Genomic DNA, 55,562 nt, shown 5'->3' on the forward strand with positions numbered 1-55,562 from the left:
TGATGCTGGAAAGCCGTGAACGGGCGGAGACGGCGGACTATGAAGGCAAGGCGCGGCAGGTCGCCGACCGGCTGATGTCGGCGGTCGCGCAGGATCACGACCTGTTGTCTAACGCCCGTTGGCTGGGCGACGTCATCTTCGATACCGTGCCTGCCGATGGCGTGGGCGTCTATATAGATGGCGACATGACGCTGGCCGGGCTGACCCCAGATAAGTCGGCCTTTGCTGCGATCGTGTCGATGCTCAATCGGACGGCGGCAAGCCAAGTCTATACTACCGACAGTCTCAGCCGGATCATGCCGGAAGCAGCGGCCTATGCGGATCGGGCAGCGGGCCTGCTTGCCATCCCGTTGTCGCGCCGCCCTCGAGACTATGTCGTCCTGTTCCGGGCCGAGCAGATGCGATCGGTGCGCTGGGCGGGCAATCAGGAAAAGCATATAGAATATGGGCCGAATGGACCCCGCCTGACGCCGCGCAAAAGTTTCGAAGAATGGTCGGAGCTGGTGAAAGGCACGGCGGTCGCCTTCAGCCCGGCCGAACTGCGTGTTGCCGAAGCGCTTCGCACCGCTTTGCTGGAAGTCGTCCTCCGCCTGTCGGATTCGGCGCATGAGGAACGGCAGAAGGCGCACGAGAAGCAGGAACTGCTGATCGCCGAACTCAACCATCGGGTCCGGAACATATTGTCGCTGATCCGCGGGCTGCTGTCGCAGACGCGCAATAGCGCGCGATCGGTGGATGAGTTCATCGCGACGCTGGAAAGCCGCGTCCAGGCGCTTGCCCGCGCCCATGACCAGATCACGGCTGACCGCTGGGCGCCCGCGCGGTTGCAGGACCTGATTGAGGTGGAAGCCGGTGCTTATCTCGGTGAGCGGCGCGACCGGGTGAAACAGACGGGTCCCAATGTCCTGCTGACGCCGTCGGCCTTCACGGTGCTGGCGCTGGTGATCCACGAACTGCTGACCAACGCGGCGAAATATGGCGCCTTGTCGGATGGCGGAACGGTTTCAATCGACTGGCATGTCGATCCGGACGGCAGCTTGCTGCTTCACTGGCTGGAAAGCGGCGGTCCCGCAGTGGTCGCGCCGACGCGGCGCGGTTTCGGGTCCACTGTGATCGAACGATCGATCCCCTATGACCTGGATGGCAAGGCGGAGATCGCCTACCGCCTCGCCGGGCTGGAGGCGCATTTCTGTATTCCCTCTGCCCATATCGCGTCGGTTCTGCCGGATGTAAGCGGCGCGGAACGGACGAAGCCGGTGGCTGTTCCCACCCCGGAATTGCTGAAGGGGCGCAACATCCTTTTGGTCGAGGACAATATGATCATCGCCATGGATGGCGAGGACGCGCTGCGCGACCTGGGCGCCGACGTCGTCACGGCCGGCAGCGTTAGCCGGGCGCGCGAGGCGCTAGCACTGCGGAACATCGACTTCGCCGTGCTGGACTTCAATCTAGGCACGGAAACAAGCCTGCCGGTCGCCGACCTGCTGGCGGAGCAGGGTATCGGCTTTCTATTTGCAACCGGCTATGGCGACGGGCTGGACCTGCCGGAGCGGTTTGGCGGCATCACGTTGATCAAGAAGCCCTATTCCAATGTGACCTTGGCGCAGGCCATCGGTCCCGCCATTGGCGCCAAAGCCAGCTGAGGCAGCAGGAAACCCATTGTTTCGCCCTCCAAGCTTGCGCAGCGGAGCGTGCCGCCCGATGTTCGGCGGATGAAACAGCCAAGTCTTTACATTCCGCATGGCGGAGGCCCTTGCTTCTTCATGGACCCGGCCGATCCTGACCGTCTATCCAGCGATCCCATGTGGCATCCGATGCAGGATTATCTTGCCCAGCTGATCGCGCGCCTGCCCGAACGCCCGCGCGCGATGCTGATTATTTCGGGTCATTGGGAGGAGCCCGTGTTTACCGTGCACCAGGGCGAGCATCCCCCGCTTCTGTTCGACTATTATAATTTCCCGCCGCACACCTACCAGCTGCGCTGGGACGCGCCCGGAGCGCCTGCGATCGCCGCGCGGGCGGCCGAGCTACTTCGCGATGGTGGCTTGCCGGTTGCCGACGAAAGCGAACGGGGATGGGATCATGGCGTCTTCATCCCGATGAAGGTGGCGCGGCCAGAAGCGGACATCCCGGTCGTGCAACTGTCGCTGCGTCAAGATCTGGATCCGGCCGCGCATATCGCCGCCGGTCGCGCCCTAGAGCCGTTGCGCGACGAAGGGGTGGTGATCATCGGATCGGGCATGAGCTTCCACAATATGCGCGTGCGCGATTCGGAGGCGCGGACGCCCTCTCTGTTGTGGGACGAGGCATTGACCGAAGCTGTCACCGACCCCGATCCCGGACGGCGCGCGGCCCGTGTGGCAGCCTGGGATGTGCTGCCGGAGGCGCATTTTGCGCACCCGCGCGAAGAGCATCTTCTGCCGCTGATGGTTGCGGTCGGCGCAGGCGGTGACGATGCGGCGCGTGTCGATCATCAAAGTGCGGTGCGGGGCTGGCCGATATCGGCCTACCGCTTCGGCTAAGGCGCGTTCAGGGGCGGCGAAGCGCTGGGACGGCGCGCGCGGCGTCCTCTGGCGTCACCCCGGGCGGAGGGGCGGCCTCGACCTGCTCCTCGCCGCGCATGACTTTGCCAGCGCGTTTGATGGCTGCTCGCAGCCGCGGGTAGATGCCGCAGCGGCAGATGTTGGTGATTGCGGCGTCTATCTCCTCATCGCCCGGATCAGCGTTGCGCTTGAGGAGCACGGCCGCCGTCATGATCATGCCTGGGATGCAGTAGCCGCATTGCGAGACATTGTCGGCGGCGAACACTTGTTGCAGCGGATGGCCGCGATCGGGGGACAGCCCTTCTATCGTCGTGACGAAGCGGCCTTCCGTTTCCCGGATCGTCACTTGGCACGACCGCACCGCTTGCCCGTCAATATCGACGGTGCAGGCGCCGCAATGGCCCGTGCCGCAGCCATATTTGGTCCCGGTGAGGTTCGAAGCATCGCGCAGCGCCCATAATAGAGGTGTGTCGGGGTCCATGCGATACTGGACAGGCCGGTCGTTCACCGTGAACTTGGTCATGCGTCCTCGCTGTCCTCAACCTTATGATAGAGCACTTCGTTGCGAACGTGGATGATGCGCGATGCCAGGCGAATTTCCTGGATGAAGGTGCCGAAAGCCGCTGCCTGAACCAGCATGGCGAGGCTGAAAAGGATCGCGATCGGGGTGCCGAGATGCGCGCCGAACAGATTGCCCGCGAACAGCAGGATCACGACAAGGCAGACGGCGCAGGCTGAGGCTACCGAGAGAAAGATCGCCATGTTGACGACACTCATGCGCCGGTCGAGCACGCGGATTTCGCCGACCATGCGATCATGCTCCTTTCCCCGTGAGGAAAGGATCTTGTCCTCCAGCCGCCTTGCTCGATCAATGATGCGAGCGAGCCGGCCGACACAGACATTGAGGAACGCGCCGATGCCCGCGAGCAGGAACACCGGCGCAAGGGCGAGCTGGATCGTCTGCGCGACCTGCGAGACCTGGGGCAGGGGGATCATCGGTAAGAGGGTCTCGCCTGCTGCCCGGCCTTCCTTTGATCAGGCAGCGCCCTTGGCGGGCGTGTTGATGCCCATGGACTTGAGATACTGCTTGATGTTGCGCGCCGCCTGCCGCAGCCGCTGTTCATTCTCGACCATCGCGATGCGCACATAGCCTTCGCCGTCCTCGCCATAGCCGACGCCTGCGGCCACGGCGACCTTCGCGTGGGTGAGCAGCTGCTTGGAAAATTCCAGGCTGCCCATGTCCTTGAGCGCAGGAGGCAGCGGGGCCCAGGCGAACATCGATGCCTTGGGCGCGGGAATTTCCCAGCCTGCCCGCCCAAACGCCTCGACCATCACATCGCGGCGCTTGTGGTAGAGTTCGCGGTTCTTCTGAACGATGTCCTGCGGTCCGTTGAGCGCAGCGCATGCAGCCGCCTGAATGGGCGTGAAGGCGCCATAGTCGAGATAGGATTTCACGCGCTTCAGCGCCGAGATCAGCTGGCGGTTGCCCACGGCAAAGCCAATGCGCCATCCGGCCATCGAATAAGTCTTGCTGAGCGATGTGAATTCGACAGCCACATCCTTCGCGCCCGGCACCTGCAGGATCGAAGGCGTCGGATTGCCGTCATAATATAGCTCGGAATAGGCGAGGTCGGAAAGGACCCAAACCTTGTTCTCCTTTGCCCAGGCCACCAGCCGCTCGTAAAAGGCGAGATCAACCGTCTCTGCTGTCGGGTTGCTGGGATAGCCTACGACCAGGATCGAAGGGCGCGGCACCGTGAAGGCCATCGCCCTTTCAAGCGATTTCCAATAATGTTCGTCAGGCGTGGTCGGAACCGACCGGATGGTCGCGCCCGCGATGATGAAGCCGAACATATGGATCGGGTAGCTGGGATTGGGGGCCAGCACGACGTCACCGGGCGCGGTGATCGCGGTGGCGAGGCTGGCCAAGCCCTCCTTCGATCCCATGGTGACGACGACTTCGGCCTCTGGATCTAGGTCCACGCCGAAGCGGCGGCCATAATAATTGGCTTGGGCGCGGCGCAGGCCGGGAATGCCCATCGACTGGGAATAGCCATGGGCGCTCGGCTTTTGCGCCACTTCGCACAATTTGGCGATGACATGATCGGGCGGAGGCAGATCAGGATTGCCCATGCCAAGATCGATAATGTCCTCTCCCGCGGCTCGCGCGGCGGCCCGCATCGCGTTGACTTCAGCGATGACATAGGGCGGTAGGCGCTTCATGCGGTAGAATTCTTCGGACATTATAGGGCTTTCCTGAAAGGTCTCCATAGGGGATAGTGACGCACGCGCTTTTGACGCGACGTTCTCCGGCTATAGCCCGCCGGGCAGCCTCGCGCCAGAGAAAGCGGCGCATATAAGGATGCCAGGAGGAGGAAGGTGGCCATGGAAGCGCAGAACCTCAACGAACCGCACCTGCCGACCCTTGAACAGATGCAGCAGTGGACGGAGGTGATGGGCCGGGCGCAGCAATTGCTGCTGGAGCAGGCGGCCGGAGCCACGGGCCGGGCGCTTCCCTTCAACCCCGATGCTGTGGCGCGCATCCAGACCAGCTTTGCCAATGAAGGGCTGGCGCTGTGGCAGCGCTTCCTCGATTCCGGCGGCATGCTGCGCGACCAGGCCGAGCCTCCACCGCCCAGCAGTCCGGCCGCGCGCAAGGATCGACGCTTTGCCGATCCGGCCTGGTCGAACCATCCTTTTTATGACCTGATCCGCCAAAGCTATCTGCTGCTGTCCGACTATCTGCTGAAGCTGACCGATGCCGTGGATGGGGTGGATCCCAAGCAGAAAGCAAAGCTGCGCTTTGCTACCAGCGGCATGCTCGACGCTGTTTCGCCCAGCAATTTTCCGCTCACCAACCCGCAAGTGATGGAAAAAACGCTGCAGAGCGGCGGCGAGAATCTGGTCAAGGGCCTTCAGCATATGCTGGCCGACATGGAAAAAGGGCAGCTCACGCAGACGGATGGCGCGGTCTTTGAGATCGGCCGCAATATTGCGACGACGCCTGGCAAGGTCATCAAGGAAACGCCGCTTTACCAGTTGATCCACTATACGCCCACCACCGATAAGGTGCTGGAGACCCCGCTCGTCATCTTCCCGGCCTGGATCAATCGCTTCTACATCCTCGATCTGTCGCCGGAAAAAAGCTTCGTCAAATGGGCGCTGGACCAAGGTATCAGCGTCTTTCTTGTCTCCTGGAAATCGGCCGACGCATCCATGAAGGACCTGCTGTGGGATGACTATATCCTGCGCGGACAGGTCGATGCGATCGATACCGTGCGCGAGTTGCTGAGTGTGCCGAGCGTTCACACGATCGGTTATTGCGTAGCGGGGACGACGCTGGCCGCGACGCTGGCGCTGCTCGCTGCGCGTGGAGAAGCGGATAAGGTGGCGAGCGCCACCTTCTTCACCGCTCAGGTCGATTTCAGCGAGGCAGGCGACCTCAGCCTGTTCGTCGATGATGATCAGATGAAGCTGGTCGATCAGCTATCGACCAGCGGCTTCCTGGACGGGCGCTATATGGCAGCGACCTTCAACCTGCTGCGCGGCCGCGACCTGATCTGGAACTATGTCGTCAACAATTATCTGTTAGGGCAGGATTATCCGCCCTTCGACCTGCTGTACTGGAATGGCGACACGACCAACCTGCCCGCCCAGTGGCACAAAAATTACCTGACGCAGCTTTACCGCGACAATCAACTGGTGGTTCCGGACGCGCTCAGCATTGACGACACTCCGCTCGACCTGCGCAAGGTGGAGACGCCGCTTTATATCCAGGCCGGACGGGAAGATCATATCGCGCCTGCCGAAAGCGTGTGGAAAGCGACCTCGCATTTTTCCGGGCCGATAAGATTCCTGCTCGCCGGGTCGGGCCATATCGCGGGCGTCGTCAATCCGCCCGCAGCGGGAAAATATCAATATTGGAGCTGTGACGAACTGCCCAAGAGTTTGGAGGACTTTGTCGCAGACGCGAAGGAGACCAAGGGCAGTTGGTGGCCGGACTGGGCTGAGTGGATCAAGTCCCTGGGTGATTCGACGGTGTCCGCGAAAAAAGGTGGACGTGTGCCGGGCAAGGGGTCGCTCAAGGCTCTGGAAGATGCGCCCGGACGCTACGTAAAGCAGCGCTGACGCGCTGATTTGTCTGTCCTTTTTGCGGGTATAAATCGCCGCTAAGTGGGACTGATGCCTTCCGTTTGCTGCACTGCACAAAATACTTGCACTCATCCTGCGCCATGTGTATTGTGCACTGCAACAACGGAGGATGTTTCCATGGCAGTGACTCCAAAGCCCGGCCGTCGCAAGCAAGTGGCCAAGAAGCCGTCATCGACGCTTTCAGCAGCTGAAGCGCTGAAGGCGGCGGAAGCGGCGGTGGCCGCGAGCCCCAAGGCGCCCCCAGCGCGGAAATCGGCTGAGGCTACAAAGGTCGCACCCAAGCCGACGGCTGCTGCCAAGGCCAATCCGGCCGCGATCGCAGCCGCGACAACGGCGGTCGATGCAGCGCCAGAACCAGCCGCGCCTCCCGCTATCGAACCTTTGCCGTCCGCACCGGCACCGCTGGTGGAAGAGACCAAGGTCGAACCCAAGGAAGTCAAGAGCCTGTCATCCAAGGCCGGGCCGGTAGAGCCCGAATCGCTGCCTGCCACAGAAGGAACCAAGATGATGAACGATGTGATCGAGACCGGAAAGAAGTTCGCTGAAGAGACCAAGGCCAAGCTGGAAACGGCTTATGCCGATTTCAACGAGAAGGCGAAGGCCAGCGTTGAAAAGTCCACCAAGGCCATCGAAGAGCTGAGCGACATCGCCAAGGGCAATGTTGAGGCGCTGGTCGAATCCGGCAAGATCGCCGCCAAGGGCATCGAGACCCTGGGTCAGGAAGCCGTCGATTACAGCCGCAAGAGCTTCGAGAAGGCAACTGCCTCGCTCAAGAGCTTTTCGACCGTCAAGACCCCGACCGAGTTCTTCCAGCTGCAGAGCCAGCTCTTCTCCAGCAGCTTCGACGAGCTGACCAAGGAAGCGGCCAAGAGCAGCGAAGCGCTGATCAAGCTGGCCGGTGATGTTGCCCAGCCGCTCACCGCGCGCGTGACCGTTGTCACCGACAAGGTGAAGTCGCTCGCCGCCTGATCTGCCCGCAGACCAGTCGACGCACAAATATTACGGCTCCTGCCTGAGGGCGGGGGCCGTTTTGTTGACCCACGCGCGGCGCACGATGACTTGCAGCCTGCGCCCCTTGCCATGACGGCCGGAATCGCCATATTCTCACCCGACATGAGCAGCATCAGCACAGTGGCATTTCCCCTCCTAATGGCGGGCAGGGATCAGGACGATCAGGGCGAGGGCCCCGGTGGCCCCAATGTGGGTATCGCCACCCGCACGCGCGCCCGGACTAAGAAGCCGTCGCTGTACAAGGTGCTGATGCTGAACGATGATTACACGCCGATGGAATTCGTCGTGCATGTGCTGCAGCAATTCTTCCGGATGGACATGGAGGAGGCGACGCGCGTCATGCTGCACGTGCATCAGCGCGGCGTCGGCGTGTGCGGCATCTTCAGCTATGAGGTGGCGGAGACGAAGGTGAACCAGGTGATGGACTTCGCCCGGCAGAACCAGCATCCGCTTCAATGCACGCTGGAAAAGGCCTGAACGTCAGCCAAGTGCCGGGTGCCGGTGAGTAAGGTTATCTTATATTAACGATAACCGGCTAGCCCGGCGCGGTGATGTCTGTCCCGCTTCGTTCTCCTTCTTCATTTTTCACGCCGGTCATTGCGGGCGTCGCCTATTTCCTGATGGCGTCGATCGCTCTGCTTTGTTCGCGTTTTGAAGGTGGATTGGCGTTCATCTGGGCGGCCAACGCGCTGCTGATGGCGGAATTGCAGACATCGGAAACCCGCTACTGGCCACGCGTCATCGCGGCCTGCGGCATCGCCAGCATGATCTCGACGGCGCTGTTTGGCATGGGACCCGCAGCGGCCCTGCCAATGGCAGCCGTAAACATCGCCGAATCCCTGATCGTCGCCATCCTGTGCCGCCGTTTCATACCCGTGCATCTGGCGGATGGATCGAAACGGTCCTTGCTTGTGTTCATCCTCGCGCTGTGCCTGCCCGCGAACATGATTACGGGCTTGGGGGCAGCGATGGTGGCTTCCGCGTTAACGCCGGTGAAGTTCAGCGCGGCTTGGTTGCAGTGGTATAGCGGTCATGTGCTGGGTGGCCTGACCTGCACGCCTATCCTGACAATGCTGCTGCAAGGTCAGGTCAGCCGGTGGATTGAGCAAACGACTGGGAAGAAGAAGCTGGAGGCAGTGGGCCTTCTTATGGTCTTTGCTCTCATCACCGTTCACGTCTTTTTCCTGGCGCGATATCCGATGCTCTTCCTGCTGCTGCTACCCCTCGTGGTGATAGCGTTCCGGGTGGGGTCTCTTGGCGCTGCTGCATCCGTCGTACTGCTCGCGATCATCGGCGGCGCGGCCACGGTGACGGGCCATGGACCGCTCAACATGGTTCAAGGAAGCATTGGCGAGCGGACGCAGTTGTTCCAACTGTTCCTGGCGTTCAGCTTTGTCCTTTCAATGCCGCTCGCAGCCGAACTCAACGGCAGGCGCAGGCTTTTCCAAATGCTGCAGGCCAGCGAGGCGCGGTATCGCGCGATCGCTGAACATAGCGGCGACGTGGTCCTGAATGTCAGCGTCGATGGAGTCATAGAATATGCGTCACCGTCCGCTGCCGAGCAGATTGGCTGTGCGCCAGGCCTGCTGGTTGGGCGGCCGGCAGAGATTTTGGTCGATCCAGAGGATCGGCCTGAGGTGATCCGCGCTCACCGCCGCGCGCTCGCACAACCGGGCGATGTGCAGACGGTTGAGTTCCGCCCCTTGCTCTCCACTGATCGTGCGGACTGGTGCGAGATGGTGACCCGCGCGATGCTCGACGAACAGGGCTTGCCCATCGGAGTGGTGAGTACGGTTCGCGACATGTCGCGCCACAAGGCGCGGCAGCGTGCGCTGCAAAGGGTGGCGGCAGTCGATACCCTGACCGGGGCCGACAGCCGTTGGGCATTTCTGGAGAAGCTGGAACAGGAAATCCAGCGGGTTGCACGCGGCTCGCATGCCTGCTTGCTGCTCATCGACATCGACCATTTCAAGTCGGTGAATGACCGCTTCGGACACGGCGCGGGCGACAAGGTATTGTCGGGATTTGTCGAGCGGTTGCGCCCTGGCTTGCGTGGAGGTGATAGCATCGGTCGGCTGGGAGGGGAGGAATTCGCGGTCCTGCTGACCGGCACTGACATCCAGCGTGCAACCATGGTATGCGAACGACTGCGCAACATGGTCTCTGCGCAGCGCATCAGCGCTGACGGTGTGCAGACGATCGCCGTGACGTTCAGCGCCGGCTTGGTGGAGCTGGATGGAAAAGCGGGGAGGGCCGAGCTGCTGGAAGCTGCAGACAAGGCGCTTTATCGTGCAAAGAACAGTGGCCGGAACTGCCTGCGCCTAGCGGCTTAGCGCGGCTTCAAGCAGGCCGATCCGATCCGGTCAACGCTATAAAATATGTCCGATGATATGTTGTAACTTCATCTGCTTCGGCTTATGTAGCGGTCACCATGCCGATCAGCATCCGCTCCAGCCTTTTGAATGGCCGTATCGATCGCCTAGCGATTGCGCTGTCGGGCATGTGCGTGGCCCATTGTTTCGCTACCGCGGTGCTGTTGGGCGTGCTGGCTTCTGCGGGTGGGATTTTTGAAAATCCTCTCATTCATGAAGTTGGACTGGTGTTTGCCATCCTGCTCGGCGCTGTGGCGCTCGGTCATGGCGCGATCGAGCATGGCTTCATGATGCCCGCTGCGATCGGCTCGTTGGGACTCGGCATCATGGCAGGCGCGATGACGCTGGACCATGGATGGCTGGAGAGTGCCTACACCCTGCTGGGTGTGGCTACGCTTGCGCTGGGTCACGACCTCAATCATCGAGCCGGGCGTTAACCCAGCCTATTCGGCGGAATAAGAAAAGGGGGCCGGAGCCCCCTTTTTCGTTTCAGCCCACGGACCGGTCAGACATGCTTGCGGTCCAGATGATGCTCACCTTTTACCCAGCGGACCGTTCCCGTGCTGGCGCGCATGACGACGCTGTCCGTAGTGAGCTTGCCGCCCGGCAGACGCTTGACGCCGCCCAGCAGTGATCCGTCGGTAACCCCGGTTGCGGCGAAGATACAGTCGCCCTTCGCCAGTTCCTTCAGGTCATAGACCTTGTCGAGATCGGTGATGCCCCATTTGAAGGCGCGCGCGCGCTCATCATCATTGCGGAACAACAGTTTGCCCTTGAACTGACCTCCAACGCAGCGCAGCGCCGCGCAGGCGAGAACGCCCTCAGGCGCGCCGCCTGAACCCATATACATGTCGATATTGGTTTCCGGGTTGGTGGTCGCGATCACACCCGCCACGTCGCCATCCGGGATCAGCATGATGCCGCATCCGATCGCGCGCAACTCGGCGATCAGCTTTTCATGGCGCGGACGATCGAGAACGCAGACGATGATTTCGTGCGGATGGACGCCCTTGGCCTTGGCCACCGCTTCGACATTGTCCCGAACCGGCTTGTTGAGGTCGATGATGTCCTCCGGATAGCCGGGGCCCACAGCCAGCTTTTCCATATAGACGTCCGGCGCATTAAGCAGGCCGCCTTCTTCGGAAATGGCCAGGACGGCGAGTGCGTTGGGCCCAGCCTTCGCCGTGATCGTCGTGCCTTCCAGAGGGTCCAGCGCGATGTCGATCTTGGGTCCGGTGCCGATCGCACTGCCGACCTTCTCACCGATGTAGAGCATGGGTGCTTCGTCGCGCTCGCCTTCGCCGATGACGACGGTGCCGTCCATATAAAGGTCGTTGAAAGCAAGGCGCATCGCTTCGACGGCGGCGGCGTCCGCAGCCTTTTCATCGCCACGCCCGATCAGCTTGGAGGCGGCAATGGCGGCCGCTTCGGTGACGCGCACCATCTCGAGCACCAAGACACGATCGAGAATCGAGCTAGCCTGCACCATGATAATCCCTCTGCTGTCTCTGTACGCACAGCGCGATAGGAGGTCAGTCCTGCCTTGTCGAGCCATCCAGCGGACTTCCAACCGCTTTTCACGGCGCGGATGCAACGGAAGACCGTCTGTGGCGTTGGGCGAACTGACAAACTCAAAGGGTCGTGATGATGATCGCCGCGCTGTTCGCCGCCAGCCTTGCCCACTCCGCGCCCTTGCCCACCAAGATTTCCGTTGCTGCCACCGCTCCCTGCCAGGCGGTGCCGGCGCTTTGCATCGTCAGCCGACAGGATAATGGCCGCCTACTTCCCGAGGGCGCAGGGGCCGGCCCCGATAATAAAATGAATGCTTATCGCTTCGACGCGCGGCCTTGCCGGGTGATCGGCAATATGGGCTGTCCCAAGCAGGCCCGGCTGCGGTTGTTCCGCTTGGGCGAGCCGCTGCGCGAGACGTTGATGAACAGCTTCATGCCTCGCTGAGGGAAGAGTTTGGCCTAGTCGAGGATGTGCATGACCATCGGCGTCTGCAGCAGGCTGTCCGATCCAGCGAGGCGTTCCAGCGTATTGAGGACGCAGCTTTCTTCGCCCGCATGGGTGACGATCGCCATCAACACGCTGTCATCGTGGCTCGCGCCACGTTGAATCATGCTTTCGATGGAAACGCCTGCGTCGCGGGTTGCTGCCGCGATCTCCGCCAGCACGCCGGGACGATCCTGCACCTTGAAACGGAGATAGGCGCGGCCGACGCGGGCTCCGGCATCGGCTGGCGGCTGTTGCGCCAGCGCCGCGACGGGCATCGCAAAGGCGTCGCCATATTCGTCGCGCGCGACATCGATCAGGTCCGCGACTACCGCCGATGCTGTCGGGCCGTCCCCAGCGCCGCGGCCCTGGAAGAAGAGGCGTCCGACGAAATTGCCCTCCGCAACCACAGCGTTGAGCGAGCCATCGACATGAGCAAGCGGATGGTCGAGCGGCACGAGCATCGGATGGACGCGCTGGAACAAGCCTTCCGGCCCGTTTTCCGCCATCCCGACAAGGCGAATGCGGTAACCGAGCGCCGCCGCTTCGGCGATGTCCTCGGCGAGGACATGGCGGATGCCGGTGACGGCGACATTGTCAAAGTCGAGTTCCGTGCCGAAGGCGAGGCTGGCAAGGATGGTCAGCTTGTGCGCTGCGTCCACGCCGTCGATGTCGAAGCTCGGGTCCGCTTCGGCAAAGCCCAGTTCCTGCGCTTCCTTCAGAACATCGTCGAAGCCGCGTCCTTCCTTCTCCATCGTGGTCAGGATATAATTGCACGTGCCGTTCAAAATGCCATAGACGCGGCTGATCTCATTCGCCGCCGCACCTTCGCGCATCCCCTTGATGACCGGGATGCCGCCTGCCACGGCCGCTTCATATTTGAGCGCGATGCCCGCTTTTTCCGCCAAAGCCGCCAGATCAAGGCCGTGATGCGCGAGCATCGCCTTGTTGGCGGTGACGAAGGGCTTGCCCGCTGACAGGCACTGCCGCGCCAGCGTAAGGGCCGGGCCGTCAGCGCCACCGATCAGCTCCACGACCACATCGATATCCTCCCGCCCGGGGAGGGTCGTCATGTCATCGACCCACTCAAAGGCAGACAGATCGACGCCACGATCCTTGTTGCGGTCGCGCGCAGAGATGGCGACGATCTGAATGGGGCAGCCTGCCCGGCGGGCGATCAGGTCTGCGTTGGTCTGCAACAGCCGGATCACGCCGCCGCCCACTGTGCCGAGGCCGACAAGCGCGACGCGCAGCGGGGCGTGGCGGTGCAGATTGGTCATGGTCGTTGCAGTCCTCAGGGGTGGCGTAAAGCCGCGCTGATAGCCGCCAATACGCCTCTGTCCAAGGAAAAGGACGAGGCGGTGGCGCCGGTGGGTTGTCAGAGCGGGGTTCGCGTGCGGCCGCAATTGCCAAGCGATTGGATAATCAGCGCGTAATCCACACGGGCCGCTTCGGCATCGGAAGGGGAGAGTGCGCGAACGGAGCGCTCCGGAAGCGCTGGCGGCAGGCTGCAGGCGAGGCGGTACCACAGAAGCGTTCCCGGCGCTGGCGGCCGCGCTGCTTCATCGACGATCTCGCCCAAGGCGACAGCCCATTTGGGTTCCTGTCCCGGGCGGCGCAGGATGGAAAGCGATACCGGCTCGCCACTGGCAGTGCGCAGGAATATCTGCGTCTCGCCTTCTCCCGCGACGGTACCGGCAACATGGAAGGCGTCGCCCAGTTCTATGATTCGCGGAGGTGCGCGTTCTGTCATTAAGTCGGAGAGGATTGTCTTTACCTTTTCCAAGGTAGCCGGCGTGGCAGGGATCTGTGCGTCGCGTGTGACGAGCTGGATCTCTCCGGGCCGTGCCGCCGGGCGTGCGAAGAGAATCACGTTAGCCTTTTTGAGTTTGGGCAGCTTTCCGCGGGCGTTGAGCGGCGCGTCGTAGAGGTAGTAAACCAGCGGGCTGATTCCGCTTTCGCCGCGAATCAGGTTGGTGACTTCCGCCTCGACATAGAGGCGTTTTTGACCTGCCGGGACATTTTGGGCTTGCTCGGCAGGTAGTGCAATAATGCTGCGGATGCGCGCGGCCGCGACCAGCGGCGCGGCGTCTGCCAGGTCCGCAAGATCGGAATAGGAAAGGATTGCGGGTTCCGTCGCCTGGTTCGTCTGAGCCGCTGAAACCTGCGGATATGCGGCTAAAATGAGGCATGCCGCAGCCATATTTCTGAAGGTCATGGAGGATTTGCTTTTCATGTTCGTCCTGTCCAGAGTCATCCGTGACATTGTTGCCACAGGCAAGTCATTCCGGTGTAAAATGTTAATCGCAAATGATCGTATCGATAAAGCGTTTGCGTGCCACGATGCGCCGCGATAGGAGTTCGCACGGTAGCAAATGGACGGATAGGGGCCAAAGGTGACCGGGGAGGACCCGGCCAGCTGGGGCCGTTTTTGGCTTATTTGCCGGATAACAATGGTAAGCTGAGTTAAGGAGTGTCGTTGCCGAATGGCCTATGCTGACCACTCGCAAGGATCGAGTCGCACGATCTCGATTATCATCGTCGCCCTGATTCACGCTGTTCTGGGTTATGCCTTCGTCACCGGTCTTGGCATGAAATATGTCAAAAAGGCGGCGGAACAGCTGAACGTGATCGACGTGAAGGAGGAACCGCCGCCGCCGGATGAGGAGCCGCCGCCGCCGCCGCCAGACCAACCGGTCGAGCCGCCGCCAGTCGTCGCGCCCCCGCCCATCGTTCAGACGCCGGCTCCGGCGCCACCAATCCAGACGGTGCGTACGCCGCCGCCGGTTTTCAACCCGGTTCCGGTTGCCGCACCGCCGCCCCCGGCCCCGCCGCCGCCGCCTGCTGTCCCAGCTTCGCGGGCAACCCCGCGCAGCTCGCCGGGAAGCTGGCTTAGCGATGCGGACTATCCGAGCCGCGCGCAGCGTGAGGAACGTTCGGGTACTGCCGGATTCAGGTTGGAAATCGGTCCGGATGGCCGTGTCACCAGCTGCACCATCACCTCTTCGACCGGTCATGCCGATCTCGACGAGGCGACCTGCCGCCTCCTGCCAAAGCGCGCGAGGTTCAAGGCGGCGACGGCTGCAGGAGGTGGGCCGATGTCCGACACGTACAACGGTCGTATCACTTGGCGACTACCTGAATAATTTTATCGGGAAGGCCGGCGCTGCCGCCGCCTTCCCCTTTTATTGATCCTTTTGAGAGGGAAGTCTTGAAAATGTTGATGTATCTCGCAGCCGCGGCCGCGCCCAAGTCGGAGAACCCGTACGGCCTGATGGAAGCTCTGCAGCAGGGCGGTACCATCGCCTGGACCGTGTTCATCATCCTTTGCGGCATGTCGGTCGGCACCTTCTACATCCTGTTCACCAAGCTCATCGAGCAGCAGAAGGTCCTCAACCAGGGCAAGAAAGTCCGCGCGACTTTCTGGCGCGCGCCCACGCTGAAGGAAGGTTCGGCGAAGCTGGAAAAGAACAGCGCCTACAAGCAGATCGTCGATGACGGCATCAAGGCGCAGGAAGAACACACCAAGCTGACCGATCCGGTCGAAGCGCATGACTGGCTGCACGGCTCGCTGGCTCGTTCGGAAGCCGCGATCAACTCGAAGCTGGGCACCGGCCTGGCGTTCCTCGCGACCGTCGGTTCGACCTCGCCGTTCATCGGTCTGTTCGGTACCGTTATCGGCATCTACCGCGCGCTCATCAAGATCGGCGCTGCCGGTCAGGCCTCGATCGACGCTGTCGCCGGCCCGGTCGGTGAAGCTCTGATCATGACCGCGCTGGGTCTGGCCGTGGCCGTTCCTGCGGTGCTTGCCTACAACTTCCTGCAGCGCCGTAACAAGTCGATCGCCGAACAGCTGAACGGCTTCACCGTCGATCTGCTGGCCCACCTCGTGTCGAACGGCGCTGTGAAGCCTTCGTTCGCCACTGCCCCGGCCGCTGCTGCCGCCAAGCCGGCCGCAGCTCCGACCAAGGCCTGATTGGGTCAAGGAGCCGGTGCGGGAACCGGCGGGCGGCTGCGACCGCCTGGGTTCCCCACCGGCCATGGGCCCCGTCCTGACGGGGCGCCATCGACACGGATGTTAGGATATTATCAATGGCAATGAGTGTTGGCTCCGACGGCGGTGATGACAAGCCGATGTCCGACATCAACACGACGCCGCTCGTCGACGTCATGCTGGTGTTGCTCATCATCTTCCTCATCGCGGTCCCGGTCGTCGTTCAGACGGTTCAGCTGCAGCTTCCCAAGGTCGCGTTCGAGCCGACGACGACGAAACCGGAAAATGTCTCGCTGTCGATCACGCAGGCCGGCGACGGCAGCTGCGCGGTTTATTGGAACCTGACCAAGGTGTCTTCGGATGAGCTGCTCGACCGCGCGGTCGCGAAGCTCGAGGCGGACATCAAGAAGGCGGGCGGCGTTGAAAATATGACGCCAGAGGATCTGCCTGAAGTGCATATCCGCGGCGACATCAATACGCCCTATCGGTGTATCGGCGGCACCATCTACACGATGCAGCGCGCCGGTTTCCCGAAGGTCGGCTTCATCTCCGAGCCCGAACCGGGTTCGACGGTGCAGCGGCTCTAAGTTTTTAGGAGTATCGCCCCATGGCTATGAGTGCCGGAAGTGAAGACGGCGAGCCGATGGTGGAAATGAACACGACGCCGTTGATCGACGTCATGCTCGTTCTCCTCATCATGTTCATCATCACCATCCCGATCCAAACCCACGCGGTGAAGATCGATCTGCCGCAGAACGCGCCGCCGACTGACAGCGTCATTGATCCTGTCAAGAACAAGGTTGCGATCGACCAGGGTGGCATCATCACCTGGAACGGTTCGGCCATCGACCTGCTGACTCTGCGTCAGTATCTTCAGCAGTCCCTGCGTCTGCCGGTGGAGCCCGAGTTGCAGTTCCAGCCCAATGCGGCGACCCGCTATGTCGTCGTTGACGAAGTGCTGGCGGAGATCAAGCGCGCTGGCGTCACGAAGCTGGGCTTCGTGGGCAATGAGCAATATGGTAACTTCTAAAGGCTGACTACGCCGCCGCCGTCTGGCCGGGAATGTTCGACTTCCCGCTTCCGGGCGCGGGCAGGGGTGACGCAATCAGCCTTTGGCTACTGATTATGGGGTCGCTTCGGCGGCCCCTTTTTTTCGACTTCAGTCCTTCAATGCTTCCTTAATCCTGATCGGCGATAGTGGGTCGCGAGGGACGCATGTGAATCATGGGCGCTGAACTACAAATTGACGTGAGCAGGAAGAACAGCCGATTGGCTGAGCGCCGGCATGTGCAAGTGCCCGTCAAGGTCCGCAGACCCGGAGAAAACTGGTTCAAGAGCCAAGTTGCGGATCTATCAGTCACCGGCTTCCGCCTGCAAAGCTTCATGAAGCTAGCGGCAGGGGATACCCTGTGGATCATGTTGCCTGGATTTGAGGGCCGCCGCGCGCATGTGCTGTGGGCTCGCGGTCATGAGGCGGGCTGTCATTTTGAGCGGCCCCTGCATCCCGCGATCCTGGATCATATCGTCAGGATCAGCCAGTAGGGCTTCCTGCAATGCGCTGCGGAAATCCGAGGGACGCAGCGCTGCAGTTACGAGTTGCGCCCCTCGCTTCGCTGTAATCGACCCACTTCTATACACGATGCTTTAATGCACTGACGGCGGGGTTCAGGCGGACGGAGAGTCTTGGAACTGGAGGTTGGCCAATCGCGCGTAAAGCCCCTTCTTCGCCATAAGGGCGGCATGATCGCCCTGCTCAACGACCCTGCCTGCATCAAGCACGATGATGCGATCGGCAGCACGGACGGTGGCCAGTCGGTGAGCGATCACGACTGTTGTGCGCCCCTTCATCAGCCGAGCGAGCGCATCCTGCACCAGCCGTTCCGATTCGGCGTCCAGGGCTGAGGTTGCTTCGTCCAGCAGCAGGATGGGGGCATTGCGCAACAGCGCCCGCGCGATCGAGAGGCGCTGGCGCTGGCCGCCGGACAGGCGCGCTCCTCCTTCGCCAAGATAGGTGTCCAGGCCCTGCGGCAGCGCGCGCAGGAAGGCTTCTGCGTTGGCGGCGCGTGCGGCTTCCCAGATCTCTTCATCGGTCGCGTCCCAGCGGCCGAAGCGCAGATTGTCGCGGGCAGAAGCGGCGAAGTTCACACTGTCCTGAGGGACCATCGCCATCATGCCGCGCACGGCGCTTGGGTCGGCTTCGGGCAAGGCGACGCCATTCAACCGGATCGTTCCCGAATCCGGATCGTAAAACCGCAAGGCGAGCTGGATCAGCGTCGATTTGCCCGCGCCCGAAGGCCCGACGATTGCAACGGTTTCGCCCGGTGCAATGTCGATCGTGACGCCATGAAGTGCGGCATCGTCCGGCCGTGTCGGATAGCTGAAATGCACCTGGTCGAACTGGAGGTGAGCCCCTTGGGGAAGCTGCGGCAGAGGTTTGGCGTTGGCAGGCGCGACAATTTCGGGCTGCGCGGTCATTAATTCGTGCAGCCGGCTGGCCGCGCCAGCGCCACGGAGCAGGTCTCCCCAGGTCTCGGAAAGCGCGCCAAATGCCCCGGCGACGAGGCCGCCCGTAAGGACGAAGGCAGCGATGCTGCCGCCCGACAGGTTGCCTGCCTTCACGTCCAGAGCGCCCTGCCACATCACCGCGACGACGGAGCCGAACACCAAGGCGATCACGACCGCCGTCATGGCGGCGCGGAGCAATATGCGTTGCCGCGCAGTTGCAAAGCCCTCCGCCACGGTCGCGTCAAAACGCGCGGCCTCTCGGCCCTCCTGCCCGAACGCCTGGACGATCTTCATCGCCCCGAGCACCTCAGCCGTCACACTGCCGACGGCTGCCAAACGATCCTGGCTGGCGCGGGAGAGCTTGCGGACGCGCCGCCCCAGGCTGATCATCACGAGCAGGATGACCGGGATGCCCAGCACGAGCAGCCCCGCCAGCTTCGGCGCAAGAGCGAACAGGTAGATGAGGCCGCCGACCCCGGTGACCAGGTTACGCAGCGCCACCGAAACGGCGGAGCCCACGATTTGATCGATGATGGCGGTGTCCGCCGTCATGCGCGACGCGATTTCGGACGGCCGGTTCTCTTCGAAGAAGCGGGGTTCAAGGCGCAACAGATTGGCTTGTGTCGCGGACCGGATATCGGCCACGACGCGTTCGCCGAGCCAGGAGACGAAATAGAAGCGGGCGGCCGTCGCCATCGCCAGGATCAACACGATCAGCAGCAGATATTGGAACCAGCGGCTGATGTCGCCGCCGCCCATGAAGCCTCGGTCGATGACCAGCCGGAAACCGCTGGGGATCGCGAGCGTCGCTGCCGAAGATACGATGAGCGCGGCCACGGCGGCAGCAATGCGGCCGGGATAGCGGGTGGCGAAGCGCCATAGCATCCCCAGGCTACCGAGGGAGGAACGCGCACTGCTGCGTGGGTCGAGCTTTTCCGCATCTTGCATGCGCGGCCGCTTAGCAGCCCCTTGTGCAAGCCTCAACGAGGATCAAAGGCGGTCCTGTCAGATGGACGGTGTAATTTCCGACGCCAGGGTCATGATCCGGCGCGGCCCGGTGCGACCGGTGAGCGCATAGGCCATGTCGCCAGCTTCCCAATAAGCGATGATATCGCTTGCCCGACGGGCGAGCAGAGGCCGCGCTTCGGCGGGTGTCTCTGCCCGGTCAGCGAAGAAGGAGAGCTGCTCGCCAGCCGGAGTGATGATCGAAACCGCGATGGCGGGGCTGTCGGGCGTGGGGAAAAGCTGAACATCGGTGACGCGCCAGTTGCGCGGCAAAGCCGGAAGGATGATCCCTGTGGAACGGCGAATTTCGTCGGCATTGAGCGTCGCGCTTTCGACCTGCGACGCCATATTTTGCCGTAACAGACCGGCGCGATGGGATGCGGCGGCCTCGTCAAGGAAGGGGCTTGCCTGCGCGGCTTGGGGAAATTCGCCGAGTGCGCCTCTCGCGATCCAGCCTGTGGCGAGCAGCGCCGCCATGGCTGCGGCGCGGCGGAGATGCCTCCAACTGCGGCCGCCTTCATTGTCATTTGCCACTGGCAGCGAGATGTCGCGCCTGCGCCCGACCAACGTGCCCTTCGTGCCGTCATGCATCAGGCGAAAGTCGATATGCGGCCAGCGCTGACGCCATCGGTGCGCGACAATCCGCTCGCCCGGGCGCGCCGCATCATCGAGCAGCACGACGGCGTTGGGTGACAGCCGCGCGAACAGGCTGTCGGCCGCACCGCGCACCAACGGATGGACCGACCAAGGCGGGCCGTCGATGATCAGCAGGTCGATATGATCGGGCAGGGCTTCGAGCGCATACCAGCGCCCCGGCCAGTCCGAGCTTTCTGACTTAAGCGGGGCATGGCGCAGGTCGGCTTCCAGGCCATGATCAGCGAGCCATGTCCGTGTCGCATCGACAAAGCCGCCATGCTGATCGAAGCTGGTCAATCGGCCGCCGCCATGCAGGGCCAACGCCCGTGCCGCAACCAAGGTGGACGCGCCTGCGCCGAGTTCGACTACCTGCGCAGGCCGCAAACGTGCGATTTCCCGCACGATATGGCGGAGAAAGCCGACATCGGCCTTCCAGCTGCCGAGATGGGGAAGGGCGTCATGCGGCAGGGCGAGTTCCTTGAGGAGGGCGCGTTTGTCAGCCTTGCGCCCCCCCGAAAGGCTGGCCAGCAACCATGGCCAGCTGATCGCGCCAAAACCCAGGCGCCAGGCGAGGTCCGACATTCGGCGTCGCGCGTCGTCGGCCTGCTGTTCGGCCAGGGGGAGGAAACCAGTCAGTTCGCGGGACGTCACGGTGCGCCGATCCTCATATTAAAGCCTGCGGGACTATGCGGCGGCTCGGGATTTTCGCATAGACCCCAAATCTGCTCCCTCTTTCGTCCGTTCAGGAAACGCCGATGACCCGTATAATTTCCGCGACCGTCGAACGCTGGCCCGTGGCGGGGGCCTTCATCATCAGCCGGGGCGCCAAGACATCGGTCGATGTGGTCCTGTGCACGGTCGGTGATGGGAAGCATGTCGGTCGGGGTGAGGGAACGCCGATATATTATGAGGGCGAAACCGCCGAAGCCTGCGCGGCCGCGATCAACGCCTATGATGGTCCGTTGAATCGCGACGCGCTGCTGCGGGGAATGCCACGCGGGGCGGCGCGCAATGCCCTTGACTGCGCACTGTGGGATCTGGAGGCCAAGCAGGCGGGCGTACCCGTCTGGCAGTTGGCGGGGCTCGCGCCGCCCGCTCCGCTGCCCACCGCCTTCACCATCAGCCTGAACGATCCCGCCCAGATGGAGGCGGATGCGCGGCTCGCCGCTGCCAAGGGGTTCGCCCTGCTGAAGTGCAAGCTCACGGGCGAGGGCGACCGGGCGCGAATCGCAGCTGTTCGGGCGGGTGCGCCCGATGCGCGGTTGATCGTCGACGCCAATGAAAGCTGGCATGACCTGGATATCGCAGCGGAAGCGGCGGCTCTGGCGCAGCTTGGCGTGGAAATGGTCGAGCAGCCGGTCTTTCACGGCCGTGAGGACAGGCTGGTAGGCGTGAAAGCGCCGTTGCCGCTGTGTGCCGATGAGAGCTGTCATACGCGGGCGGACCTTGACCGGCTCGGCGATTTCGACGCGGTCAATATCAAGCTCGACAAGGCTGGCGGGCTGACCGAGGCGCTGGCGTTGGCACGCGAAGCGCGCACCCGGAATTTTCGCGTGATGGTCGGATGCATGCTTGGAACCTCGCTCGGCATCGCTCCGGCGGCACTGGTGGCCCAGGGAGCGGACTGGATCGATCTCGACGGCGCGTTGTTGCTGGCCAAAGATCGCGAGGGCGGGTTGCCGCTGAAGGACGGGCTGCTTCATCCCGGCACGCTCTGGGGCACCGGTCAGTAGCCCAGCGTCAGGCCCATAGCATAATATTTGGGACCGACATTACCCTTCACCCGCAGCTTGGGAATGATCGGCATGGCGATCGTCGCATAGGGGCGCGTGTTATCGCCGCTGAAGCGGACGCCTGCGCCGATCGTCGCGAATGCAGGCAGCGAGTAGGTCGCTTCGACCCTGCCATAGAGCTCCGCATCGCCATCGTGCAGATAAATGCCGGCGCCAGGGGTCAGGCTGAAACCGGCGACGTCCAGCGCATAGCCCGCGCCAATCTCTGTGCCCCAATGGCCGTCTGCCCGGCCATAGTTCAGTTCCGCTCCCAAGCCTTCGGCATGAGCGGCCGGTGCGAGGGCAAGCACGCCGAGCAAGGATGCGGCGGCAACGGTTTGGCGTATCATCATGATCTTTCCCAAATCTAGGCGTGCTGCTGCGTGACGGGCATGCGCGCGTCAGGCAAGCGAGGGGAAGGCGAGCCGAATCGAAAATCCGCTCAGGTGAAGCGCCTCGCCCTCTCATCGACAGGGTCAGCATTGGGATAGGGCATGATCGTTCGGCCATCCGGGGCAGCGGTGAAGCTCGTCTGGGTGGGATAGGCGAATTCGATGCCTTCCGCTTTGAACCGCTGCCAAATGGCTAGGCCGACCCGGTGCCGTGACTGGAAATAGTCGTGACGGTCGGGATCGGGCACATCGAAATTGAGTTCGAAATCCAGCGAACTCGCGCCGAAGCGCACAAGCCCCGCATTGACGAAATGGAACCCTTCGCCTTCGACGATGTGTTTCAGAATGGACGGAATGGTGTCGGCCTTTTCATCCGGCGTCTGGTAGATGATGCCGAGCGAAAAGGTCACTCGGCGCTGCTCCAGCGTATGAAGGCTGGTGATTTCCTTCTGCAGGAGATTGGCGTTGGAGATGACCTTCTTCTCGCCCGTCATGGCGCGCAGGCGCGTGCTTTTAAGCCCGATCTTTTCGACGCGGGCGGTGGTCTGGTCATAGGTGATGACCTCGCCGCGGCGGAAGGGCTTGTCGAAGATGATCGAAAGAGCGGCGAACAGGTCTGAAAATATGCCTTGGGCTGCAAGGCCGATGGCGATGCCGCCAATGCCGAGGCCAGCGACCAGGCCCGTGACGTTGACGCCCAGATTGTCGAGCACCACCACGGCGGCGATCGCGAACAGGCCGAAGGTCACGAGCACGCGGATCAGACCCATGGCGTTGGCGAGCGTTTCGCCATGCCCTTCGTCGCCGACCGTCTTGCGCTCTATGAGGCCCAGGATGATCTCCCGCGCCCAAATCGCCGCTTGGAACACGGCCGCGATGGTGAAGAGGAAGATGACCGTCTTCAGCACCATCTGGGGCGGGTTGGCGTAGCTTACCACCAACCGGGCGGCGACCAGCGCCATGAAGAAATGCGTCGTCCTGGCGATGGCGCGGCCGATGACATGGGAAAGGCCCAGCGTGTCGCCGGGCTTTCCATTGAGGCGGCTGCCGAACTGGCGCAGCGTGGCGAGGGTCAGATAGATGACGACGCCGACGCCCACCGCAACCAGGATCTGCAGCGCATGGATGGAGAACCAATTAACCGTCGAGTGCCACATCTCCGGAAGGTTCGGCGGGCGCACCGCGATGTCGGGAAGGGCAGGGTCTTTCTTTGCAGCCATGGGGATCCTGAAATGAGGGCGGTCAGGCCGCCAGGGGGAGTGCGGGGCTTGCGCCACGCTCTTCCAGAAAGGCGATCAGTCCGCGTTCGTAACGCGTCAGATAGCGCGTAGTGCGCGGCAAGCGAAGCCCTGCGCGCCATTCATCCTGTCCAGATTTGCAAAGTTCGATAAGCGCTGGGTGGATATAGCTTTTGCGGCTGATCGCGGGGGTGTTGCCCAGCGCTTCGGCAACGGGCGCGACCATCTGCGCAAGCGAGACAGGCCCCGACGCCAGCGTTTCGAACGCGATCGTGGAAGCGCCCCAGGTGCGAAAGTGCTTCGCGGTGAAATCGTGGCGCATGGCCTCGGCGATATAGGCGTTGACGTCGCCCGAACTGATCGGGCGGGCTACGCCATCTTCATCCAGATATTGGAAAAGATGCTGGCCGGGGAGATCCTGCATCGCGCGCACGAAGCGAAGCAGGCGGCGGTCGCTGATCGTCAGGTCATGCTCGCGGCCCGACTTGGCGCGGTAGCGTAGTCGCAGCTTTTGACCGGTAAGATCGACATGGCGGCGGCGGAGCGTCGTTGCCCCGAAGCTCTTGTTGGCGGTGGCATATTGTTCATTGCCGACGCGGACCTTGGCGAGGTCGAGCAGGCGGACGACTGCCGCGATCGTGCGCTCCTTGCGGAGACCGCGGGTCGATAGGTCTGCCTCGATCCGGGCGCGAAGGCAGGGCAAAGCGCGGCCGAACAGGGCGCACCCGCCATATTTCTCCGCCTCGCGCGCCGCTCGAAAATCGGGATGGTAGCGATATTGTTTGCGGCCGCGATCGTCATAGCCGATCGCCTGGATATGGCCGTGCGGCAGCGGGCAGAACCAGCATTCCCGGTAGGCGGGCGGCATGCCGACGGCGTTGAGCCGGTCGATTTCATCACGATCGGTGATGCGCGTACCGTCGGGTAGGAAATAGGCCCAGCCCCGCTTTAGTGCGCGGCGCGAAATCCCCGGCAGGCTGTCATTGGCGTGGACAAGTCGATTTTGCGGCATGGGCTCCTTCTCAAGAGCCTCTAACCCGCCTTACTTTGCTTCGTTCCGCAGCTTTAGACCCGGGGGGTCAAGATCCGGTGAGCCGCCAGCGGAAGCCTCCGGCGCCGCGAAGACGCCAATGATCGGGATGGCGGCGGATCACCGACAGATGCGCGAGAGTGAGCGTGGCCGCCAAGACGCCCGCGGGCATTGCGAAGGCTGTGGTCGCGGGCAGGATCAAGGCGCACAGCAGCGCCACCCCGGCGGCGCTGGCGGTCAACATGGTCGATCGTGCTTCGCCATCAGGCCCGCGCATCCAGAAGACGCAGCCGCTCATGCCCAGGGCGAAAGCCATGGCGAGACGGGCCGGCTGGCCCTGTCCAGCGAGGCTGCAGCCGATCAGCAGGAGCAGGATGAGGGCGGCCAGGCCGCGGCGCGGAAGTCGGCCGAGCAGATAGGCCCCGACGGGATAGATGAGCAGTTCCCCCATCAATATTGCGGCCAGAATCGATCCTGCCAATGCGGCTTGCTGCGGTCCTGCGATCACGGCGACGACGGCTGTGCCCGCCCAGGGCACGAGGCGGCCGGGCGCCATGCGGATGTGGCTTGCCCAGCCGCGCAGGCCGGCGCGGGATTCCCATCGGCGATCGGCCAGACGGAGCTGAAAGGCGGCGATGATGAACAGCGCTTCCACGCCCCAGGGCAGCAGGTCCGGGCCGATCATCGGCGACGCCAGCACGAGCCCGAGCAACAGGCCATGGGCCACGCCCAAAATGCGGAGTTCTCCGCTCATCACATTCCTCCCCTGATGGGCCGTAATGGTTGCAGTGGAACAAGCCGCCCCCGCGCCGCTGCCCCGCGCTTGCGCGCGAGATAGGTGTCGAGGCCGATCTGCAGCGATAGCATCATGAAGATGAAGGGCTGGTAAGCGATCCCGACGAACAGCGATCCGACCATATATATGACATGCCCCTGTTGGAGCGCCAGCGCGAAGGGCGCGATCCATGCTTCGCCTGGAGCGTCGCTGTTACGGTAGAGGCGGCGGATCGATTCGGTGCGGATGAAGCAGATGAGGTGGATCAGCAGCCAGACGGCGAAACCGAAATAGCCCTGTTCGCCAAGCATTTCGAAATAGGCGCTGTGATAGGCGCGGCCCTTGTCGGTGACGAGCCGCCGCTCGACGCGCGACCCGCCGCTGTCGGTCACCCGCTCCTGCATGTGATAGGTGAAGCTGTTCTGCAGATAATTGTCGAACCCGCCGCCGCCGGGGTGCTCCTTCACATAGTCGAGCGTCCATTTCCACACGGCGAGGCGCGTTGAGGCGCTTTCGTCGCCCTGATGATTCTCGATCGTGGACATGCGCTGCGTGAAGCTGGCGGGCAGGAAAGGGATGGCGGCGAGTGCGGCGAGCGCCATCAAGGGCCCATAGACGAAGCGCCGCTTCGACCGCATCAGCATCAGCCCAGCGAGGATCGCGATGCAGACAAGGCCGGTGCGCGCTTCGGTGCCGATGGGCATCAGCAGGCAGGCGAGACATAGCGCATAGGCGAAGCCGCGCACGCGCCAGTCCGGCGGGAAGATGGTGCCATGCTTCGCCAGCCAGAGGATCAGCGGGATCAGCGAAATGGCGACGCAGCTGATGATGCTGCCTTCATAAAGGCCGCTATTATTATCGACCATCAGGTTGAGCACGCCATAGCCGCCACCCGACAGCGCCGTCTTCATGCCGCCGTTGATGATGATCGTACTGGCGCACAGCACCATGAAGAGGGTCAACGCCTCCAGCCGCAGCCTGGTGCGCAGGGTGAGGGGCAGGAAGATCGCGAAGATCATCGCTTTCCAAACCCATTCCCATTTGGTGTGGGCGTTGAGCGGGAAATCGGCGGTCGCGGTCGTAAAACCGCACCAGGCTAGCAGGATCAAAAGCAGCAACTGGCGCATGGAAAAGCGGCAGTCGGATTTCTTGTCCACCAACAGCCATGCCCCCACGGCCAGCGCGAAGGCGATCGCGGAAATGGGGATGCGGTTCAGCAGGAAATAGGAAAGCCGTTGCGGCGAGACGATGTCGATATAGGCATAGACAGCGATCAGCAGGAAAGGCCGCCGCAAGCCGAGCAGGAAGAAAGCGCCGAGGAAGGCGAGGAAGAAGAGGTCACGCATCCGGCGTGCGCTCCAACTGCGATTCGTCATCCAGGTCGGGGCGCGACAGCAGCCGCCATGCCGCCAGGATGATCACGCCATGGCTGATCAGCAGGGAGAAGGCGTCAATCATCGCGTGAGGGATTCGTCCGTGGCCACGGCCTTTTCCTAGCGCGGCAGAGTTGACGGGCCGTTAAACCTTTTCCGGCACAAGTTTGCACATGACTCGGATACTTCATGTGCTCGATCACAGCCTGCCGATGCACAGCGGCTACACGTTCCGCACTCGCGCGATCCTGCGGGCGCAGATGGCGCGGGGCTGGGAGGTGCGGGGCATTACAGGCCATCGTCATGGCACGGCGGGCCCTGCCGAGGAGACGATCGACGGCCTTCATTTCCATCGCACGCCGGGCAATGCGGCGACGGGCAATCCGCTGCTGCGCGAATGGCGGGATATTTCCGCCCATGCCGACGCGATCGATGCGCTTATCGCGCACTGGCGGCCCGATGTGATCCATGCCCATTCACCGGTCTTGAACGCCATGGCGGCCCAGCGTGCGGCGAAGCGGCACGACATTCCCCTGGTCTATGAAATCCGCGCCTTTTGGGAAGATGCGGCGGTCGGCAACGGCACGGGTATAGAAGGTAGCCCGCGTTACTGGCTCACCCGGCAGCTGGAAACTCATGCGGTGCGAGCGGCCGATGCGGTCGCGGTGATATGCGAAGGGCTGAGGCAGGATCTCGTCTCTCGCGGCATCGATGCGGCCAAGATCATCGTGTCGCCCAATGGGGTGGATATGGAGCAGTTCGGAACTCCCGTGCCGCGTGATCCGGCACTTACGCAAAAGCTGGGGCTAGAGGGTGCCGATGTGGTCGGCTTCATCGGCAGCTTTTATGATTATGAGGGGCTGGACGATCTCATCGCAGCCATGCCGCGACTCGTGCGTGCGCGCCCGAAGGTCAAGCTGTTGCTGGTCGGTGGCGGTCCTTGCGAACAGGCGTTGCGCGATCAGGCGACGGCTTCGCCCTTTGCCGACCATATTCTTTTCGTTGGCCGGGTGCCGCACGATCAGGTCGAGAATTATTACGCGCAGGTCGATGTCCTCGCTTATCCGCGTAAGCTGATGCGCCTTACCGATCTGGTGACGCCATTGAAGCCGCTGGAGGCGATGGCACAGGGGCGGCTGGTCGCTGCGTCGAGCGTCGGGGGGCATCGCGAATTGATCGAGGATGGCGTCACCGGCACCTTGTTTGCGCCGGGCGATCCGGCGGCGATGGCGACGGCGCTGGCGGGCATGTTCGCCGATAGGGGCTTCTGGGACGATCGGCGCGGGGTCGCGCGGGCCTTTGTCGAGCGTGAGCGTAACTGGTCGTCAAATATTCTGCGGTACGAGCCTGTTTATGAGCGGCTGTTGCAGCGTTCGCAGCGCGTGCGCGCCGCCGCCTGAGTCGATGGCGACCGCGATTCGGCGACATGGGACGATCACCCCGGCTGTGCTGGGCGGTCTCGCCGTGGCGTTGATCCTGTTGGCGATGCCGGCGGGCGTGGTCGAAACGGTCGTGGCGTCGAGCGGGCTCAGCGAAGCCTGGCCTGCTGCCGCGCCGCCACTGGGGATGAAGGCGCGACTGCTGCTCGCCGGCTTTGGCGCGCTGATGGGAATGGGCTGCCTGTGCTTCAACGCCGCGCCAGCGCCTGGGAAAGAGAATGGACGCCGTCGCGGTGTCCCGGGAGTGAGTAGAATGGGTTTTGCATTGCCGAAGCTGAACTGGCTGTCCCGCAGCCGCGCGGCGGGTTCGTCCCGGGTGTCGCGTCCATTGGCGCGCCGCGCCGATGCGCACCCCGACGCGCCCATACGCACGCCGATCTTCGCCAGTCGCGATTTTGGCGGGTTGGAAATATTCCCCCGCATTGCACCTGCGCCCGTCGAGCGGCCAGAGCAGGCCGGGCCAGAGCAGCAGCCGATGACGCTGTCTTTCAAGCCGCTGGCTGAAGAGGCCGAGGCCGCTCCCGAACTGATTGGGGCGGAATTCGAAGAAATGAGCGCGGCCGTGCACGCAGCCAGCGCAGAACGGGGCGGACAGTCCTCACCTGGCGGCCAAGCGCCGTCGCTTAGCGAACTGACCGCCCGTTTCGAACGGGGCCTTGCCGAGCGCGTACGTGGCACGAGAGCGGCAGCCAGCGTGATTGCCGACATGCCGGTGGAGCAGCCCGTTCCGGTCCGCGATCGGCTCGAGGACGATGTGGACCAGGCGCTGCGTGCCGCGCTGGGCACCTTGCGGGCAATGGCAGACCGCACGCGCTAAGGACCTTTATTACCAATCTTCGATGGTCAGGGCCGAAAGCTCGATCACTTCTTCTTGTGGGGCGGAGTGGCCGCCGTCTATCGTGATGTCGGCGACGAAGTGCCGGGGGAGCGACCATTCCGCTTCCTCCAGACCTGCCGCGAATACCGCTCGCCTTTCTTGCGCGTCTGGCCCGGAAAGACGCAGGGCGATGACATGCCGCCTTCCCTGAAACAATGCGCTCGCCCACGGACGACTGGCGGCGCGTTCGACAATCGCGGGTTCCCCGGCGCGTTCCAGCAGTTGGACCAGAAGCCGGGGCAGGGGATCCTTGCCTCGCAAGCGGCTTCCTTGATTTCCGATCAGATTTCGGGGCTGGCGGATATGATCGATGCTTGTCATTGGCCGACGCTCCTGCGATATGTGTTCATGAAATGTTCTATTCGTCTCTTGATCCGTTCCCCTGGCTCGCGACCTTGGCGCAGGTCGAACACCAGACGAGGATCGCGCACGCTTTCTCGTCCGAAGCGTGTCGCGGGGATGCCGTTGTCCCGCAGAAATTTCTCGACGGCGCGAAGCAGCATATTTTCCATTCTCCCTCTTCCAAAGGACTCGCCCGCTGCGAATCCCTGAGCTTCTTCCTATCTGTTATCCTATTTCCTACTTGTCTAGGAAAAATCCTATCATTATGGATGAATCATGGTCGGTAATGGAGAAGATCCGCGCGTGGTGCTGGAACGGCTGATTGCCGAACGGGGGGAGAATTATGCCGATCTGTCTCGGCTGCTAAAGCGCAATCCGGCCTATGTTCAGCAGTTCATAAAGCGCGGCACGCCGCGTAAGCTGGACGAAGAGGACAGACGCGTGTTGGCGCGTTATTTCGGCGTGGCTGAAGAAATGCTTGGCGGGCCGCGAGGGCAGGTGCCGATTGAAAGGAAATCGCGGCCGCTGCCCGCCGTGGTGCCGGTGCCGCGATTGTCGCTCGGCGCCTCGGCAGGGGCGGGTTCACTCGATGAGGATGAGCGGGCGGCGGGCGTGCTGGCGTTCGACGCCAATTGGCTGCGGCATCTGGGCGTTCGCCCGCAGCGCGTCTCCATCATCCGCGTTGATGGCGAATCGATGGCGCCGACACTGAATGACGGCGATGAGATCATGGTCGATCATGATGATGACGCGACGCGGCTCCGCGACGGGGTCTATGTGCTGCGGCTGGACGGTGTGCTGATGGTAAAGCGCATCGCGATGGGCCCCCGGCGCGGGCTGTTCAGCGTACTCAGCGATAATCGTCATTATCCCGGCTGGGTGGATATAGAGCCGGCGCTGGTAGCGATCGTCGGCAGGGTGGTATGGACCGGACGGCGGCTCGTCTAAGGGCTGATCGACATCCAGCCATGCGGGCCTGCAAAGCGCCGGGGATCACGCTTTTCGGCTCCACCTGAATTGAATGTCGATCAGCCCTCGCTTGGCGTCGCGGTTGCGGCTTCCTATCTGCTGACCGGCAAGGAGATCCGGCTTGAACGACAATGACGCGGTGATCCGCAAGGCGATCGAGTGGCGCGGCGCGCCCATGGCGCTGGCGACAGTGGTATCGACCTGGGGATCGGCGCCCCGGCCGCGCGGCAGCCATATGATCGTGCACCAGGATGGCCGTTTCGAAGGCAGCATCTCGGGCGGCTGCGTCGAGGCCGATGTATTGCAGCGTGCGGAGGAGGTAATTGCAGGCCGCCCGGCGCATGTCGAACGCTATGGCGTTGCCGACGACGACGCTTGGGCGGTGGGACTGCCCTGCGGCGGCCAGATCAGCGTGCTGGTGCAGCCGGTGGGCGAGGGCGGCTTTGCGCCTGCACTGTTCGACCGGGTTGCACAGGCGCGGGAGCAAGGGCGCGCGCTCCTTCTTTCTACTGACCTCGACACGGGGCTGAGCCGGGAAGGCGCCATCGAAGGCCAGTTCCAGAACCGCTACGATCCGCCGCGCCGGCTGCTGATCGTGGGGGCTGTCCAGATTGCTCAGGCCCTGAGCGCCCTTGCAACGGCGATCGGCGTGACGCCGGTGGTGATCGATCCGCGCGGGCGGTTCCTGACAAACGAGCGCTTTCCCGGCGTCGAACTGGATGATCGCTGGCCCGACGAGGCGATTGCCGCGCGTCAGCCGGGGGAGGCGACGGCGGTGGTGACGCTTAGCCACGACATCAAGATCGATGATCCGGCACTGGCCGCAGCGTTGCGGGCGCCCACCGGCTATGTCGCGGCGCTGGGATCGCGCAAGAGCCATGCGGCACGGCTGGAGCGGCTGACGGCCATGGGCTTTTCAGCAGAGGAGTTGGCGCGGATCGACGGTCCGGCGGGCCTCAACATCGGAGCGGTGGGCGCAGCGGAGATCGCGCTGTCCATTGCGGCCGGGATGATTGCAGGGTTCAATGCGCGGGCCTGACCGGCGCGCTTAGCAGCACTTGCCCCCATTTTTGCCGCCGTAGCGCGCTTCCTGCCGCTCACGGAAAAATTGCGCGTGCGTCATTACGGGCTGGTCCGGATGATGCGTCAGCATGTGCCGGGCGTAGCTGTCATAGTCCGGCACGCCGACCATCATCCGCGCTGTTCGCCGAATCCTGTCCAGCAGCCCGCTCATTCCGCGGGCACCAGCGCCGGAATCTCGCGTGCCGTCGGTCCGTTCGTCCGCCGCGCGGCGAGGCAGGTGCGGATCGTGAAGAAGAGCAGCGAGAGGACGACCGCTAGGAAGATCGCGACTAACCCCGCGTCCACCCGGTCGTTGAAGATGATCTGCCGCATTTCCGCCATCGACTTGGCCGGGGCGAGGACCGTGCCTTCCTCCGCTGCCGCGCTGAACTTGGCGGCATGGGCAAGGAAGCCGACTTTCACATCGCTGGACACGAGCTTTAAGAGGCCCGCCGACAGGGTGCAGACCAGCAGCCATGTCGTCGGGATCATCGTCACCCAGGCATAACGGTCCTGCTTCATGCGGAACAACACCGCCGTGGCCAGCATGAGCGCGATGGCGGCGAGCATCTGGTTGGAAATGCCGAACACCGGCCACAGCGTGTTCACGCCGCCCAGCGGATCGGTGACACCCTGATAGAGGAAGAAGCCCCATGCCGCGACGGTAAGCCCAGTCGCAACCAGGCTGGGGCCGATGCTCTTCGTCTCCTTGAAGCTGGGCACGGCCAGCGCGATCAAGTCCTGCAGCATGAAACGGCCCGCGCGTGTGCCCGCGTCCACGGCAGTCAGGATGAACAGCGCTTCGAACAGGATCGCGAAATGATACCAGAAGGCCTTCATCGCCGGGCCACCTACGACATGAGAAAAGATTTCCGCCATGGCCACCGCAAGCGTCGGCGCGCCGCCCGCTCGCGAGATGATTGTATGTTCGCCGACGTCCTTCGCTGTCTGGGCGATCAGTTCGGGCGTGATGGGGAAGCCCATGGCGGTTACGGCCGCCGCCGCGCTTGAGGCATCGGTGCCGATCACCGCTGCCGGGCTGTTCATCGTGAAATAGACGCCGGGGTCCAGGATGGACGCCCCTACCAGGGCCATGATGGCGACGAACGCCTCCATCAGCATCGCGCCATAGCCGATGATCGGCGCGTCGGCTTCGCTGGCGATCAGCTTGGGCGTGGTGCCGCTGGCGATCAGCGCGTGGAAACCAGACACAGCGCCACAGGCGATGGTGATGAACAGGAAGGGGAAGAGCCCGCCCGACCAGACCGGGCCATTGCCGTTCACGAACTGCGTGACCGCATGCATCTTGAGCGGCGGGGCCATGATGACGATACCGATGGCGAGTGCGGCGATCGCGCCGATCTTGAGGAAGGTGGACAGATAATCGCGCGGAGCCAGCAGCAGCCAGACCGGCAGCACCGAAGCGACTGCGCCGTAGCCGATGAGTATCCAGCACAACTGCACCGGCGTGAAGGTGAAGATGGGACCCCAGACGGGCGAGAGCGCCACGCTCTGCCCATAAACGATTGCCGCCAGCAGCCCGACCAGACCCAGCAGAGACACTTCTCCGATCCGACCCGGCCTGATCCAGCGCGTATAGGCGCCCATCAGCATGGCGAGCGGCACGGTCGCCGCCACCGTAAACATGCCCCACGGGCTTTCGGCGAGCGCCTTCACCACGATCAGCGCCAGAACGGCAAGGATAATGACCATGATCATGAAGGCGCCGAACAGCGCTATGGTGCCTGCAACCTGGCCCATCTCCATGCGGATCAGCTCGCCTAGCGACTTGCCGTCGCGGCGCATGGAGATGAAGAGGATCATGAAGTCCTGCACCGCACCGGCCAGCACGACCCCTGCGATGATCCAGATCGTGCCGGGCAGATAGCCCATCTGCGCGGCGAGGACCGGGCCAACGAGCGGTCCCGCCCCCGCGATGGCTGCGAAATGATGGCCGAACAGCACAACGCGATCTGTCGCGACATAGTCCAGGCCGTCGGCCCGCCTGATAGCAGGGGTGGGCCGCGACGGATCGAGCCGCATCACGGCGCGGGCGATGTAGAGCGCATAGTAGCGGTAGGCGACGAGAAAGCTGCTGACTGCGGCTATGACGATCCAGAGAGCATTGACCGCCTCGCCGCGCGACACTGCGACGACGGACAGGGCGGCTGCGCCGATAATGGCGATCGGGATCCATGGGATATGCCGGGTCATCACTCTCTCTGGCTTTGCTCTGAAAGGTCGGCGGTCACAGTAAGGCCGCGTCCTTCAAAGACAATCACCCATCTTCCGGGCCACGCCCTTTCGCCTGAACGGCCAGTCGATGACGCCGCTGGCCCAGAGCGCCCACCAGATGATGACCGGCTGCAACAACAGGCGTGGCCCATGATACCACCAGCCAAGATGCGCCTCGCCCAGCGGGATGTCGTTGATGGCGTGGTTGAGATTGGCTGGCCAGACACATAGGGCATAAAGGGCAAGCCCGACGCCAGCTGCCCGGCGGAGGCGTGGAATGTGCAATCCGATCGCCCCCGCTATCTCCGCCAGCCCAGTGAGGGCGACAACCTGAGCAGGCCAGGGCACCCAGGGGGGCGTGATCGCGACGAAGCCGCTCGGCCGAGTGAGATGCGCGATGCCCGCAACCAGATAAAACGCTGACAGAAGCCACAGCGCCGCTATGCGAATGCGGTCCCGTCGGTTGGCCTCTGAAAGCTTAGAGGCCGACTTCCCCTTCATCTTCGCCATCCCAATAATGGGCGCGTTCAGCGCGAACCTTGATCATCACAAGACCAGGGGTATCCACGCCCTGTTCGAACCAGCGCTCCAGATCGCTATTCCAATGCGCCTCAAATTCCGTCTTGTCACGGATCAGATCAGCGCGACCTTCGATGGCGACAAACAGGGGCCGCTGGTTCAACAATCCGGCGCTGCCCTGAAAGGAGAGGCCGACATTGGGGTTTTGCTCGATGTCTCGGACCATCACCGTGTCATCCGTCGTGAAATAATAGCTATCGCCATCATATTCGACGTCACGATTGTTGCTCATGGGGCGGGCGCCGATACGGCCGTCACCTGCATGAGTGGAGAGCATCGCGAAGTCGATATCCTTCATCGCTTTCGCAAGTTGCGCCAGCGTCCGCTGAACCATCGGTGCTACTCCTTTCAATTTTCAAAACCCCAACGCCCGGACCGGCAAAGGGCTCCGGTGAGGACTCGCAATGCGAAGAATAAGAACATATAGCGAACATATCACGAATCAAAAGGATCAGCGATGCGCCACGATGCGCACCAAAGCCTTGTACCGGCCGTTCTTTGCGCTCCAGACTTCGCCGGTGATTGCACGGCAGATCGACTATCTGGCAGAAAGTCTGGCCAATGGGGCGCGCCGGATTTTGCCGGAGCATCAGCATATGACCTTGGCCATTACAGCCGATTATGATGATTATCCCTATGCAGTGATCAAGGCACTGCTGCGCGCGGGAACGACCATCATGGCGGAACCTTTCGATCTGCCGCTTGATCGTTTGAGCTTCAGCAATCGGTCGGCTGCATTGCGGCCGTCATCCTCCCTGCCACTGCTTAACGCGTTGCAGCGGTCGATCATCGACGCGATGCGCGGGGCAGGGGTGATGCTGCGCCCCGGCTGGAGCTTCAGTCCGCGTCAGACACTATTCTATCGTAACGGGCCGCCTGAGCAGAGAAGGATCGAAGGCTTTCACTGGCGGGTGGAGCAATTCGCGTTGCTGTGCAGCCATGTCGGCCAAACGCGGCATGAGACTTTGGGAACATGGCCGCTCACAGGAGACGGGCAATATTCGCTGTTTTAGGGCGTTAGCACAGCCAGCGCCCGTTGCCTCCGCGAGCCGTTCAAGGGGGCCGACGGCCAAGGACCTCAACTCACCCTTGAGTTACGCTCTCCAGCACCGCAGCCCGCAATTCGGGGATGCCCATGCCTTTCTCGCTGGACGTCGGGATAATGTCGGGATGAGCGGCGGGACGCTTGCGGATGGCTTCGCCCACCGCCGCAATGACCTCGGCCAGATGGCTGGCCTTCACCTTGTCCGCCTTGGTCAAGACGACCCGGTAACTCACTGCGGCCGCGTCGAGCATGTCGAAAATATCCTTATCGACATCTTTGATGCCGTGGCGGCTGTCGATCAGCACCAGCGTTCGCTTCAGCTTCGCGCGGCCGCGCAGATAATCGTTCACCAGGAAGCGCCACTTCCGGACCATGTCCTTGGGCGCCTTGGCATAGCCATATCCCGGCATATCGACGAGGCGGAAGCGCAGCGGATCTCCCACATTGAAGAAGTTCAATTCCTGCGTCCGCCCCGGCGTGTTGGATGTGCGCGCGAGGCCGTTGCGGCCGGTGAGAGCGTTGAGGAGCGAGGACTTGCCGACGTTGGATCGGCCCGCGAAGGCGACTTCGTTGACCGACATGTCGGGCAGGAATTTGAGGTCCGGCGCGGACTTCAGGAAGGCGATCGGTCCGGCAAAGACCTTGCGCGCTTCCTCGATCAGGTCGGCCTGCTGCTGTTCGTCCACACTAGGTCCGTTCGGTTCAAGCTTATCGAGAATTATAGACGCACCGTTCTGGTCGCGCCTTTCTTGAACGTCTGCTGCAAGCAGGCAATCGAGAGGCTCGACCGAACGGGCGTTGAACGATGCTATTTCGCCTCTGCCGCATTCAGAACGGGATGGCGTTTGTACAGCCACCACTGCTGGAGCATCGACAGGCAGTTGTTGGTGATCCAGTACACCAGCAGGCCCGCCGCGAAGGGCGCCATGATGAACATCATCATCCAGGGCATGATCGCGAACACCTGCTGTTGCATGGGGTCCATCTGCGCGGGGTTCAGCTTGAACTGGAAATACATGCTGATGCCCAGCAGCAGCGCCAGCACACCGATCGCAAGGAAGGAGGGCGGCGTGAAGGGCAGCAGGCCGAACAGGTTCAAAATGTGCAGCGGATCGGGCGCGGACAAATCCTTGATCCACAGCACGAAGGGCTGGTGACGCATTTCGATCGTCAGCTGCAGCACCTTGTAGAGCGCGAAGAAGATCGGGATTTGGATGAAGATCGGGAGGCAGCCGGCGAGGGGATTGACCTTCTCGCGCTTGTAAAGTTCCATCATCTCCTGCTGAAGCTTGGGCTTGTCATCCTTATACTTCTCCTGCAGCGCCTTCATCTTGGGCTGCACCGCGCGCATCGCCGCCATGCTGGCGAACTGACGCTGCGCGACCGGGAACATCAGCGCGCGGACGACGAAGGTCAGGCAGATGATGGCGACGCCGAAATTGCCGATATGTTCGAATAGCCAGTGGAGCAGCGCGAAGATCGGCTTTTCGAACCAGTAGAACCAGCCCCAGTCGATCGCCCGGTCGAACAGCGGAATGCCCGCGTCCTGATAGGCTTCGAGCGTCTTTACTTCCTTCGCGCCGACAAACAGGCGGACGGTCTGCGTGATGGCCTTGCCCGGCGCAAGCATGGTGGGGGCAAGGCTGTAATCCGCCTGATATTGGGTGCCCGCACCCTTGCGGAATTGGCCTTCGAAGGCGGCCTTCTGATCAGGCACGAGAGCCGACAGCCAATATTTGTCAGTGAAGCCGAGCCAGCCGCCGGTGGATTGGAAGCTTTGGGTCGAAGGACCCTTGGCGAGATCCTTGTAGTTCACATCATAATTGGCCGCGCCGTTGAACACGCCCATCGGGCCGATATGGATGGTCCAGGTATCGGGATCATGCGGGATGCCGGAACGGCTGATATAGCCAAAGGGCTTCACGCCCACCGTACCCGCGCCGCTGTTCGACACCTTCTGTTGCGCAGTGATCATGTAATTTTCGTCCACCGAAAGGCGGATCTCGAAAGTTTGGCCCGTGCCATTGTTCCAGCGCAGGGTCACCGGGCTTGTCGGCGTGAGTTCCTTGCCCTCGGCGGCCCAGACGCTATTGGCGTCCGGTGCCTTCAATCCTTCACCCTGCCAGCCGAAGCCGGCGAAGAAGGCGTCCTTGGTGCCCGATGGGCTGTAGAGGCGCACGAAGGGCGAATCCTTCGCGATCGTCTCTCCATAGGTGGGCAGCACGATGTCGTCGATCCGCGCGCCCTTCAGGTTGATGGAGCCGGTCAGCTTGGGCGTGCGGATTGGTAGGCGCGGACTTTCCTTTAGCACCAACGCGCGGTCGCGAATCGCGGAGGGAGTGCCGGCCACGGGGCTGGCCCCCTGCGAGACGGGTGTGGTCTTGCCGCCTTCGATCTTCGTCGCCGGCGGATTGGCGGCGGGGAAGAAATGCTTGGCGATGTAAGGCCAGCCGAACAGGATCGCCGCGGTCAGCAGCACCGCCAGAATAATATTCTTCTTGTCGTCCACGCTTGTCGGCTCCGCCGTCTTTTAGTGAAAATCTTTGTCAGGGGACCGGGTCGTAGCCCGACCCTCCCCAAGGGTGGCATCGCATTAGCCGCTTCGTGGCGAGCCAGCTACCCTTCACCGCACCATATTTGCGGATAGCCTCGATCGCATATTGCGAGCAGGACGGTGCATAGCGGCAAGACGGCGGCAATATGCGCGACGGGCCAAGCTGCCAGAAGCGGGCGATGAGGATGAGCAGGCGGGCGATCATTGCTCCGCTTCCTCCTGTCCAGGCCCAGAAGCGGCCGAAATGTGCCTTTTACGTTCCGGGGAGCGGGGGGAGCGGCCGCGCGATTCGCCCGCTGGCCGCGTCATCACCTTGCGCAGCGCCTTTTCCAGTTCGGCGCGCAGCAGGCTGAAGTCTCGTTCTATGCCGTCCGAACGGCCGATCAGCACATGGTCCGCGCCTGGTACGCCATGGACCGGCAGCAGCTCCCGCGCCAGAACGCGAAAACGGCGCTTCATCCGGTTGCGGATGACAGCGCCGCCAATCTTCTTCGTAACGGTGATGCCGTAGCGCATCGCCGCGTCGCCATCGGCGCGTTCGCGCACCAGCAGGACAAAGCCCGGCATCGGCGCACGCCGCCCGCGATTCGCCGCCAGGAAATCGGCGCGCCGGACCATGATGGCAGGCGCGCTGTTCGGCGGCGCGTCGTTCAGGCGCTCAGGCTCTTGCGGCCGCGGGCGCGACGGGCGCGCAGCACGTTGCGGCCGCCGGGGGTCGCCATGCGGGCGCGGAAACCGTGACGGCGCTTCCGAACCAGATTGCTCGGCTGATAGGTGCGCTTCATCGTTCATTCCTCAAAGCAAAACAAAATCGGGCGTGACAAAAAAGGGCCGCCGTGGGGCGGCCGCATGTCAGGGGGCGTCCGATAGGCAAAAGGCGGGGACGAGTCAATGGCGGAGGACGGGATTGACCTACTTCGCTCGGACCGCCGCAACTGCCTGCTTCAGCGCATCATAGCCCACCGCGCCGTTCAATACCTGGTCGCCGACGACGAAGGTCGGAGTACCTGTCGCGCGCAATTTTTGCGCCAACGCGATATTGGACTGGATTTCCGCATCATATTTGCTGCTGGCCATCGCGGCCTCAGCCGCCTGGCGATCGATCCCGACCTTTGCGGCAGCGGCCAAGATGGTTTCGCGCGTGACCTTGCCACCGGCATAGAGCGCGCGATGATAGGGCATATATTGGCCCTTATCGGCCGCAAGCAAAGAGACCTTGGCCGCGTCGGCGCTTTGGTCGGACAGGATGGGCAACTCGCGATATACGACCTTCAGCCCCTTGTCCTCACCCACCAGCTTCGCAAGATCAGGCAGCGAGGCTCGGCAATAGCCGCAGGCATAGTCGAAAAATTCGACCAAGGTCACATCCCCATTCGCCGCGCCTTCCCAGGCGCCCGCATAGGGTGTTTCGATTGCCTTGCGGCTCTCACCGATGCTGTCGGAAACCCGTTTCGCCTGCAGCCTTTCGACCGCTTCGGGAATGATCTCGGGATGCTCCAAGATATAGTCGCGCACGATTTTTTCGATCGCTGCCTTGTCACCCACAGCGACACTGCCCGTGCTTTGCATGCCAAGGGCCGCGCCGGTCGCGGTGGCGGCGATGAAGGCGAAAGCGCCCAGCGTCATTTGAATCGTCCTATTGGAGAGGGCCGCGCGAAAGCCGGGCCGAGAGGGTTCGGTCATCTTTTCTTCCGCTTCTGTTCGACGGCCGCGCGTGAAACCATGGCGATATCCTGCGCCCGCAGATAGTCAACCGTTCCCGCCTTCAACCCCTGCATGGCGGCGTCGGCGCTGCGCAATGCCATCTGGTCATCGCCCATCAGCGCATAGCGTTCGGCCGTCGCCAGTGCCGCGCGGGGCGTGTCGCCGCGCCGCTCGTACACGACGCCCAGCTGATACCAGGCGAAGGGATTTTCCCGATCGCGGGCTACGGCATTGCGAAGCACCTGTTCGGCCTCGGCGAAATTCTTGTCATCCTCAGTCGCGATCAGCGCATGCCCCAGCATCGTCGCGATCAGCGGCTGGCGGGTAAGCTGCACGGCCTCACGCAGCGGCGGGATGGCGTCGGCTGGACGGCCGCTTTCCAGCAGCACCTGGCCCTTGAGTTCTAGGAAATACGGGTCATGCGGTTGAGCCGTCAGCAGAGCGTCCACCTCGCTCATCGCCTTGTCCGGGTAAGCGCTTTTGTGCCAAGCATAGGCCCGCGCATAATGAGCCGGGATCGACTGGTCGCTTTCCGGATATTTAATCAGAGTCTGATTGGGTTCGGACACGAAGCCGACGAGCTTCGCCTTGATGCGTTCGAACCGCGCCTCCAGCTTGGGGTCCATCGGCTTGTTCCAGGACGGATCGACCGTATAGACTTCGCGCAGGACGTTGATGCGCTCGCCCGAGAGCGGGTGGGTGCGGCCGTAGCTGTCATCCTGCGGGATGGCGAGGCGATATTCCTGATTTTGCAGCTTCTTGAAGAAGTCGAGGCTGCCTTTGCCTGACAGGCCGGCCTTGCTGAGATAGCGGGCGCCCGCAAGGTCCGCCGAGCTTTCCTGCGCGCGGGAGAAGGCGAGAAATTTGCCCATCGCGGCCTGCTGGCCCATGCCCAATATGCCCATGCCGGCTTCCGCGCCACCCGCGGCGATTGCGGCCGCGCCCAACACCAGGCTAAGCAGGGTGATGCCGGTCGCTTCCTTCATCCCCTCGGCCGAGCGGATGACATGGCCTCCCTCAATATGGCCGAGTTCATGCGCGACCACGCCCTGCAACTGGTTCACATTGTCGGCGGTGGCGATCAGGCCGCTATGCAGCCACACATATTGGCCCCCCGCAACGAAGGCGTTGATTTCCCGATCGTTGAGAACAAACACCTGGACATTGCGCGGTTCCATACCTGCGGCATGCACAAGCGGGGCGGACATGTCGGCCATGAAGGCTTCGGTTTCAGCGTCGCGGAGGATTTGCTGGGCGGCCGCAGGTTTGCCCAGCAGCGATAGGCTCGCGACCGCAATTGCGGCACTATGAAGCCAACGGCGCTTCACGGACGGCCAGCGCGGATAGGAGTAGCAACAGGCATGCCGCGATGCCGATGGCAGCGGAGCCCTGAACGAAGCGTGAAGCGAGAACGCCGCCGCCATCCGGTGAGAACCGGCAGGGCGGCGGCGTTGCTCATAAGGACGTAAGAGTCCCAGTTATTGGCCGAAGGTCCGCTGCCACCAGCCACGGCGCGGCGCGCTTTCTTCTTCGGCCTGTGATGCGGCTGCGCTCGCGTCATCGAGCATAGCAGCACCGCTGTCATTTGCGCCGACCGGCTCTGCGCCAGCTTCCGCTTCGGTTGCCGCCTGCGCGGCCACGGACTCAGCGATCGAAGGCGCTTCTGCCGCTTCCTGGGCCATGGCGTCTGCCTTCTTGCGGCGGGTACGCTTGGGCTTGGCGGGGGCTTCGGTCTCCGCTTCCACGCCCGCGGGCGCCTCGGCAGGAGCCTCGGCCGCAACGTCCGCCTTCTTCTTGCGGGTGCGCTTCGGCTTGGCGGGCGCTTCCTCGGCAGGCGCTTCGACTGCAGCTTCAACCACCTCGACTGGAGCCTCGACGGCTTCCTTGACCTTCCGCGTGCGCGGACGGCGGCGCGTCTTGGGAGCCTCCTCAGCGGGCGCTTCCGGCGCGGCTTCTACCGGTGCTTCGACGGCAGGTTCAGCTGCGACGGACTCGGCTGCTTCAGGGGCTGCTTCTGCAGCTTCTGCAGCCGCTTCCTCAGCCCCGCCTTCACCACCTTCGCGACGACGGCGTCCACCACGGCGACCACGGCGGCCACGGCGGCGGCTGGCTTCTTCGCTTTCAGCATTCGCCTCGACCGGATGCTCTCCGGCCTCTTCCACGATCGCTTCGGCGTCCTCGCCTTCCTCGCTCTCACCCTCGGCGGCGGCTTCAGCCTCGCCCTCTGCGCGATGTTCCTCGCGCTGTCCGCCACGGCGACGGCGACGACGACGACGGCGACGGCCGCCTTCGCGATCCTCGCCACGATCGCCACGCTCGTCGCGTTCGGCGGCTTCGACCTCTTCGATCTCTTCTTCTTCCAGTTCCTCGACGATATCGAGGTCATCTTCTTCCTCGACGAGTGGGGCATAGGTCACCACCCGTTCCGGACGCGGCCCGCTGGCTTCGACCGACATGCGTGCCCCCTCAACCTCCCCATCGGGCAGGATCGCGATCCGCACGCCATAGCGCTGCTCGATCTCGTCCAGTTCGGCGCGCTTGTTGTTGAGGACGTAGAAGGCGGCTTCCTGGCTGGCGCGCAGCGTGACCAGGCTGCCACGGCCACGCGCGGCTTCCTCTTCCAGCATGCGCAGCGCGCCAAGGCCCGCCGACGAAGCGGTGCGGACAAGGCCGGTGCCTTCGCAATGCGGGCACTGGCGGGTCGATGCTTCCAGCACGCCGGTGCGCAGCCGCTGGCGGCTCATTTCCATGAGGCCAAAGCCGGAGATGCGGCCAACTTGGATGCGGGCGCGATCGTCCTTCAGCGCCTCCTTCATCGCCTTTTCGACCTTACGGATGTTGGAGTTCATCTCCATGTCGATGAAGTCGATCACGACCAGGCCCGCCATGTCGCGCAGGCGCAGTTGGCGGGCGATTTCGCGTGCGGCTTCCAAATTCGTAGCGACGGCGGTCTGCTCGATGCCATGCTCGCGGGTCGAACGGCCGGAGTTGATGTCGATCGATACCAGCGCTTCGGTCGGGTTGATGACCAGATAGCCGCCCGACTTCAGCTGCACGACGGGGTTGTACATCGCCGCCAGCTGATCCTCGACGCCTGCGCGCTGGAACAGCGACACCGCATCGGCATATTGCTGCACCCGCCGCGCGTGGCTGGGCATCAACAGTTTCATGAAGTCCTTGGCGGCGCGATAGCCTTCCTCGCCTTCGACGATGACCTCGTCGATATCCTTGTTGTAGATATCGCGGATCGCACGCTTGATGAGGTCGCTGTCATTGTGGATCAGCGCGGGCGCGGCCGACTTCAGCGTCTTTTCGCGGATTTCGTCCCACAGGCGGGCGAGATAGTCGAAGTCGCGCTTGATCTCCGGCTTGGTGCGCTGCAGCCCGGCGGTGCGGACGATGCAGCCCATGGAAGAGGGCAGTGCCATTTCCGCGATGATCGACTTCAGCCGCTTACGGTCGGCGGCGTTCGAAATCTTGCGCGAAATGCCGCCGCCATGGCTGGTGTTGGGCATCAGCACGCAATAGCGGCCGGCGAGTGAGAGATAGGTGGTCAGCGCCGCGCCCTTGTTGCCGCGCTCTTCCTTGACGACCTGAACCAACAGCACCTGGCGGCGCTTGATGACGTCCTGGATCTTGTAGCGGCGGCGGAGCGCCATGCGCTTGCGGCGCAGTTCATCGGCAGCATCGTCGCCACCGCGCTTGCGGCGGCCGGGCTTGTCCGCGCCTTCGCTGCTTTCGGCGGCTTCGCCTTCTTCATCCTCATGATGCGTGGCTTCGACGACTTCGACGCCGTCCTCGCCATGATGATCATCCTCGTCATCATAGTCTGCGCGCAGAGCGGCCTCTTCCTCCGCATGCGCGCGTTCTTCGCGCAGCAGCGCCTCGCGGTCTTCGCGCGGAATCTGGTAATAATCGGGGTGGATTTCGCTGAAAGCGAGGAAGCCGTGGCGGTTGCCGCCATAATCGACGAAGGCCGCCTGCAGCGAGGGTTCTACACGGGTAACCTTGGCGAGATAGATATTGCCCTTGAGCTGCTTGTGCTCGGCGGACTCGAAATCAAATTCCTCGATCCGATTTCCCTTGACGACCGCGACCCGGGTTTCTTCCCGGTGGCGCGCATCGATCAGCATACGCATTGTCATTTATGAGTCTCCGGCGATGACGGCCTGCGGCGCTTGGCCGGGCTGTCACGCGATAGTGAAGGGACGAATGCAGTCGCGCCGCCAGCGGCGCGGGTGGTGCTATCATCCGGTTTGACAGGAAAAACTGCGCTTCTGCTGCATCGGCAGGGCCGGGCAAACCGCCGGTCCGCTCCATCCACGCCGCATCGCCCGCTACCGGGCTCAGCGTGGAATGGAATTCATGCCTCATGCAGCGTCAACCTGTTCGTAGCATCGGGTCCGAGCGGCTGGCGCCCGCCGATGCTGTCGTGAAAGCTCCTGAAAAGAGCCGCGCCTGATTTGGGCGTTTCTTTCAGGAATGTGAAGGGGTAGCAGTCAAAGGCCAGCCTAGCAACGTCCCGCACAAAATTGTTTCGCCACGATGAACGGCGGTATTCCGCGATCATGGCGCAAACATGGTGAAGCAAAGGTTAAGGCCGGGCGCAGGTGGTCGGCAAGAATGGGGCTGGACGGCCGGGGGCGGCGCGATGCACAAGCGCGGCCATGCTGTACGCTCTTGCCCTGGCAGGCGCTCTCTTCACCAACCCCGCCGTGACGGCGCGCATCGCCTTCGATGCGCCAGCGGCCATGGCGCCGCGGCCAATCAAGCGGTGGCACAGCATCACCGTGCCGATCCCGCCTGTCGCGCGCGGTCTGTCTCTGCCCCGCGTCGAAGGACCGGCTGACGCTTCGCGGCCTTTGGTGGTCATCGACGCAGGTCATGGCGGGCATGATCCGGGCGCCATCAATGCGCGCACCGGGCAGCGGGAGAAGGACCTGACGCTGACTATCGCAGAAGCGATCCGCGACGCACTGCTGAAGTCGGGGCGGGTGCGGGTGGCGCTGACTCGGGACGATGATCGCTTTCTGTTGCTGCAGGAACGCTATGGCGTTGCGCGCAAGCTGAATGCAGACCTCTTCCTTTCGGTTCATGCCGATTCGGCGGACAATGAAGAGGCGCAGGGGGCGACGGTTTATACCCTGTCGGAGGTCGCATCAGACCGGGAGGCGGCGCGGATGGCGGCGCGGGAGAACAGGGCGGACGTCCTGAACGGAATCAATCTCGGTGGGCAGAGGGATGACGTCTCCTCGATCCTCATCGACCTCACTCAGCGCGAAACCATGAGGGAATCAGCGAGTTTCGCGGCATTGCTGAAGCGGGAGGCGTCGCCCTTCATGGCCTTTCGCAACGTCTTCCATCGCTATGCTTCACTCATGGTTTTGAAGGCGCCCGATACCCCCTCGGTGCTGTTCGAGACGGGGTATCTCAGCAATGACAAGGACGCCGCTTTCCTGGCGTCCCGCACCGGGCGGGCGAGCATCGCCAAAGGCGTGGCGCGAGCGATCGAGGTGTATTTCGCCCGCAGGTTGGCCTTGAGCGGCGGCTGATGGGGCCGCTCCGTCGATCCGCACTGGCGCTGGCTGCATTTTGACCTTAGAGCCTCCTCTCGTCATGGAAGAGGCCCGCCCCGATACCGCCCGATCGTCCTTAGCCGACCGCCTGCGCGGGCATGGGCGCGCGTTCCGGGAGCGGCTCGCGCCGCATTGGGACCGGCGCTGGTTCCGCTGGGCGGCGATCGCCTTGGGGGGGCTGTTCCTTGCGATATTGCTGTTCTGGCTGATCTTCGCGCGCGGCCTGCCCGACGCCGCGACGCTGCTGGAATATGAGCCGCCGCTGCCCACCATCGTGCGCGACATCAATGGCCAGCCGGTGCACAGCTATGCGCGCGAGCGTCGGGTGCAGTTGCAATATAGCGATTATCCGCCGCTGCTGATCCGCGCCTATCTGGCCGCCGAGGACAAGACCTTCTTCGACCATCATGGCGTCGACATTCCCGGCTTTTTCGGCGCGGTGTTCGATTATGTCACCAAGATCGGATCGGGCCAGCGCGCCAAGGGCGGCTCCACCATCACGCAGCAGGTCGCGAAGAACCTGCTGATCGGCGATGAATATTCGCCTACGCGCAAGGTGAAGGAAATGATCCTCGCCTATCGCATGGAAGGCGTGCTGAACAAGCAGCAGATCCTCGAACTGTACCTCAACCAGATATTTCTCGGCCGCAACGCTTATGGCGTGCAGGCTGCCGCACGCGCCTATTTCGACAAGGACGTCGCGGACCTGAAGCTGCACGAAATGGCCTATCTCGCCATTCTGCCGAAGGGTCCCGCCAATTACCGGCCCGAAAGCCTGACCGGCCATGAACGCGCGCTGGAGCGTCGCAACTGGGCGCTGGGCGAAATGCTGAAAAATGGCTGGATCACCCAGGCGCAGCGCGATGAGGCGCAGGCGCAGCCGCTGGGCACGGTGCCGCCGCACGGCTCCGGTTTCGATGCACGGGCGGGCGGCTATTATATGGAAGAGGTGCGTCGCCGCCTGATCCAGCAGTTTGGGGAAAAGGCCGATGACGGCCCCAACAGCGTCTATGCGGGCGGTCTGTGGGTGCGCAGTCCCTATGATCCCAAGCTGCAGGAAGGCGTGGCCACCGCGCTGCGCAACGGTTTGCTGCGCTTCGACGCGGGCAAGGGCTGGTCGGGCCCCGTCGGCAAGATCGACATGGCGCGCGGCTGGAAGCGGGAACTGGCGGCAAGCTATATCGGCATCGACTATGCAGGCTGGCGTATCGGGGCGGTGATCGACCGTAATTCGACTGGAGCCGAGATCGGATTTTCCGACGGATCGACTGGAACGCTGCCAGCCGGTGCGGCACAAATGCCCTATCGTCGCGCGGGCGGTCCTGCGTTCAACAGCATGAAGCCGGGCGACCTGATCGCCGTCGCGCGCAACGGGGCCAGCTGGGCGCTGCGCAATGTGCCTGAAGTATCAGGCGGCATGATGGCGGAGCAGACCCATTCGGGGCGCGTACTCGCCATGCAAGGCGGGTTCGACAGCCGCCTGTCCTCCTATAACCGCGCAACGCAGGCGATGCGTCAGCCGGGCTCCACCATCAAGCCATTCGTCTATGCCGCCGCGCTGGATAATGGCATGACCCCGGCGTCGATCATCGTCGATGGCCCCTTATGCGTCTATCAGGGCGCGGGGCTGGGGCAGAAATGCTTCCGCAACTTCACCGGCGGCAGCGCCGGGCCGCAGACCATGCGCTGGGGCGTCGAGCAGTCGCGCAACCTGATGACCGTGCGCGCGGCCAGCCAGACCGGCATGGACCGCGTGGTCCGCACGATCAAGGCGATGGGGATCGGCGACTATCAGCCCTATCTGTCCTTCGCACTGGGCGCTGGCGAAACGACCGTGGAGCGCATGGTGAACGCTTATGCGATGCTGGCCAACCATGGACGGCAGCTGTCGCCCAAGGTCATGGACTATGTGCAGGATCGTCGTGGCAAGGTGATCTGGCCGCTGCGCTGGCGCGCCTGCGACGGGTGCAACATGGCGAATTGGGATGGCAAGCCGATGCCGCGTTTTGGTTTCGAGGGGCGGCAGGTGATGAACCCGATGACAGCCTATCAGGTGGTGCACATCGCCGAGGGCGTCATCCAGCGCGGCACCGCCACCATCCTCTCGGACCTGAAGCGTCCTTTGTTCGGCAAGACCGGCACCACAAATGGCCCGACGAACGTCTGGTTCGTGGGCGGATCGCCCGACATCGTCGCGGGCGTCTATATCGGCTATGATCAGCCGCGAAGCCTGGGCGGCTGGGCGCAAGGCGGCCGCGTCGCCGCGCCGATCTGGAAAGCGGCGATGACGCCGGTGCTGGAGCAAATGCCCAAGACGCCCTTCGTTGCTCCGGCGGGCATCCGCATGGTGACGATCGACCGCCGGTCGGGCAAGCGGGTCTATGGCGTGTGGCCAACCGATGAACCCAAGCCAGCGGTGATCTGGGAGGCGTTCAAGCCCGAGACTGAACCGCGCCGATCGATCCGCAAGGAAGAGGTTGTTGCGCAGGAACAGGCGGCGCAGCGCCGCGAAGCGCGGGCGCAGGTACGGCAGAGGACGGATAGCGACTTCCTGCAGGATCAGGGCGGGATTTATTGAGGCAATCGCATTCGACCGCAGGGTGAGGTCGAGCGCGTCCTTCGACAGGCTCAGGACGAACGGGAGTGGAGTATAGCCGCTGAAGGATTGAATCTTCCCAAAATCTCCTCCCTCGGATAGGGGCTGGCGTTTAGCGCGTTTATGACACGCCCCGAGATTCTGGAGAGTTCCCATGCGCGCCGAAGCGCAGCAATATATCGACCGCATCGATGCCGCGCTGGACCTGCTGCGGCGTTTTCTGGATTGGGACCGCGCGTTGCGCCGCCTGGACGAGCTGAATGCGCGTGTCGAGGATCCGACGCTGTGGGACGACCAGAAAAAGGCGCAGGAAGTGATGCGCGAACGCACCCGGCTGGACGCCGCCATTGGTGCGACCCGCGCGATCGACAGCGAGAAGACCGACACCGCCGAACTTATCGAAATGGCCGATGCTGAAGGCGACGAGGATATGGTGAGCGAAGCCATCGCTTCGCTGAAGGCGCTCGCCGAGCGGGCCGATGAGGACAAGATCAAGGCGCTGCTGGCGGGTGAGGCCGACGCCAGCGACACCTATCTGGAAATCCACGCGGGCGCAGGCGGCACCGAGAGCCAGGATTGGGCGGAGATGCTATCGCGCATGTACCGCCGCTGGGCCGAACGGCGCGGCTACAAGGTGGAGTTGGTAGACTATCAGGCGGGCGACCAAGCGGGCATCAAGTCCGCAACCTTCCTGTTCAAGGGCGAGAACGCCTATGGCTATGCCAAGACCGAAAGCGGCGTGCATCGCCTCGTCCGCATCAGCCCCTATGATAGTTCGGCGCGGCGGCACACGAGCTTTTCGTCGGTCTGGGTCTATCCGGTGATCGATGACAATATCGAGATCGAGGTCAATGAAGGCGACCTGAAGATCGATACCTATCGCGCATCGGGCGCGGGCGGGCAGCACGTCAACACGACCGATTCCGCCGTCCGCATCACTCATATTCCGTCGGGCATCATCGTCGCGTCGCAGAATGACCGGTCGCAACACAAAAACCGCGCGACGGCGATGAACATGCTGAAGGCGCGGCTCTATGAGGCCGAGTTGCAGAAACGGGAAGCGGCGGCGTCCGGAGAATATCAGGCCAAGACCGAGATCGGCTGGGGCCATCAGATCCGTTCCTATGTGCTTCAGCCCTATCAGCTGGTGAAGGACCTGCGCACAGGCGTCACCTCTACCTCGCCTGACGATGTGTTGGACGGAGCGCTTGACCCCTTCATGGCCGCCGCGCTCAGCCAGAAGGTGACGGGCGAAAAGGTCGATGTGGAGGATGTCGATTGATGATGCGAGCGGCGCTGGCGGGATCACTGCTCCTGCTGGCGGGCTGTAGCCTGTTATCACCCGCCAAGGAGGATGACCGGCCAGCCGGCGCGCGCGATTTTCCTCGCGCCGACCGCCCGGTGGCTCCAATCGTATCGACCCGCTGGTCGAGCGAAGAAGCGCGCGACCGCGTCAACGAAGCCGACGACATCATGGATCGTGCAGGTATTCGGCCCGGCATGACTGTGGCGGACATAGGCGCGGGCGAGGGCTACTACACCGTTCGCCTCGCCAACCGTGTGGGCGCCAAGGGCCGTGTGCTGGCGGAGGATATCATGCCCGAGGTGATCGAGGCGCTGTCCCGTCGCATCACCCGCGAGGACTGGCGCAATGTCAGCGTACGGCTGGGCGCGCCCGAGGATCCGAGGCTTCCAGAGAACAGCTTCGATCGCATCCTGATGGTCCATATGTATCATGAGATTGCCGAGCCCTACGCTTTCCTGTGGCATTTGAGCCCAGCGCTGAAGGCCGATGGCGAGTTGATCGTGGTCGATGCCAACCGTCCGACCCCGCAACATGGCACGCCGCCGCGCCTCCTGGTCTGCGAGCTGGCGGCAGTTGGCTTCCGACTGGAGGAGTTGATCCCCAAGCCAACGGCAGGCGGATATTTTGCCCGCTTCCGCCGGGTCGCCGCCCGGCCCGCGCCGGAGAGCATCGTCCCCTGTACGATAAAAGCGGAAACTAACGTAAATTAGCGGGTTTCCTTGGACAAAAACGCGGCTAATGGGCCGTTAACCATGATCCTGTGGATCGCTTTGACCTTTTCGTGATTGAATGGCCCGTGGGAGAGGCTCGATATGATATGATCGACCAAAGCAGAAGCCCGGCGGCCAATGCGGAGCAGCGCCGGCACACGGCCCGGCACAAGATGTTCGGCCCGGTCACGTTGCGCGTCGGCAGCGCCGAGATGCGGGGCCATTTTCTCGACCTGTCCTCTTCTGGTGCGCTGGCCCATTGCGAAACGCCGCCTGTTGCAGGCGCCTATATATTCGTATCGGCGCTGGGGATGGAGGCAAGCGGCCGGGTGATGTGGGCGCGCGGCAAGCGGTTCGGCATTCAGTTCAGCCAGCCTCTGTCGGAAGAGGCGGTGGAAAAGCTGATCAGCGGCGCATGACGGTCAGCCGCGGCGGCGCCATTTCCTGAACAGCGATGCGCTGACGAGGCCGCCGCCGACCAGCGCTGCGATCACGCCGCCCGCCGAGGCGAGCGCCCAGGCGCCGGCCGCGAGCAGGCCGGTCAAAAAATCGACGATGATCAGCGTCAGATGAATCATGGGAGGGAGGACGGCTGGGCTAGCGGCCCAGTTCCTTCGCCTCCTGATATTTCAGTTCCAGAAAGCGGTTCTGCACCGCCAGCTTGTCTATGTCGCCGCTGGCCAGCGTCTCGCTGATCCGCGCCAGTTCGGTGTCGATGACGGTCAGCCCTTCGACCAGCTGCTGTTCGGGAATGCGGCCATTGCGCTCTTCACGGCGGAGCGGGGCAGGGATGGACTCATAGCCGGTGACCAGTTCGGGCAGATGATCGGACAGCAGCTTGCGGATCTCCTGGGCGGCCGGTTCCTGATCGGTTAGCCGCTCAAGTTGCGGGGCGAGCGTCTCCAGCTTGACGCCGATGCTGTCGGCCAGCGTGAGCGCTGGCGGTGGCAACGCCTTGCGTTGATTGTCGAGCCAGATCTCGGTCTGAAGCGGGAGTGCGGGCAGGGGCGTCGCGGCGAGCGCGGCGGTCTTGACGCGCGGCTCGGTAGGAAGGGCGGCGATCAGCAGCAGCGCTGCGATCATGATGCCGAGCGCGACCATCACGCCGGTGGTGCCGAGCGGCATGACGAAGCCGGCGGCGATGCTGGCGACCAAGACGGCTATCACGGTCCAGAAGGCATATTTGAGCTTCCGCATCAGCGCCGCGTTGCGCCTCTGCCGCGCACGGGCCGAAAGGCTCTGGCCGCGCTCGCTGTGGCGGCGCAGGACTGCCTCGGCGTCGGCAAGCACGCGGTCGGAGCGGGTCATGTGAACAATGTCTCCAGCTCTGCTCGTTTCGAGCGAAGACGAGAAACCTCGCGCATCCGTCTCTCGACTCTGCTCGAAACGAGCGGGGGCCGGGAGTTTCTCATCTTCACCCCTCGACCGCACTTAAGAGAGGATTGTCGGCGCGGGCCTGGCTCGCCGCCTGGGCCTGACCCTCGGCGCGGGCGATATAGCCCTTCGACTTCTCCACCTCATTCGTCAGCGTGTTGACCGTAGTCTTCATATTCTCCAGCGCCTTCGCCTTGAAGCTGTCGATGCTGTCCATCGTGTCATAGATATTCTGGAAGGCGCGCTGGAGCGTTTCGATGGGGATGGTGCTGGACGCGGCCTGCTCATGGATGGCGGCGGTCTGGTTCTTCAGCATCTCTCCAGTCGAATCGATCATGTTGGCGGTCGTTGTGTTGAGTGCGGTTATCTGCTCCAGCACCAGCTTTTGCCCAACGAGCGCCTGCGCCACGGTGACGGCGGTGCGCAGGGCCGCGACGGTAGTGGTGCTGGCGCGATCGACGCCCTTCACCAGTTCGACATTGTTCTTCTTGACGAGGTCGAGGGCCAGATAGCCCTGCACCGTCACCGCCATCTGCGTCAGCAGGTCCTGGGTTCGCTGGCGGATGTAGAAAAGCGCGCTCTCGCGGATCGCCTTCGCCTTGGCGGGGTCGGAGGAGTCCAGCTCCAGCGCCTTCGCCTCCAGCCTGGCGTCGAGCGTCTTTGATATGTGGATCATCTGTTCCAGCCGGCCCATGGCGGCCCACATATTCTGCCGCTCGACATCGATCGCGGCATTGTCCTTGATCAGCACATCCTTGCCGCTGGCGAGCGAACCAAGGATCGAATTGATGTGGCCCTGCGCGCTTTTGTAGCTGTCGAAATAATCGCGCATCTTGTTGCCGAAGGGGATCAGGCCGAACAGCTTCTTGGGCGCAAGCAGGCTGTCGCGCTTGCCGGGGTCGAGATCCTCGACGGTGCGGCGCAGCTGCGCCAGGTCGGCGCCGACTTTGTTGTCGCTATCCATCGCCCGCACCGGCCGGTCGAGGAAGCGGTTGGAATGCCCAGCGGCCTCGGCAATCTCCTTGCGGCCCATGTTGGTGAGCTGATCGACGCGCTGCCCAAATTCGGGAGAGTTGGCGTCCTGCGCGACCAGATCGTCGATGAAGGCATCGACCTTCTCGTCCAGCTTGGAGCGTTTTTCATCGTCCAGCGGCACCAGCCCTGCCGCCTTGTCTGGCGCGACGGGCGGCACCGGATCGGGCGGCGTCAGGTTGAGCGGATCGGCGGTAGTCGTCGTGCTGGACGCGGTGCTGGCCATAACGTCTCCTTCGAGCTGTTATATGTGACTATAACAGTTGCGCTTCAATCCGGAATATGGCCGTCTGTTCCGGCCGATGCAATTGTGCGGCAAGCCGTGCCGCCTTGCCGCAACGCGTCATTTCCTGTAGGGGCGCGCGCGATACTCTGGTCAGGCGCGGTGCCTGCCGGGAAAACCGACATCCCAAAGGCAAGACATGTCCCTGCGTAATATCGCGATCATCGCGCACGTCGATCACGGCAAGACCACGCTCGTCGATCAGCTGTTCCGCCAGTCCGGCACCTTCCGCGACAACCAGCGCGTCGAGGAACGCGCCATGGACTCGAACGACCTGGAAAAGGAGCGCGGCATCACCATCCTGGCGAAGCCGACCTCGGTCGAATGGAACGGCGTCCGCATCAACATCGTCGATACCCCCGGCCACGCCGACTTCGGCGGCGAGGTGGAGCGCATCCTCTCCATGGTCGATGGCGTCATCCTGCTGGTCGATTCGTCGGAAGGCGCGATGCCGCAGACGAAATTCGTGACCGGCAAGGCGCTCGCGCTGGGCCTGAAGCCCATCGTCGTCGTCAACAAGATCGACCGTCCGGACGAGCGCATCCAGGAAGTGCTGGACGAGGTGTTCGACCTGTTCGTCACGCTCGACGCGACCGACGAACAGCTGGACTTCCCCGTGCTCTATGCTTCGGGCCGCAACGGCTATGCCAATGACGATCCGAGCCTGCGCTCGGGTACGCTGGAGCCGATGTTCCAGAAGATCGTCGATCATGTGCCGCCGCCGTCGCTGGACCAGGACGCGCCGTTCAGCTTCCTCGTGACGCTGCTCGACCGCGACAATTTCCTCGGTCGCATCCTGACCGGCCGCGTTCAGTCCGGCACGGTCAAGGTCAACCAGCCGATCCATGCCCTCGACATGGACGGCAATGTGATCGAAACCGGCCGCGCGTCGAAGATCATGTCGTTCCGCGGCCTCGACCGCGTTCCGGTGGAAGAGGCGAAGGCAGGCGACATCATCAGCCTTGCGGGCCTCACCGTCGCGACCGTCGCCAACACCATCTGCGATACGTTGGTCAGCACGCCGATCCAGGCGCAGCCGATCGATCCGCCGACCCTGTCGATGCGCTTTGCCGTCAATGATTCGCCGATGGCGGGCCGCGAAGGCAGCAAGGTGACGAGCCGCATGATCCGCGACCGTCTGGCCCGCGAAGCCGAATCGAACGTGGCGATCAAGGTGACCGAGAGCGACGACAAGGACAGCTTCGAGGTGGCCGGGCGCGGTGAATTGCAGCTGGGCGTGCTCATCGAAACCATGCGCCGCGAAGGCTTTGAACTCGGCATCTCGCGCCCGCGCGTGCTGTTCGGTGAGGACGAGAATGGCAACAAGACCGAGCCTTATGAAATCGTAGTGATCGATGTGGACGATGAATTTTCCGGCACGGTCGTCGACAAGATGAACATCCGCAAGGCCGAGATGACCGACATGCGTCCCTCGGGCGGCGGCAAGACCCGCATCACCTTCTCCGCGCCGTCGCGCGGCCTGATCGGCTATCATGGCGAATTCCTGTCCGACACGCGCGGCACAGGGATCATGAACCGGCTGTTCGAGAAATATGGCCCGCACAAGGGCAAGATCGAAGGCCGCAAGAATGGCGTGCTGATCTCCAACGGATCGGGCGAGGCCAATGCCTATGCGCTGGGCCCGCTGGAAGAGCGCGGCGTCCTGATGGTCGGCGTGGGCGAAGCGCTCTACGAAGGCATGATCATCGGTGAGAACGCCAAGCCGGAAGATCTGGAAGTCAATCCGATGAAGTCGAAGGCGCTGACCAACTTCCGCGCAAGCGGCAAGGATGACAGCATCCGCCTGACCCCGCCGCGCAAGCTGACGCTGGAACAGGCGATCGCCTATATCGACGATGATGAAATGGTTGAGGTGACGCCCAAGACGATCCGTCTGCGCAAGCGCTATCTCGACCCCAACGAGCGCAAGCGCATGTCGCGCGCCAAGGCGGCTGCTTGATGCATGAGGCCGGTGTCGAAGGACACCGGCCTTTTTCTTTTGGGATGTGGGGACTGCGTGGCGCGGGGGGAGAAGCTGGGCCGGGATGACAAGCCATCCCGATAACGGAGACCCTACCATAGGTTTATCAATTAAGTTATAGTTAGCCTATGGGGGAGAAACTTATGTTCGCGCTGGCGGCGTTGCTGTCGGCTATCACCGGCTTGGCTCCGGCGCTTGCTCAATCGCCGCGGCCTGGCTCCTTGGAAACCTACAAGGACTGGACCATCGGCTGCGACAATCGCGCCCGATGCGAAGCCGTGTCGCTGCTTCCGGAAGGCGGCGATTGGCCGGATGCGCCGGTAACGCTTGGCCTCCGGCGCGACGCCGGCGGGGCGGCTGAACCCGAAATATGGCTGAGCCGCGATGCCAAGGGGCGGGAAGAGCTGAGCTTTTTCGTCGATGGCCGCAAGATCGCCAGCGCCGCGAGCCGGGATGGAGAGGCTGCGCTTCAGGGGCCGCAGGCGGCTGCGCTTGCCGTCGCGATGACGCGCGGCGCGAAGCTGGAGGTGCGCTCGGCTGGCGGTCTGATCGCGCAGCCTTCGCTCGCGGGAGCGGCGGCGGCAATGCGCTATATGGATGCGCGGCAAGGGCGCGCGGGCACGATGGCGGCGCTGGTGGCCACTGGGCCGCAGAGCCCTAGCGCGGTGCGTGCCGCTCCGCCGCTTGCGTCGATCCGCCGTGCGCTGATCCCTGCGGGGGCCGCGCCGGTCACGCTATGGCGTGAAGAGTTGGCGGCATTGGGCAAGTTTACGGCTTGCGCCGACGAGATGCGCGACGCGTCGCCGCCCGACCTTTATCGGCTGTCGAAAAGCGAAACGCTGGTGCTCGTCCCCTGTGGAGCGGGCGCCTATAATTTCTCCGCCGTGCCGGTCATCGCCACCGGCATTCCAGGCCGGCGCAGCTTCCGCTTCGCCAGCTTCGACTATCAACCGGGATGGAGCGAGGATGCGGCGCATCCGGTGCTGGTCAACGCGTCATGGTCGCCGGAAAGCTCGTCGCTTGAAAGCCATGCCAAGGGCAGGGGCCTGGGCGATTGCGGTAGCAGCGAATCCTATGTGTGGGATGGCGTGCGCTTCCGCCTGGC

55 protein-coding genes and 1 pseudogene (2 of these 56 cut by a window edge) are annotated in these 55,562 nt (G+C 63.2%); 26 read left to right on the forward strand and 30 right to left on the reverse strand.

Going from position 1 to position 55,562, the window contains the following annotated elements; genetic code table 11:
* Positions 1 to 1,643, forward strand: the 3' portion of a protein-coding gene (locus EP837_RS09130) for an HWE histidine kinase domain-containing protein (protein ID WP_066526638.1). It extends 928 nt beyond the left edge of the window; only the last 1,643 of its 2,571 coding nucleotides appear in the window; its start codon lies beyond the left edge, outside the window; its stop codon occupies positions 1,641 to 1,643.
* Between the two features lie 69 nt (positions 1,644 to 1,712).
* On the forward strand, positions 1,713 to 2,522 hold the full coding sequence (locus EP837_RS09135; protein ID WP_066526643.1) for a DODA-type extradiol aromatic ring-opening family dioxygenase: 810 nt from the start codon (positions 1,713 to 1,715) through the stop codon (positions 2,520 to 2,522).
* Positions 2,523 to 2,529: 7 nt separating this feature from the next.
* Here EP837_RS09135 and EP837_RS09140 read toward each other — a convergent pair whose 3' ends face one another.
* The 3 genes from EP837_RS09140 to EP837_RS09150 are packed head-to-tail and all read right to left on the reverse strand — an operon-like array spanning position 2,530 to position 4,787.
* Entirely contained in the window at positions 2,530 to 3,066 is a 537-nt protein-coding gene (locus tag EP837_RS09140) for a (2Fe-2S)-binding protein (protein ID WP_066526645.1), read from the reverse strand.
* Positions 3,063 to 3,539 carry a DUF2721 domain-containing protein gene (locus EP837_RS09145; RefSeq protein ID WP_066526647.1) on the reverse strand — a complete coding sequence of 159 codons (477 nt, stop codon included), beginning with the start codon at positions 3,537 to 3,539 and terminating at the stop codon, positions 3,063 to 3,065. Before EP837_RS09145 ends, EP837_RS09140 begins: the two co-directional genes overlap by 4 nt.
* Positions 3,540 to 3,578: 39 nt before the next feature.
* Positions 3,579 to 4,787: an LL-diaminopimelate aminotransferase gene (locus tag EP837_RS09150; RefSeq protein WP_066526650.1), complete on the reverse strand. Its 1,209-nt coding sequence runs from the start codon at positions 4,785 to 4,787 to the stop codon at positions 3,579 to 3,581.
* Positions 4,788 to 4,928: 141 nt separating this feature from the next.
* On the opposite strand from EP837_RS09150, the gene EP837_RS09155 reads away from it, so the two are divergent.
* The 5 genes from EP837_RS09155 to EP837_RS09175 all read left to right on the forward strand — a co-directional run bounded on the left by EP837_RS09155 (position 4,929) and on the right by EP837_RS09175 (position 10,515).
* The gene (locus tag EP837_RS09155) at positions 4,929 to 6,671 is read left to right on the forward strand and encodes a PHA/PHB synthase family protein (RefSeq protein WP_066526653.1); all 1,743 of its coding nucleotides are present in this window, start codon (positions 4,929 to 4,931) and stop codon (positions 6,669 to 6,671) included.
* 141 nt (positions 6,672 to 6,812) lie between these two features.
* Positions 6,813 to 7,664, forward strand: a complete 852-nt coding sequence (locus EP837_RS09160) for a phasin family protein (protein ID WP_066526655.1) — start codon at positions 6,813 to 6,815, stop codon at positions 7,662 to 7,664.
* Positions 7,665 to 7,775: 111 nt separating this feature from the next.
* On the forward strand, positions 7,776 to 8,183 hold the full coding sequence (clpS, locus tag EP837_RS09165) for an ATP-dependent Clp protease adapter ClpS (protein ID WP_066526657.1): 408 nt from the start codon (positions 7,776 to 7,778) through the stop codon (positions 8,181 to 8,183).
* Positions 8,184 to 8,257: 74 nt separating this feature from the next.
* Complete coding sequence (locus EP837_RS09170; RefSeq protein WP_066526660.1) at positions 8,258 to 10,039, forward strand: sensor domain-containing diguanylate cyclase; 1,782 nt, start codon at positions 8,258 to 8,260, stop codon at positions 10,037 to 10,039.
* Between the two features lie 98 nt (positions 10,040 to 10,137).
* A complete protein-coding gene (locus EP837_RS09175; RefSeq protein WP_066526661.1) occupies positions 10,138 to 10,515 on the forward strand; it encodes a MerC domain-containing protein in 378 nt (125 codons plus the stop codon).
* A 68-nt stretch (positions 10,516 to 10,583) separates the two neighbouring features.
* Here EP837_RS09175 and glpX read toward each other — a convergent pair whose 3' ends face one another.
* A complete protein-coding gene (gene glpX, locus EP837_RS09180; RefSeq protein ID WP_066526663.1) occupies positions 10,584 to 11,567 on the reverse strand; it encodes a class II fructose-bisphosphatase in 984 nt (327 codons plus the stop codon).
* A gap of 158 nt (positions 11,568 to 11,725) precedes the next feature.
* Here glpX and EP837_RS09185 point away from each other — a divergent pair, with 158 nt between their 5' ends.
* Complete coding sequence (locus tag EP837_RS09185) at positions 11,726 to 12,034, forward strand: hypothetical protein (RefSeq protein ID WP_197486259.1); 309 nt, start codon at positions 11,726 to 11,728, stop codon at positions 12,032 to 12,034.
* 14 nt (positions 12,035 to 12,048) lie between these two features.
* Here the strand turns inward: EP837_RS09185 and EP837_RS09190 are convergent, their stop codons facing one another.
* Together EP837_RS09190 and EP837_RS09195 are read right to left on the reverse strand one after the other, a co-directional pair.
* Positions 12,049 to 13,353, reverse strand: coding sequence for a homoserine dehydrogenase (locus EP837_RS09190; RefSeq protein WP_066526668.1), 1,305 nt, complete (start codon positions 13,351 to 13,353; stop codon positions 12,049 to 12,051).
* A gap of 98 nt (positions 13,354 to 13,451) precedes the next feature.
* Entirely contained in the window at positions 13,452 to 14,309 is an 858-nt protein-coding gene (locus tag EP837_RS09195; protein WP_066529082.1) for a hypothetical protein, read from the reverse strand.
* A 250-nt stretch (positions 14,310 to 14,559) separates the two neighbouring features.
* Between EP837_RS09195 and EP837_RS09200 the strand changes: the two genes are divergently transcribed.
* The 5 genes from EP837_RS09200 (at position 14,560) to EP837_RS09220 (ending at position 17,609) form a co-directional block, all read left to right on the forward strand.
* The gene (locus EP837_RS09200; RefSeq protein ID WP_066526669.1) at positions 14,560 to 15,219 is read left to right on the forward strand and encodes an energy transducer TonB; all 660 of its coding nucleotides are present in this window, start codon (positions 14,560 to 14,562) and stop codon (positions 15,217 to 15,219) included.
* Positions 15,220 to 15,290: 71 nt separating this feature from the next.
* On the forward strand, positions 15,291 to 16,049 hold the full coding sequence (locus EP837_RS09205) for a MotA/TolQ/ExbB proton channel family protein (RefSeq protein WP_197486260.1): 759 nt from the start codon (positions 15,291 to 15,293) through the stop codon (positions 16,047 to 16,049).
* 116 nt (positions 16,050 to 16,165) lie between these two features.
* Entirely contained in the window at positions 16,166 to 16,654 is a 489-nt protein-coding gene (locus tag EP837_RS09210; protein WP_066526673.1) for an ExbD/TolR family protein, read from the forward strand.
* 20 nt (positions 16,655 to 16,674) lie between these two features.
* Positions 16,675 to 17,097, forward strand: coding sequence for an ExbD/TolR family protein (locus tag EP837_RS09215; protein WP_066526675.1), 423 nt, complete (start codon positions 16,675 to 16,677; stop codon positions 17,095 to 17,097).
* A 194-nt stretch (positions 17,098 to 17,291) separates the two neighbouring features.
* A complete protein-coding gene (locus EP837_RS09220) occupies positions 17,292 to 17,609 on the forward strand; it encodes a PilZ domain-containing protein (RefSeq protein ID WP_066526677.1) in 318 nt (105 codons plus the stop codon).
* A gap of 123 nt (positions 17,610 to 17,732) precedes the next feature.
* Here the strand turns inward: EP837_RS09220 and EP837_RS09225 are convergent, their stop codons facing one another.
* Positions 17,733 to 19,520, reverse strand: coding sequence for an ABC transporter transmembrane domain-containing protein (locus EP837_RS09225; protein WP_066526679.1), 1,788 nt, complete (start codon positions 19,518 to 19,520; stop codon positions 17,733 to 17,735).
* Between the two features lie 57 nt (positions 19,521 to 19,577).
* Positions 19,578 to 20,864, reverse strand: coding sequence for a class I SAM-dependent methyltransferase (locus tag EP837_RS09230; RefSeq protein WP_066526680.1), 1,287 nt, complete (start codon positions 20,862 to 20,864; stop codon positions 19,578 to 19,580).
* A gap of 104 nt (positions 20,865 to 20,968) precedes the next feature.
* Here EP837_RS09230 and dgcA point away from each other — a divergent pair, with 104 nt between their 5' ends.
* Positions 20,969 to 21,946: an N-acetyl-D-Glu racemase DgcA gene (gene dgcA, locus EP837_RS09235; RefSeq protein WP_066526681.1), complete on the forward strand. Its 978-nt coding sequence runs from the start codon at positions 20,969 to 20,971 to the stop codon at positions 21,944 to 21,946.
* Here dgcA and EP837_RS09240 read toward each other — a convergent pair.
* The 5 genes from EP837_RS09240 to EP837_RS09260 form a co-directional block, all read right to left on the reverse strand.
* Entirely contained in the window at positions 21,940 to 22,338 is a 399-nt protein-coding gene (locus EP837_RS09240; RefSeq protein WP_066526683.1) for a hypothetical protein, read from the reverse strand. The two genes, dgcA and EP837_RS09240, sit on opposite strands and share 7 nt — an antisense overlap.
* Positions 22,339 to 22,427: 89 nt before the next feature.
* The gene (locus tag EP837_RS09245; RefSeq protein ID WP_066526685.1) at positions 22,428 to 23,597 is read right to left on the reverse strand and encodes a mechanosensitive ion channel family protein; all 1,170 of its coding nucleotides are present in this window, start codon (positions 23,595 to 23,597) and stop codon (positions 22,428 to 22,430) included.
* Positions 23,598 to 23,619: 22 nt separating this feature from the next.
* Positions 23,620 to 24,627 (reverse strand): DNA topoisomerase IB, encoded by a 1,008-nt coding sequence (locus EP837_RS09250; protein ID WP_066526690.1) that lies wholly within the window; start codon positions 24,625 to 24,627, stop codon positions 23,620 to 23,622.
* Between the two features lie 67 nt (positions 24,628 to 24,694).
* Entirely contained in the window at positions 24,695 to 25,399 is a 705-nt protein-coding gene (locus EP837_RS09255; protein ID WP_066526691.1) for a hypothetical protein, read from the reverse strand.
* Entirely contained in the window at positions 25,399 to 26,766 is a 1,368-nt protein-coding gene (locus tag EP837_RS09260; protein WP_066526693.1) for a putative O-glycosylation ligase, exosortase A system-associated, read from the reverse strand. The genes EP837_RS09255 and EP837_RS09260 overlap by 1 nt, the downstream gene beginning before the upstream one ends.
* A gap of 200 nt (positions 26,767 to 26,966) precedes the next feature.
* Between EP837_RS09260 and EP837_RS09265 the strand changes: the two genes are divergently transcribed.
* Both EP837_RS09265 and EP837_RS09270 read left to right on the forward strand, forming a co-directional pair.
* A complete protein-coding gene (locus tag EP837_RS09265) occupies positions 26,967 to 28,193 on the forward strand; it encodes a TIGR04063 family PEP-CTERM/XrtA system glycosyltransferase (RefSeq protein ID WP_066526696.1) in 1,227 nt (408 codons plus the stop codon).
* Between the two features lie 4 nt (positions 28,194 to 28,197).
* Positions 28,198 to 29,049 (forward strand): hypothetical protein, encoded by an 852-nt coding sequence (locus EP837_RS09270; RefSeq protein WP_066529084.1) that lies wholly within the window; start codon positions 28,198 to 28,200, stop codon positions 29,047 to 29,049.
* A gap of 9 nt (positions 29,050 to 29,058) precedes the next feature.
* Here the strand turns inward: EP837_RS09270 and EP837_RS09275 are convergent, their stop codons facing one another.
* Entirely contained in the window at positions 29,059 to 29,430 is a 372-nt protein-coding gene (locus EP837_RS09275) for a hypothetical protein (protein ID WP_066526698.1), read from the reverse strand.
* On the reverse strand, positions 29,427 to 29,612 hold the full coding sequence (locus EP837_RS09280; protein ID WP_066529086.1) for a hypothetical protein: 186 nt from the start codon (positions 29,610 to 29,612) through the stop codon (positions 29,427 to 29,429). Before EP837_RS09280 ends, EP837_RS09275 begins: the two co-directional genes overlap by 4 nt.
* A 115-nt stretch (positions 29,613 to 29,727) precedes the next feature.
* Here EP837_RS09280 and EP837_RS09285 point away from each other — a divergent pair, with 115 nt between their 5' ends.
* Positions 29,728 to 30,399, forward strand: coding sequence for a S24 family peptidase (locus tag EP837_RS09285; RefSeq protein WP_066526701.1), 672 nt, complete (start codon positions 29,728 to 29,730; stop codon positions 30,397 to 30,399).
* Positions 30,400 to 30,541: 142 nt separating this feature from the next.
* Positions 30,542 to 31,459 (forward strand): XdhC family protein, encoded by a 918-nt coding sequence (locus EP837_RS09290; RefSeq protein WP_066526707.1) that lies wholly within the window; start codon positions 30,542 to 30,544, stop codon positions 31,457 to 31,459.
* Between the two features lie 9 nt (positions 31,460 to 31,468).
* Here EP837_RS09290 and EP837_RS09295 read toward each other — a convergent pair whose 3' ends face one another.
* From EP837_RS09295 to EP837_RS09310, 4 genes are read right to left on the reverse strand one after another with little or no spacing between them, the layout of a single operon-like run.
* Entirely contained in the window at positions 31,469 to 31,654 is a 186-nt protein-coding gene (locus tag EP837_RS09295) for a YbdD/YjiX family protein (protein ID WP_066526709.1), read from the reverse strand.
* Positions 31,651 to 33,696: a carbon starvation CstA family protein gene (locus tag EP837_RS09300; protein WP_066526711.1), complete on the reverse strand. Its 2,046-nt coding sequence runs from the start codon at positions 33,694 to 33,696 to the stop codon at positions 31,651 to 31,653. The genes EP837_RS09295 and EP837_RS09300 overlap by 4 nt, the downstream gene beginning before the upstream one ends.
* 54 nt (positions 33,697 to 33,750) lie before the next feature.
* Positions 33,751 to 34,218 (reverse strand): DoxX family protein, encoded by a 468-nt coding sequence (locus EP837_RS09305; RefSeq protein ID WP_082919664.1) that lies wholly within the window; start codon positions 34,216 to 34,218, stop codon positions 33,751 to 33,753.
* Entirely contained in the window at positions 34,196 to 34,630 is a 435-nt protein-coding gene (locus EP837_RS09310) for a pyridoxamine 5'-phosphate oxidase family protein (RefSeq protein ID WP_066526713.1), read from the reverse strand. Before EP837_RS09310 ends, EP837_RS09305 begins: the two co-directional genes overlap by 23 nt.
* A gap of 133 nt (positions 34,631 to 34,763) precedes the next feature.
* Between EP837_RS09310 and EP837_RS09315 the strand changes: the two genes are divergently transcribed.
* Complete coding sequence (locus tag EP837_RS09315; RefSeq protein ID WP_066526714.1) at positions 34,764 to 35,309, forward strand: 2'-5' RNA ligase family protein; 546 nt, start codon at positions 34,764 to 34,766, stop codon at positions 35,307 to 35,309.
* A 70-nt stretch (positions 35,310 to 35,379) separates the two neighbouring features.
* Here the strand turns inward: EP837_RS09315 and yihA are convergent, their stop codons facing one another.
* The 8 genes from yihA to EP837_RS09350 all read right to left on the reverse strand — a co-directional run bounded on the left by yihA (position 35,380) and on the right by EP837_RS09350 (position 43,744).
* Positions 35,380 to 36,027 (reverse strand): ribosome biogenesis GTP-binding protein YihA/YsxC, encoded by a 648-nt coding sequence (gene yihA, locus EP837_RS09320; RefSeq protein ID WP_066526716.1) that lies wholly within the window; start codon positions 36,025 to 36,027, stop codon positions 35,380 to 35,382.
* A 122-nt stretch (positions 36,028 to 36,149) separates the two neighbouring features.
* Entirely contained in the window at positions 36,150 to 37,850 is a 1,701-nt protein-coding gene (yidC, locus tag EP837_RS09325) for a membrane protein insertase YidC (RefSeq protein ID WP_066526718.1), read from the reverse strand.
* A 37-nt stretch (positions 37,851 to 37,887) separates the two neighbouring features.
* On the reverse strand, positions 37,888 to 38,100 hold the full coding sequence (gene yidD / locus EP837_RS09330) for a membrane protein insertion efficiency factor YidD (RefSeq protein WP_066526720.1): 213 nt from the start codon (positions 38,098 to 38,100) through the stop codon (positions 37,888 to 37,890).
* Complete coding sequence (gene rnpA, locus EP837_RS09335) at positions 38,097 to 38,513, reverse strand: ribonuclease P protein component (protein WP_066529091.1); 417 nt, start codon at positions 38,511 to 38,513, stop codon at positions 38,097 to 38,099. The genes yidD and rnpA overlap by 4 nt, the downstream gene beginning before the upstream one ends.
* 32 nt (positions 38,514 to 38,545) lie before the next feature.
* A complete protein-coding gene (gene rpmH / locus EP837_RS20435; protein ID WP_007683189.1) occupies positions 38,546 to 38,680 on the reverse strand; it encodes a 50S ribosomal protein L34 in 135 nt (44 codons plus the stop codon).
* A gap of 127 nt (positions 38,681 to 38,807) precedes the next feature.
* Entirely contained in the window at positions 38,808 to 39,578 is a 771-nt protein-coding gene (locus tag EP837_RS09340) for a DsbA family protein (protein WP_066526723.1), read from the reverse strand.
* The gene (locus EP837_RS09345) at positions 39,575 to 40,927 is read right to left on the reverse strand and encodes a M48 family metalloprotease (protein ID WP_066529093.1); all 1,353 of its coding nucleotides are present in this window, start codon (positions 40,925 to 40,927) and stop codon (positions 39,575 to 39,577) included. The genes EP837_RS09340 and EP837_RS09345 overlap by 4 nt, the downstream gene beginning before the upstream one ends.
* A gap of 150 nt (positions 40,928 to 41,077) precedes the next feature.
* The gene (locus EP837_RS09350; RefSeq protein WP_225870526.1) at positions 41,078 to 43,744 is read right to left on the reverse strand and encodes an Rne/Rng family ribonuclease; all 2,667 of its coding nucleotides are present in this window, start codon (positions 43,742 to 43,744) and stop codon (positions 41,078 to 41,080) included.
* Positions 43,745 to 44,323: 579 nt separating this feature from the next.
* Here EP837_RS09350 and EP837_RS09360 point away from each other — a divergent pair.
* From EP837_RS09360 to EP837_RS09380, 5 genes and pseudogenes are all read left to right on the forward strand, one after another.
* Positions 44,324 to 45,151, forward strand: a pseudogene (locus tag EP837_RS09360) (N-acetylmuramoyl-L-alanine amidase family protein); the annotation flags it as partial.
* Between the two features lie 64 nt (positions 45,152 to 45,215).
* The gene (locus EP837_RS09365; RefSeq protein WP_066526732.1) at positions 45,216 to 47,753 is read left to right on the forward strand and encodes a penicillin-binding protein 1A; all 2,538 of its coding nucleotides are present in this window, start codon (positions 45,216 to 45,218) and stop codon (positions 47,751 to 47,753) included.
* A 172-nt stretch (positions 47,754 to 47,925) separates the two neighbouring features.
* Positions 47,926 to 49,053, forward strand: a complete 1,128-nt coding sequence (gene prfB / locus EP837_RS09370; protein ID WP_066526735.1) for a peptide chain release factor 2 — start codon at positions 47,926 to 47,928, stop codon at positions 49,051 to 49,053.
* A complete protein-coding gene (locus EP837_RS09375) occupies positions 49,053 to 49,787 on the forward strand; it encodes a class I SAM-dependent methyltransferase (protein ID WP_066526736.1) in 735 nt (244 codons plus the stop codon). Before prfB ends, EP837_RS09375 begins: the two co-directional genes overlap by 1 nt.
* 107 nt (positions 49,788 to 49,894) lie before the next feature.
* Positions 49,895 to 50,206 (forward strand): PilZ domain-containing protein, encoded by a 312-nt coding sequence (locus EP837_RS09380; RefSeq protein WP_066529096.1) that lies wholly within the window; start codon positions 49,895 to 49,897, stop codon positions 50,204 to 50,206.
* Positions 50,207 to 50,209: 3 nt separating this feature from the next.
* Here EP837_RS09380 and EP837_RS21295 read toward each other — a convergent pair whose 3' ends face one another.
* The 3 genes from EP837_RS21295 to EP837_RS09390 all read right to left on the reverse strand — a co-directional run bounded on the left by EP837_RS21295 (position 50,210) and on the right by EP837_RS09390 (position 52,419).
* The gene (locus tag EP837_RS21295; protein ID WP_197486261.1) at positions 50,210 to 50,365 is read right to left on the reverse strand and encodes a hypothetical protein; all 156 of its coding nucleotides are present in this window, start codon (positions 50,363 to 50,365) and stop codon (positions 50,210 to 50,212) included.
* Positions 50,366 to 50,384: 19 nt separating this feature from the next.
* Positions 50,385 to 51,095, reverse strand: a complete 711-nt coding sequence (locus tag EP837_RS09385) for a hypothetical protein (protein ID WP_066526738.1) — start codon at positions 51,093 to 51,095, stop codon at positions 50,385 to 50,387.
* A 106-nt stretch (positions 51,096 to 51,201) separates the two neighbouring features.
* A complete protein-coding gene (locus EP837_RS09390) occupies positions 51,202 to 52,419 on the reverse strand; it encodes a toxic anion resistance protein (RefSeq protein ID WP_066526742.1) in 1,218 nt (405 codons plus the stop codon).
* Positions 52,420 to 52,615: 196 nt separating this feature from the next.
* On the opposite strand from EP837_RS09390, the gene typA reads away from it, so the two are divergent.
* The gene (typA, locus tag EP837_RS09395; protein ID WP_066526744.1) at positions 52,616 to 54,436 is read left to right on the forward strand and encodes a translational GTPase TypA; all 1,821 of its coding nucleotides are present in this window, start codon (positions 52,616 to 52,618) and stop codon (positions 54,434 to 54,436) included.
* Positions 54,437 to 54,585: 149 nt separating this feature from the next.
* A protein-coding gene (locus EP837_RS09400; RefSeq protein WP_066526747.1) for a DUF1176 domain-containing protein crosses the window boundary here: on the forward strand, positions 54,586 to 55,562 show its 5' portion. Its footprint extends 76 nt past the window's final position; the window shows 977 of its 1,053 coding nt (coding positions 1–977); its start codon is at positions 54,586 to 54,588; its stop codon lies beyond the right edge, outside the window.

This window comes from Sphingobium sp. EP60837 (assembly GCF_001658005.1).
Classification (GTDB): Bacteria; Pseudomonadota; Alphaproteobacteria; order Sphingomonadales; family Sphingomonadaceae; genus Sphingobium; species Sphingobium tyrosinilyticum.

Bases quoted from the DNA above. Each gene is read 5' to 3' on its own strand.
- EP837_RS09385 (WP_066526738.1), bottom strand. From the start codon at position 51,095: ATGACCCGCTCCGACCGCGTGCTTGCCGACGCCGAGGCAGTCCTGCGC.
- EP837_RS09375 (WP_066526736.1), top strand. From the start codon at position 49,053: ATGATGCGAGCGGCGCTGGCGGGATCACTGCTCCTGCTGGCGGGCTGT.
- EP837_RS09295 (WP_066526709.1), bottom strand. From the start codon at position 31,654: ATGAGCGGGCTGCTGGACAGGATTCGGCGAACAGCGCGGATGATGGTC.
- EP837_RS09310 (WP_066526713.1), bottom strand. From the start codon at position 34,630: ATGGTTCAGCGGACGCTGGCGCAACTTGCGAAAGCGATGAAGGATATC.
- EP837_RS09215 (WP_066526675.1), top strand. From the start codon at position 16,675: ATGGCTATGAGTGCCGGAAGTGAAGACGGCGAGCCGATGGTGGAAATG.
- EP837_RS09365 (WP_066526732.1), top strand. From the start codon at position 45,216: ATGGAAGAGGCCCGCCCCGATACCGCCCGATCGTCCTTAGCCGACCGC.
- EP837_RS09245 (WP_066526685.1), bottom strand. From the start codon at position 23,597: ATGGCTGCAAAGAAAGACCCTGCCCTTCCCGACATCGCGGTGCGCCCG.
- EP837_RS09145 (WP_066526647.1), bottom strand. From the start codon at position 3,539: ATGATCCCCCTGCCCCAGGTCTCGCAGGTCGCGCAGACGATCCAGCTC.
- EP837_RS09380 (WP_066529096.1), top strand. From the start codon at position 49,895: ATGATCGACCAAAGCAGAAGCCCGGCGGCCAATGCGGAGCAGCGCCGG.
- EP837_RS09150 (WP_066526650.1), bottom strand. From the start codon at position 4,787: ATGTCCGAAGAATTCTACCGCATGAAGCGCCTACCGCCCTATGTCATC.
- EP837_RS09300 (WP_066526711.1), bottom strand. From the start codon at position 33,696: ATGACCCGGCATATCCCATGGATCCCGATCGCCATTATCGGCGCAGCC.
- EP837_RS09155 (WP_066526653.1), top strand. From the start codon at position 4,929: ATGGAAGCGCAGAACCTCAACGAACCGCACCTGCCGACCCTTGAACAG.
- EP837_RS09170 (WP_066526660.1), top strand. From the start codon at position 8,258: ATGTCTGTCCCGCTTCGTTCTCCTTCTTCATTTTTCACGCCGGTCATT.
- glpX (WP_066526663.1), bottom strand. From the start codon at position 11,567: ATGGTGCAGGCTAGCTCGATTCTCGATCGTGTCTTGGTGCTCGAGATG.
- EP837_RS09205 (WP_197486260.1), top strand. From the start codon at position 15,291: ATGTTGATGTATCTCGCAGCCGCGGCCGCGCCCAAGTCGGAGAACCCG.
- dgcA (WP_066526681.1), top strand. From the start codon at position 20,969: ATGACCCGTATAATTTCCGCGACCGTCGAACGCTGGCCCGTGGCGGGG.
- EP837_RS09255 (WP_066526691.1), bottom strand. From the start codon at position 25,399: ATGAGCGGAGAACTCCGCATTTTGGGCGTGGCCCATGGCCTGTTGCTC.
- EP837_RS09225 (WP_066526679.1), bottom strand. From the start codon at position 19,520: ATGCAAGATGCGGAAAAGCTCGACCCACGCAGCAGTGCGCGTTCCTCC.
- clpS (WP_066526657.1), top strand. From the start codon at position 7,776: ATGACGGCCGGAATCGCCATATTCTCACCCGACATGAGCAGCATCAGC.
- EP837_RS09200 (WP_066526669.1), top strand. From the start codon at position 14,560: ATGGCCTATGCTGACCACTCGCAAGGATCGAGTCGCACGATCTCGATT.
- EP837_RS09195 (WP_066529082.1), bottom strand. From the start codon at position 14,309: ATGAAAAGCAAATCCTCCATGACCTTCAGAAATATGGCTGCGGCATGC.
- EP837_RS09285 (WP_066526701.1), top strand. From the start codon at position 29,728: ATGGTCGGTAATGGAGAAGATCCGCGCGTGGTGCTGGAACGGCTGATT.
- prfB (WP_066526735.1), top strand. From the start codon at position 47,926: ATGCGCGCCGAAGCGCAGCAATATATCGACCGCATCGATGCCGCGCTG.
- EP837_RS09160 (WP_066526655.1), top strand. From the start codon at position 6,813: ATGGCAGTGACTCCAAAGCCCGGCCGTCGCAAGCAAGTGGCCAAGAAG.
- typA (WP_066526744.1), top strand. From the start codon at position 52,616: ATGTCCCTGCGTAATATCGCGATCATCGCGCACGTCGATCACGGCAAG.
- EP837_RS09135 (WP_066526643.1), top strand. From the start codon at position 1,713: ATGAAACAGCCAAGTCTTTACATTCCGCATGGCGGAGGCCCTTGCTTC.
- rpmH (WP_007683189.1), bottom strand. From the start codon at position 38,680: ATGAAGCGCACCTATCAGCCGAGCAATCTGGTTCGGAAGCGCCGTCAC.
- EP837_RS09250 (WP_066526690.1), bottom strand. From the start codon at position 24,627: ATGCCGCAAAATCGACTTGTCCACGCCAATGACAGCCTGCCGGGGATT.
- EP837_RS09190 (WP_066526668.1), bottom strand. From the start codon at position 13,353: ATGACCAATCTGCACCGCCACGCCCCGCTGCGCGTCGCGCTTGTCGGC.
- EP837_RS09305 (WP_082919664.1), bottom strand. From the start codon at position 34,218: ATGAAGGGGAAGTCGGCCTCTAAGCTTTCAGAGGCCAACCGACGGGAC.
- EP837_RS09185 (WP_197486259.1), top strand. From the start codon at position 11,726: ATGATCGCCGCGCTGTTCGCCGCCAGCCTTGCCCACTCCGCGCCCTTG.
- EP837_RS09390 (WP_066526742.1), bottom strand. From the start codon at position 52,419: ATGGCCAGCACCGCGTCCAGCACGACGACTACCGCCGATCCGCTCAAC.
- EP837_RS09260 (WP_066526693.1), bottom strand. From the start codon at position 26,766: ATGCGTGACCTCTTCTTCCTCGCCTTCCTCGGCGCTTTCTTCCTGCTC.
- EP837_RS09280 (WP_066529086.1), bottom strand. From the start codon at position 29,612: ATGCTGCTTCGCGCCGTCGAGAAATTTCTGCGGGACAACGGCATCCCC.
- EP837_RS09265 (WP_066526696.1), top strand. From the start codon at position 26,967: ATGACTCGGATACTTCATGTGCTCGATCACAGCCTGCCGATGCACAGC.
- rnpA (WP_066529091.1), bottom strand. From the start codon at position 38,513: ATGGTCCGGCGCGCCGATTTCCTGGCGGCGAATCGCGGGCGGCGTGCG.
- EP837_RS09340 (WP_066526723.1), bottom strand. From the start codon at position 39,578: ATGACCGAACCCTCTCGGCCCGGCTTTCGCGCGGCCCTCTCCAATAGG.
- EP837_RS09220 (WP_066526677.1), top strand. From the start codon at position 17,292: ATGGGCGCTGAACTACAAATTGACGTGAGCAGGAAGAACAGCCGATTG.
- yidD (WP_066526720.1), bottom strand. From the start codon at position 38,100: ATGATCGCCCGCCTGCTCATCCTCATCGCCCGCTTCTGGCAGCTTGGC.
- EP837_RS09140 (WP_066526645.1), bottom strand. From the start codon at position 3,066: ATGACCAAGTTCACGGTGAACGACCGGCCTGTCCAGTATCGCATGGAC.
- EP837_RS21295 (WP_197486261.1), bottom strand. From the start codon at position 50,365: ATGATTCATCTGACGCTGATCATCGTCGATTTTTTGACCGGCCTGCTC.
- EP837_RS09350 (WP_225870526.1), bottom strand. From the start codon at position 43,744: ATGACAATGCGTATGCTGATCGATGCGCGCCACCGGGAAGAAACCCGG.
- EP837_RS09240 (WP_066526683.1), bottom strand. From the start codon at position 22,338: ATGATGATACGCCAAACCGTTGCCGCCGCATCCTTGCTCGGCGTGCTT.
- EP837_RS09315 (WP_066526714.1), top strand. From the start codon at position 34,764: ATGCGCACCAAAGCCTTGTACCGGCCGTTCTTTGCGCTCCAGACTTCG.
- EP837_RS09270 (WP_066529084.1), top strand. From the start codon at position 28,198: ATGGCGACCGCGATTCGGCGACATGGGACGATCACCCCGGCTGTGCTG.
- EP837_RS09175 (WP_066526661.1), top strand. From the start codon at position 10,138: ATGCCGATCAGCATCCGCTCCAGCCTTTTGAATGGCCGTATCGATCGC.
- EP837_RS09210 (WP_066526673.1), top strand. From the start codon at position 16,166: ATGGCAATGAGTGTTGGCTCCGACGGCGGTGATGACAAGCCGATGTCC.
- EP837_RS09275 (WP_066526698.1), bottom strand. From the start codon at position 29,430: ATGACAAGCATCGATCATATCCGCCAGCCCCGAAATCTGATCGGAAAT.